At 39.5% G+C, this 56829-nt stretch carries 71 protein-coding genes, 1 rRNA gene, 1 pseudogene, 1 riboswitch and 2 other annotated features (1 of these 76 only partly in view); all 73 genes and pseudogenes read left to right on the plus strand.

Translation table 11 applies throughout. From position 1 onward, the window contains the following. Positions 1-95 (plus strand): 5S ribosomal RNA (gene rrf, locus J2R98_RS10925); the annotation flags it as partial. A 172-nt stretch (positions 96-267) separates the two neighbouring features. Continuing rightward, positions 268-921, plus strand: a complete 654-nt coding sequence (locus J2R98_RS10930; protein WP_370871994.1) for an MgtC/SapB family protein — start codon at positions 268-270, stop codon at positions 919-921. A 192-nt stretch (positions 922-1113) separates the two neighbouring features. Continuing rightward, entirely contained in the window at positions 1114-1578 is a 465-nt protein-coding gene (locus J2R98_RS10935) for a CtsR family transcriptional regulator (protein ID WP_307068920.1), read from the plus strand. Between the two features lie 14 nt (positions 1579-1592). Beyond that, positions 1593-2138, plus strand: coding sequence for a protein-arginine kinase activator protein McsA (gene mcsA, locus J2R98_RS10940; RefSeq protein ID WP_307068922.1), 546 nt, complete (start codon positions 1593-1595; stop codon positions 2136-2138). Next, the gene (gene mcsB, locus J2R98_RS10945) at positions 2138-3211 is read left to right on the plus strand and encodes a protein-arginine kinase McsB (protein ID WP_307068924.1); all 1074 of its coding nucleotides are present in this window, start codon (positions 2138-2140) and stop codon (positions 3209-3211) included. Before mcsA ends, mcsB begins: the two co-directional genes overlap by 1 nt. A gap of 16 nt (positions 3212-3227) precedes the next feature. Then, entirely contained in the window at positions 3228-5690 is a 2463-nt protein-coding gene (gene clpC, locus J2R98_RS10950) for an ATP-dependent protease ATP-binding subunit ClpC (protein WP_307068926.1), read from the plus strand. A gap of 98 nt (positions 5691-5788) precedes the next feature. Continuing rightward, on the plus strand, positions 5789-7162 hold the full coding sequence (gene radA, locus J2R98_RS10955) for a DNA repair protein RadA (RefSeq protein WP_307068927.1): 1374 nt from the start codon (positions 5789-5791) through the stop codon (positions 7160-7162). Between the two features lie 186 nt (positions 7163-7348). Next, on the plus strand, positions 7349-8440 hold the full coding sequence (locus J2R98_RS10960; RefSeq protein WP_307068928.1) for a PIN/TRAM domain-containing protein: 1092 nt from the start codon (positions 7349-7351) through the stop codon (positions 8438-8440). A gap of 152 nt (positions 8441-8592) precedes the next feature. Next, positions 8593-9249, plus strand: a pseudogene (ispD, locus tag J2R98_RS10965) (2-C-methyl-D-erythritol 4-phosphate cytidylyltransferase); the annotation flags it as partial. A gap of 48 nt (positions 9250-9297) precedes the next feature. Next, positions 9298-9777 carry a 2-C-methyl-D-erythritol 2,4-cyclodiphosphate synthase gene (ispF, locus tag J2R98_RS10970; protein WP_307069099.1) on the plus strand — a complete coding sequence of 160 codons (480 nt, stop codon included), beginning with the start codon at positions 9298-9300 and terminating at the stop codon, positions 9775-9777. A gap of 44 nt (positions 9778-9821) precedes the next feature. Then, complete coding sequence (gltX, locus tag J2R98_RS10975; RefSeq protein WP_307068929.1) at positions 9822-11297, plus strand: glutamate--tRNA ligase; 1476 nt, start codon at positions 9822-9824, stop codon at positions 11295-11297. Positions 11298-11323: 26 nt separating this feature from the next. Then, positions 11324-11538, plus strand: a binding site (T-box leader). Positions 11539-11640: 102 nt separating this feature from the next. Beyond that, complete coding sequence (gene cysE, locus J2R98_RS10980; RefSeq protein WP_307068932.1) at positions 11641-12303, plus strand: serine O-acetyltransferase; 663 nt, start codon at positions 11641-11643, stop codon at positions 12301-12303. Beyond that, positions 12293-13690: a cysteine--tRNA ligase gene (cysS, locus tag J2R98_RS10985; RefSeq protein WP_307068933.1), complete on the plus strand. Its 1398-nt coding sequence runs from the start codon at positions 12293-12295 to the stop codon at positions 13688-13690. Before cysE ends, cysS begins: the two co-directional genes overlap by 11 nt. Next, complete coding sequence (locus J2R98_RS10990; protein ID WP_307068936.1) at positions 13687-14085, plus strand: Mini-ribonuclease 3; 399 nt, start codon at positions 13687-13689, stop codon at positions 14083-14085. Before cysS ends, J2R98_RS10990 begins: the two co-directional genes overlap by 4 nt. Positions 14086-14090: 5 nt before the next feature. After that, positions 14091-14831 (plus strand): 23S rRNA (guanosine(2251)-2'-O)-methyltransferase RlmB, encoded by a 741-nt coding sequence (gene rlmB, locus J2R98_RS10995; protein WP_307068938.1) that lies wholly within the window; start codon positions 14091-14093, stop codon positions 14829-14831. Between the two features lie 5 nt (positions 14832-14836). Further along, positions 14837-15346 carry an NYN domain-containing protein gene (locus J2R98_RS11000; RefSeq protein ID WP_307068940.1) on the plus strand — a complete coding sequence of 170 codons (510 nt, stop codon included), beginning with the start codon at positions 14837-14839 and terminating at the stop codon, positions 15344-15346. A gap of 159 nt (positions 15347-15505) precedes the next feature. After that, positions 15506-16156, plus strand: coding sequence for an RNA polymerase sporulation sigma factor SigH (gene sigH, locus J2R98_RS11005; protein WP_307068942.1), 651 nt, complete (start codon positions 15506-15508; stop codon positions 16154-16156). Positions 16157-16239: 83 nt separating this feature from the next. Continuing rightward, on the plus strand, positions 16240-16386 hold the full coding sequence (gene rpmG / locus J2R98_RS11010; protein ID WP_017185259.1) for a 50S ribosomal protein L33: 147 nt from the start codon (positions 16240-16242) through the stop codon (positions 16384-16386). Between the two features lie 29 nt (positions 16387-16415). Further along, on the plus strand, positions 16416-16583 hold the full coding sequence (gene secE, locus J2R98_RS11015) for a preprotein translocase subunit SecE (protein WP_017185258.1): 168 nt from the start codon (positions 16416-16418) through the stop codon (positions 16581-16583). Between the two features lie 161 nt (positions 16584-16744). After that, positions 16745-17278, plus strand: a complete 534-nt coding sequence (gene nusG, locus J2R98_RS11020) for a transcription termination/antitermination protein NusG (protein ID WP_307068946.1) — start codon at positions 16745-16747, stop codon at positions 17276-17278. Between the two features lie 142 nt (positions 17279-17420). Further along, positions 17421-17846: a 50S ribosomal protein L11 gene (rplK, locus tag J2R98_RS11025; RefSeq protein WP_307068948.1), complete on the plus strand. Its 426-nt coding sequence runs from the start codon at positions 17421-17423 to the stop codon at positions 17844-17846. Positions 17847-18040: 194 nt separating this feature from the next. Beyond that, positions 18041-18739: a 50S ribosomal protein L1 gene (gene rplA / locus J2R98_RS11030; RefSeq protein ID WP_307068950.1), complete on the plus strand. Its 699-nt coding sequence runs from the start codon at positions 18041-18043 to the stop codon at positions 18737-18739. 43 nt (positions 18740-18782) lie between these two features. Continuing rightward, positions 18783-18937, plus strand: a sequence feature (ribosomal protein L10 leader region). A 41-nt stretch (positions 18938-18978) separates the two neighbouring features. Then, entirely contained in the window at positions 18979-19488 is a 510-nt protein-coding gene (gene rplJ, locus J2R98_RS11035; RefSeq protein WP_307068952.1) for a 50S ribosomal protein L10, read from the plus strand. 56 nt (positions 19489-19544) lie between these two features. Next, positions 19545-19910 carry a 50S ribosomal protein L7/L12 gene (gene rplL / locus J2R98_RS11040; protein WP_017185253.1) on the plus strand — a complete coding sequence of 122 codons (366 nt, stop codon included), beginning with the start codon at positions 19545-19547 and terminating at the stop codon, positions 19908-19910. Between the two features lie 121 nt (positions 19911-20031). Continuing rightward, entirely contained in the window at positions 20032-20637 is a 606-nt protein-coding gene (locus J2R98_RS11045; RefSeq protein WP_307068955.1) for a class I SAM-dependent methyltransferase, read from the plus strand. Positions 20638-21041: 404 nt separating this feature from the next. Next, the gene (gene rpoB / locus J2R98_RS11050; RefSeq protein WP_307068957.1) at positions 21042-24596 is read left to right on the plus strand and encodes a DNA-directed RNA polymerase subunit beta; all 3555 of its coding nucleotides are present in this window, start codon (positions 21042-21044) and stop codon (positions 24594-24596) included. A 48-nt stretch (positions 24597-24644) separates the two neighbouring features. Then, entirely contained in the window at positions 24645-28268 is a 3624-nt protein-coding gene (gene rpoC / locus J2R98_RS11055; RefSeq protein WP_307068959.1) for a DNA-directed RNA polymerase subunit beta', read from the plus strand. A gap of 186 nt (positions 28269-28454) precedes the next feature. Continuing rightward, on the plus strand, positions 28455-28706 hold the full coding sequence (locus J2R98_RS11060) for a ribosomal L7Ae/L30e/S12e/Gadd45 family protein (RefSeq protein WP_307068961.1): 252 nt from the start codon (positions 28455-28457) through the stop codon (positions 28704-28706). A gap of 94 nt (positions 28707-28800) precedes the next feature. Beyond that, on the plus strand, positions 28801-29214 hold the full coding sequence (gene rpsL, locus J2R98_RS11065; RefSeq protein ID WP_307068963.1) for a 30S ribosomal protein S12: 414 nt from the start codon (positions 28801-28803) through the stop codon (positions 29212-29214). A 35-nt stretch (positions 29215-29249) separates the two neighbouring features. Further along, a complete protein-coding gene (gene rpsG / locus J2R98_RS11070) occupies positions 29250-29720 on the plus strand; it encodes a 30S ribosomal protein S7 (protein ID WP_307068964.1) in 471 nt (156 codons plus the stop codon). 41 nt (positions 29721-29761) lie between these two features. Next, positions 29762-31840: an elongation factor G gene (fusA, locus tag J2R98_RS11075; protein ID WP_307068966.1), complete on the plus strand. Its 2079-nt coding sequence runs from the start codon at positions 29762-29764 to the stop codon at positions 31838-31840. Positions 31841-31960: 120 nt separating this feature from the next. Further along, the gene (gene tuf, locus J2R98_RS11080) at positions 31961-33151 is read left to right on the plus strand and encodes an elongation factor Tu (protein WP_307068968.1); all 1191 of its coding nucleotides are present in this window, start codon (positions 31961-31963) and stop codon (positions 33149-33151) included. A gap of 537 nt (positions 33152-33688) precedes the next feature. Continuing rightward, positions 33689-33997 (plus strand): 30S ribosomal protein S10, encoded by a 309-nt coding sequence (gene rpsJ, locus J2R98_RS11085; protein WP_307068970.1) that lies wholly within the window; start codon positions 33689-33691, stop codon positions 33995-33997. A 20-nt stretch (positions 33998-34017) separates the two neighbouring features. Next, positions 34018-34644: a 50S ribosomal protein L3 gene (rplC, locus tag J2R98_RS11090; protein WP_307068972.1), complete on the plus strand. Its 627-nt coding sequence runs from the start codon at positions 34018-34020 to the stop codon at positions 34642-34644. A 28-nt stretch (positions 34645-34672) separates the two neighbouring features. Continuing rightward, a complete protein-coding gene (gene rplD / locus J2R98_RS11095) occupies positions 34673-35296 on the plus strand; it encodes a 50S ribosomal protein L4 (protein WP_307068974.1) in 624 nt (207 codons plus the stop codon). After that, a complete protein-coding gene (rplW, locus tag J2R98_RS11100; protein ID WP_017185239.1) occupies positions 35296-35586 on the plus strand; it encodes a 50S ribosomal protein L23 in 291 nt (96 codons plus the stop codon). Before rplD ends, rplW begins: the two co-directional genes overlap by 1 nt. 30 nt (positions 35587-35616) lie before the next feature. Then, the gene (gene rplB / locus J2R98_RS11105; protein WP_307068978.1) at positions 35617-36447 is read left to right on the plus strand and encodes a 50S ribosomal protein L2; all 831 of its coding nucleotides are present in this window, start codon (positions 35617-35619) and stop codon (positions 36445-36447) included. Positions 36448-36498: 51 nt separating this feature from the next. After that, positions 36499-36777, plus strand: coding sequence for a 30S ribosomal protein S19 (rpsS, locus tag J2R98_RS11110; protein ID WP_307068980.1), 279 nt, complete (start codon positions 36499-36501; stop codon positions 36775-36777). A 19-nt stretch (positions 36778-36796) separates the two neighbouring features. Then, positions 36797-37141 carry a 50S ribosomal protein L22 gene (rplV, locus tag J2R98_RS11115; RefSeq protein ID WP_307068982.1) on the plus strand — a complete coding sequence of 115 codons (345 nt, stop codon included), beginning with the start codon at positions 36797-36799 and terminating at the stop codon, positions 37139-37141. Between the two features lie 3 nt (positions 37142-37144). Next, entirely contained in the window at positions 37145-37786 is a 642-nt protein-coding gene (gene rpsC / locus J2R98_RS11120; protein WP_307068984.1) for a 30S ribosomal protein S3, read from the plus strand. Positions 37787-37804: 18 nt separating this feature from the next. Then, positions 37805-38239, plus strand: coding sequence for a 50S ribosomal protein L16 (gene rplP, locus J2R98_RS11125; protein WP_307068986.1), 435 nt, complete (start codon positions 37805-37807; stop codon positions 38237-38239). Continuing rightward, the gene (gene rpmC / locus J2R98_RS11130; protein ID WP_017185233.1) at positions 38229-38432 is read left to right on the plus strand and encodes a 50S ribosomal protein L29; all 204 of its coding nucleotides are present in this window, start codon (positions 38229-38231) and stop codon (positions 38430-38432) included. The genes rplP and rpmC overlap by 11 nt, the downstream gene beginning before the upstream one ends. 19 nt (positions 38433-38451) lie before the next feature. Next, on the plus strand, positions 38452-38715 hold the full coding sequence (gene rpsQ / locus J2R98_RS11135; protein WP_307068989.1) for a 30S ribosomal protein S17: 264 nt from the start codon (positions 38452-38454) through the stop codon (positions 38713-38715). 42 nt (positions 38716-38757) lie between these two features. Beyond that, a complete protein-coding gene (gene rplN, locus J2R98_RS11140) occupies positions 38758-39126 on the plus strand; it encodes a 50S ribosomal protein L14 (RefSeq protein WP_017185231.1) in 369 nt (122 codons plus the stop codon). Between the two features lie 36 nt (positions 39127-39162). Then, complete coding sequence (gene rplX / locus J2R98_RS11145) at positions 39163-39474, plus strand: 50S ribosomal protein L24 (protein WP_307068991.1); 312 nt, start codon at positions 39163-39165, stop codon at positions 39472-39474. Between the two features lie 27 nt (positions 39475-39501). Further along, complete coding sequence (gene rplE, locus J2R98_RS11150) at positions 39502-40041, plus strand: 50S ribosomal protein L5 (protein ID WP_307068993.1); 540 nt, start codon at positions 39502-39504, stop codon at positions 40039-40041. 25 nt (positions 40042-40066) lie between these two features. Further along, complete coding sequence (locus J2R98_RS11155) at positions 40067-40252, plus strand: type Z 30S ribosomal protein S14 (protein WP_017185228.1); 186 nt, start codon at positions 40067-40069, stop codon at positions 40250-40252. A gap of 29 nt (positions 40253-40281) precedes the next feature. Beyond that, positions 40282-40680 carry a 30S ribosomal protein S8 gene (rpsH, locus tag J2R98_RS11160; RefSeq protein ID WP_307068995.1) on the plus strand — a complete coding sequence of 133 codons (399 nt, stop codon included), beginning with the start codon at positions 40282-40284 and terminating at the stop codon, positions 40678-40680. A gap of 31 nt (positions 40681-40711) precedes the next feature. Next, positions 40712-41248 carry a 50S ribosomal protein L6 gene (rplF, locus tag J2R98_RS11165; protein WP_307068998.1) on the plus strand — a complete coding sequence of 179 codons (537 nt, stop codon included), beginning with the start codon at positions 40712-40714 and terminating at the stop codon, positions 41246-41248. A gap of 32 nt (positions 41249-41280) precedes the next feature. Beyond that, positions 41281-41643 carry a 50S ribosomal protein L18 gene (gene rplR, locus J2R98_RS11170; RefSeq protein ID WP_307068999.1) on the plus strand — a complete coding sequence of 121 codons (363 nt, stop codon included), beginning with the start codon at positions 41281-41283 and terminating at the stop codon, positions 41641-41643. Between the two features lie 24 nt (positions 41644-41667). Further along, positions 41668-42171: a 30S ribosomal protein S5 gene (rpsE, locus tag J2R98_RS11175; protein WP_307069002.1), complete on the plus strand. Its 504-nt coding sequence runs from the start codon at positions 41668-41670 to the stop codon at positions 42169-42171. 12 nt (positions 42172-42183) lie between these two features. Continuing rightward, positions 42184-42366 (plus strand): 50S ribosomal protein L30, encoded by a 183-nt coding sequence (gene rpmD, locus J2R98_RS11180; RefSeq protein WP_307069004.1) that lies wholly within the window; start codon positions 42184-42186, stop codon positions 42364-42366. Positions 42367-42400: 34 nt separating this feature from the next. Next, positions 42401-42841, plus strand: a complete 441-nt coding sequence (gene rplO, locus J2R98_RS11185) for a 50S ribosomal protein L15 (RefSeq protein ID WP_146818162.1) — start codon at positions 42401-42403, stop codon at positions 42839-42841. Beyond that, entirely contained in the window at positions 42841-44133 is a 1293-nt protein-coding gene (gene secY / locus J2R98_RS11190; protein WP_307069006.1) for a preprotein translocase subunit SecY, read from the plus strand. Before rplO ends, secY begins: the two co-directional genes overlap by 1 nt. A gap of 41 nt (positions 44134-44174) precedes the next feature. Further along, positions 44175-44828, plus strand: coding sequence for an adenylate kinase (locus J2R98_RS11195; RefSeq protein ID WP_307069008.1), 654 nt, complete (start codon positions 44175-44177; stop codon positions 44826-44828). Continuing rightward, positions 44825-45571: a type I methionyl aminopeptidase gene (map, locus tag J2R98_RS11200; RefSeq protein ID WP_307069011.1), complete on the plus strand. Its 747-nt coding sequence runs from the start codon at positions 44825-44827 to the stop codon at positions 45569-45571. The genes J2R98_RS11195 and map overlap by 4 nt, the downstream gene beginning before the upstream one ends. 16 nt (positions 45572-45587) lie before the next feature. After that, complete coding sequence (locus tag J2R98_RS11205; protein WP_307069012.1) at positions 45588-45926, plus strand: KOW domain-containing RNA-binding protein; 339 nt, start codon at positions 45588-45590, stop codon at positions 45924-45926. Further along, entirely contained in the window at positions 45904-46122 is a 219-nt protein-coding gene (infA, locus tag J2R98_RS11210; protein WP_307069014.1) for a translation initiation factor IF-1, read from the plus strand. Before J2R98_RS11205 ends, infA begins: the two co-directional genes overlap by 23 nt. Positions 46123-46155: 33 nt before the next feature. Then, the gene (gene rpmJ / locus J2R98_RS11215; protein ID WP_003156543.1) at positions 46156-46269 is read left to right on the plus strand and encodes a 50S ribosomal protein L36; all 114 of its coding nucleotides are present in this window, start codon (positions 46156-46158) and stop codon (positions 46267-46269) included. Between the two features lie 23 nt (positions 46270-46292). Beyond that, positions 46293-46658: a 30S ribosomal protein S13 gene (gene rpsM / locus J2R98_RS11220; RefSeq protein ID WP_307069017.1), complete on the plus strand. Its 366-nt coding sequence runs from the start codon at positions 46293-46295 to the stop codon at positions 46656-46658. Between the two features lie 24 nt (positions 46659-46682). Further along, the gene (gene rpsK / locus J2R98_RS11225; RefSeq protein ID WP_307069019.1) at positions 46683-47084 is read left to right on the plus strand and encodes a 30S ribosomal protein S11; all 402 of its coding nucleotides are present in this window, start codon (positions 46683-46685) and stop codon (positions 47082-47084) included. A gap of 173 nt (positions 47085-47257) precedes the next feature. Continuing rightward, the gene (locus tag J2R98_RS11230) at positions 47258-48202 is read left to right on the plus strand and encodes a DNA-directed RNA polymerase subunit alpha (RefSeq protein ID WP_307069020.1); all 945 of its coding nucleotides are present in this window, start codon (positions 47258-47260) and stop codon (positions 48200-48202) included. A 41-nt stretch (positions 48203-48243) separates the two neighbouring features. Beyond that, entirely contained in the window at positions 48244-48606 is a 363-nt protein-coding gene (gene rplQ / locus J2R98_RS11235; protein ID WP_017185214.1) for a 50S ribosomal protein L17, read from the plus strand. Positions 48607-48747: 141 nt separating this feature from the next. Beyond that, positions 48748-49584: an energy-coupling factor transporter ATPase gene (locus J2R98_RS11240; RefSeq protein ID WP_307069023.1), complete on the plus strand. Its 837-nt coding sequence runs from the start codon at positions 48748-48750 to the stop codon at positions 49582-49584. Continuing rightward, positions 49560-50426 (plus strand): energy-coupling factor transporter ATPase, encoded by an 867-nt coding sequence (locus tag J2R98_RS11245; RefSeq protein ID WP_307069026.1) that lies wholly within the window; start codon positions 49560-49562, stop codon positions 50424-50426. Before J2R98_RS11240 ends, J2R98_RS11245 begins: the two co-directional genes overlap by 25 nt. Beyond that, positions 50423-51220, plus strand: coding sequence for an energy-coupling factor transporter transmembrane component T family protein (locus J2R98_RS11250; protein ID WP_307069028.1), 798 nt, complete (start codon positions 50423-50425; stop codon positions 51218-51220). Before J2R98_RS11245 ends, J2R98_RS11250 begins: the two co-directional genes overlap by 4 nt. Positions 51221-51231: 11 nt before the next feature. Further along, positions 51232-51969 carry a tRNA pseudouridine(38-40) synthase TruA gene (gene truA / locus J2R98_RS11255; RefSeq protein ID WP_307069030.1) on the plus strand — a complete coding sequence of 246 codons (738 nt, stop codon included), beginning with the start codon at positions 51232-51234 and terminating at the stop codon, positions 51967-51969. 101 nt (positions 51970-52070) lie between these two features. Continuing rightward, positions 52071-52172: riboswitch (purine riboswitch) on the plus strand. A 98-nt stretch (positions 52173-52270) separates the two neighbouring features. Further along, complete coding sequence (gene purE, locus J2R98_RS11260) at positions 52271-52771, plus strand: 5-(carboxyamino)imidazole ribonucleotide mutase (RefSeq protein ID WP_307069032.1); 501 nt, start codon at positions 52271-52273, stop codon at positions 52769-52771. Further along, positions 52759-53907, plus strand: coding sequence for a 5-(carboxyamino)imidazole ribonucleotide synthase (purK, locus tag J2R98_RS11265; protein ID WP_307069033.1), 1149 nt, complete (start codon positions 52759-52761; stop codon positions 53905-53907). The genes purE and purK overlap by 13 nt, the downstream gene beginning before the upstream one ends. After that, entirely contained in the window at positions 53885-55180 is a 1296-nt protein-coding gene (gene purB / locus J2R98_RS11270) for an adenylosuccinate lyase (RefSeq protein WP_307069035.1), read from the plus strand. The genes purK and purB overlap by 23 nt, the downstream gene beginning before the upstream one ends. Before the next feature lie 28 nt (positions 55181-55208). Next, on the plus strand, positions 55209-55931 hold the full coding sequence (purC, locus tag J2R98_RS11275; protein ID WP_307069037.1) for a phosphoribosylaminoimidazolesuccinocarboxamide synthase: 723 nt from the start codon (positions 55209-55211) through the stop codon (positions 55929-55931). Between the two features lie 15 nt (positions 55932-55946). Further along, positions 55947-56207: a phosphoribosylformylglycinamidine synthase subunit PurS gene (gene purS, locus J2R98_RS11280; RefSeq protein ID WP_307069039.1), complete on the plus strand. Its 261-nt coding sequence runs from the start codon at positions 55947-55949 to the stop codon at positions 56205-56207. Continuing rightward, positions 56204-56829, plus strand: partial view of a phosphoribosylformylglycinamidine synthase subunit PurQ gene (purQ, locus tag J2R98_RS11285; protein WP_307069041.1) — the 5' portion only. Its footprint extends 58 nt past the window's final position; 626 of the gene's 684 nt are visible here — the first part of the coding sequence; it begins with the start codon at positions 56204-56206; the stop codon falls past the right edge of the window. Before purS ends, purQ begins: the two co-directional genes overlap by 4 nt.

Genomic DNA, 56829 nt, shown 5'->3' on the forward strand with positions numbered 1-56829 from the left:
GCCACACCTGTTCCCATGCCGAACACAGAAGTTAAGCTCTCTAGCGCCGATGGTAGTTGGGGTTCTTCCCCTGTGAGAGTAGGACGCCGCCGGGCGAACTTAAAGCTAAGAAGTTATTGTCTTCTTGGCTTTTTTTGTATATGATTGTAATAATAACTTGAATATAAGCGAAGGGAAATTCATATAAAAGTAAAATATAAAGAGGTTTAGTAAGGGGGATATGAGTTGATTGATTGGACTGCTTTATTGGGAGAGAATTTTGATGTAATGGTTTACCGCGTCATATTAGCTACTATATTGTGTGGGTTGATTGGGTTTGAACGTGAATTAAAAAAACACTCTGCCGGATTCAGAACGCATATATTAGTAGGTGTTGGTGCATGCGTAATGATGCTTTTATCAGTATATGGTTTCCAACCTTACATTACTGATCACTACACAATCCGTTTCGATCCAGCTCGTATTCCTTCTTATGTTATAAGTGGAATTGGTTTTTTAGGTGCTGGAACTATTTTAGTCCACGGTATGACAATTAGAGGTCTAACAACAGCAGCATCGATTTGGACAGTAGCCGGTTTAGGTTTAGTAATTGGGGCAGGTATGTATGCATTAGCTATACTTGCAACGTTAGTCGTGCTGTTAAGCTTAATTTTCCTTAACTCCTTTGAAAAATTGTTTACTAAACAAAAAACGAATAATTGGGTGAACTTACAAGTGACTCAAGATGTTCATTTAGGTGAAGTACTTAACATATTTGATGAATTTGACCTTCTTATTAAGCGAATGGAGATTGAAAGTGAAGATATACTTCAAAGAAATGTCTATATAGAGCTTGAAAAGAACCAAAAATTCAATAAAAATGACCTTTTAGACCGTGTGAGCAAAATTGAAAATGTAACGTATATTTATGAACGAAATTAACTAGTGACGCCCCTTACGCATATTTATGTGAGGGGTGTTTTTGTCTTAAATTATTGAAATTAAGTTTAAATCAAAATGTTTGCATCATAATAAATTGTGGGTATAATAAAAGTATAGTCAAAGATAGTCAAAGTCAAACTTATAGCTCTTTGTTCTATGTTTTTTTATAACTGTTTTGAAGGAGGGAATGCGGTGAGGAATATTTCAGACGTTATTGAAGATTATTTAAAAAAGGTAATTAAGTCGAGCAATAGTGACGTTGTTGAATTAAAGCGTAGTGAAATTGCTGACCGTTTCGAGTGTGTCCCTTCACAAATTAATTACGTCATTAACACCCGTTTTACTTTGGAAAAAGGTTACTTAGTTGAAAGTAAACGTGGTGGTGGTGGGTATATAAGGATTATCCGATTAAAACCTAAATCAAACCAAGAGTTAATAAGAGAAATGGATTTAATTGCAGAGCATCCTTTACCTCAACAAGCAGCGTTCGACTTAGTGGAGCGATTAAAAGAGGAAGACTTAATAACAGAACGAGAAAAGCGACTAATGTTCAAGGTTTTACATCGTGACATATTAGATATACCTTTACCGAAACGTGATCATGTTCGTTCTAGAATATTTAAAGAGTTGCTAACAACTATAAAAATGTATGGTTGATTGGAGGGTCTATGATGCAATGTCAAAAATGCCAACAACATGAGGCATCAGTTCATTACACTCAAGTAGTCAATGGCCAAAAAAAAGAAGTACATTTATGTGAGCAGTGTGCTCATGAAGAAGGTTATATGAATTTTACAAATGAAAGTTTGTCACTTCATCATTTTCTTACAAACATGTTTCCTTTCGACCAGGCAGTTAACCAACAACCAAAAGAACAAGTACAACGGGATCAAGGAATGACATGTGAAGGTTGTGGCTTAACGTATGCCCAATTTAGAAAAAAAGGAAAATTTGGCTGTAGTCAGTGTTATGAAACGTTTGATTCTTATTTAAATCCAATTTTTAAACGTGTTCATAGTGGTAATACTGAACATGTTGGCAAAATACCAAAACGAATCGGTGGTCAGCTTCATAAACGTAAAGAAATTGATCAATTAAAGAAAGAATTACAGCAATTAATCGAAGACGAAAACTTTGAAGAAGCAGCTGATATAAGAGATCGTATTAGAACGCTGAAGCAAGAAATAGCTGAATCAGAAAAGGGTGGTGATGCTTAATGTCATTACAAGATTTTATTAACGATGCAATCAGCCCTTGGATGAATAATGAAGGTAATGATTCTGATATTGTATTAAGCACACGTATACGATTAGCACGTAACTTAGAGCAAGTACCATTCCCAACAAGTCAGGATCAAGCTTCTCAACAGAAAGTGTTACAACATGTTGAACAAGAATTTAATGAACAAAGCTATGAGTCATTTAAACAGTTTCAGCTTGTCAAAATGGGTGAATTAGAACCTATAGAAAAGAGAGTGTTAGTTGAAAAACATCTCATTAGCCCTAATTTAGCAGAAAATACAGAGACAGGTGCGGTACTTATTTCAGAGAACGAACAAGCATCTATTATGGTTAATGAAGAAGATCACCTGCGAATTCAACTTTATTATCCAGGCTTTGAATTGTCTGAAGCATTACAACAGGCACAAAAATTAGATGACTGGTTTGAAGAGCGTACACGTTATGCCTTTGATGAACATAAAGGTTATTTAACGAGCTGCCCAACGAATGTCGGTACGGGGCTTAGGGCATCCATTATGATGCATTTACCAGCATTAACAATCACTAATCAGATGAACCAGATCGTTCCTGAGATTAACAAAATAGGATTAGTCGTTCGTGGTATATACGGTGAAGGGAGCGAGGCTTTAGGTCAGCTTTATCAGATATCCAACCAAATGACTTTAGGTAAGTCAGAAGAGGATATTGTTGAAGATTTAAAGAGTGTCGTAAAGCAAGTTATTGAAAGTGAGCGAAAAGCACGTGAATGGGTTATGCAACAATCGGGTATACAGTTAGAAGACCGAATCTTCCGTTCATATGGTGTTTTAGCTCATAGTAGAATTATTGAATCTAAAGAAGCTGCCAAATGTTTATCTGATGTTCGTTTAGGTATTGACTTAGGTTTAATTAAAAACGTATCAAAAAACATCTTGAATGAGCTTATGGTACTAACTCAACCCGGTTTTTTACAACATTACGCAAAAAAATCGTTGCATCCAAATGAGCGTGATTGGTTTAGAGCTAACTTAATTCGTGAAAGATTACAATTAGAGCAGTATAAGAATTAGAAGGAGGTCATCAAATATGATGTTTGGACGATTTACAGAACGCGCACAAAAAGTTCTTGCATTATCCCAAGAAGAAGCCGTTCGATTAGGGCATAATAATATAGGTACAGAACACATTTTATTAGGATTAATTAAAGAAGGCGATGGGATTGCAGCTAAAGCTTTAAAATCTTTAAATGTAACAGCTGAACAGATTCAAGAAGAAGTTGAACAATTAATTGGAACAGGCCAAAGTAACCAACAAACGATCCATTACACGCCAAGAGCGAAAAAAGTCATTGAGCTATCTATGGATGAAGCACGTAAGTTAAATCATTCATATGTTGGAACTGAGCATATTTTGTTAGGTTTAATTCGTGAAGGTGAAGGTGTTGCCGCACGTGTATTTAACAACTTAGGAGTCAGCTTAAATAAAGCGCGTCAACAAGTGTTACAACTACTAGGTAGTAACGAATCAACATCTAACCAACGTCAACAAAAGCAATCTAACAGTGCCAATACACCAACGCTAGATTCATTGGCTCGAGACTTAACGACAGTTGCACGTGAAGGTGGCATTGACCCTGTCATTGGCCGTGGTAAAGAAATTGAACGTGTCATTCAAGTGTTAAGTCGTCGCCGTAAAAACAATCCTGTGTTAATCGGTGAGCCAGGTGTAGGTAAAACAGCCATTGCTGAAGGTTTAGCTCAACAAATTGTGAATAATGAAGTGCCTGAAATCCTCCGTGATAAGCGTGTTATGACACTTGATATGGGTACAGTTGTAGCAGGTACGAAATATCGTGGTGAGTTTGAAGACCGTTTGAAAAAGGTTATGGAAGAGATTCGCCAAGCTAGAAATATTATTCTATTTATCGACGAGTTGCACACATTAATCGGTGCAGGTGGTGCAGAAGGTGCTATTGATGCATCCAACATTTTAAAACCAGCTTTGGCGCGTGGTGACTTACAATGTATTGGTGCAACGACGTTAGATGAGTATCGTAAGTATATTGAGAAAGATGCTGCACTTGAGCGTCGTTTCCAACCTATTCAAGTTGATGAACCAACACCTGATGAATCACAACAAATTTTAGAAGGTTTAAGAGATCGTTATGAAGCACACCACCGTGTAACGATTTCAGATGATGCTATAGAAAGTGCTGTACGCCTATCAGACCGTTATATTACGGATCGTTTCTTACCAGATAAGGCGATTGACTTGATCGATGAGGCAGCTTCACGTGTAAGGTTAAGAAGTTACACAGCTCCACCGAACTTAAAAGAATTAGAGCAAAAACTAGAAGAAGTGAAGAAAGAAAAAGATGCAGCTGTTCAAAGTCAAGAATTTGAAAAAGCAGCTTCATTAAGAGATAAAGAGCAAAAGCTAAAAGATGAGCTTGCTAAGACGAAAGACGAATGGAAAGAAAAACAAGGTAAAGAAAGTTCTGAAGTGACGTTAGATGATATTGCGCACGTCGTTTCAACTTGGACTGGAGTGCCAGTATCGAAACTTGCTAAAGATGATAAAGAAAAACTGCTTAACTTAGAAGAAACATTACACGGCCGTGTCATTGGTCAAGATGAAGCGGTTAAGGCTGTTTCAAAAGCGGTTAGACGTGCACGTGCCGGGTTAAAAGACCCGAAACGACCAATCGGTTCGTTTATCTTCTTAGGGCCAACAGGTGTTGGTAAAACGGAGCTTGCTAGAGCACTAGCTTCTTCAATGTTCGAAGATGAAGATGCGATGATTCGGATCGACATGTCTGAGTATATGGAGAAACACGCGACCTCTCGTTTAGTAGGTTCACCTCCAGGCTATGTCGGTTATGAAGAAGGTGGCCAATTAACTGAGAAGGTTCGTACTAAACCATATTCAGTTATTTTACTAGATGAGATTGAGAAGGCGCATCCTGAAGTATTCAATATTCTACTACAAGTGCTAGAAGATGGTCGCTTAACAGATTCTAAAGGTCGAGTGGTCGACTTCCGCAATACGGTGTTAATTATGACATCTAACGTTGGTGCTCATGAGTTAAAACGTCAAAAATACGTAGGCTTTAGCGTAAATGACAACCAACAAGATCATAAACAAATGAAATCTAAAGTAATGGAAGAGTTGAAAAAAGCGTTCCGTCCAGAATTTCTAAACCGTGTGGATGAAACGATCGTCTTCCATTCACTAGAAGAGAAGCATATTCAAGAAATTGTCCAGTTAATGGTTAAACAGCTACAAGACCGTTTAACAGATAGTGACATTAATTTCACGCTGACTGAAAAAGCAATTAAACAAATTGCAGATGAGGGTATGGATTTAGAATATGGTGCAAGACCATTGCGTCGTTCAATCCAAAAGAACGTGGAAGACTTCTTATCTGAAGAACTACTAAGTGGTACAATTAGTACAGGTCAAGAAGTTAAAATTGATGTTAACGATGAAGGTGAGTTTTACATTTCATCTACAAAACCACTCGAAAAAGAAACAAGCGAACAGTCATAATGTTTAACAGCCGGATTGACCTATTAAATCCGGCTGTTTTCCATATTGTGATCGTTTAGTAAACCGTTAATTTGTAATTAGAAAGGGAGACGACCATCATGGCTAAAGCTAAAGTAATATTTTTCTGCCAAGAATGTGGTTACGAATCACCAAAATGGATGGGGAAATGTCCAGCATGTCATCAATGGAATACGTTAGTAGAAGAAAAAGTTTCTAAAAAATCCGAGCGACATGAAGTAGGGAGTAATCAATCGAAAAAACGTAAAAAGCCTCAATCACTTAAAGAAGTATCATCAAAAGAAGAATCACGTTTAACGACTAACATGGAAGAATTAAACCGCGTATTAGGTGGCGGAATTGTTCCAGGGTCACTCGTATTAATTGGAGGAGACCCAGGAATTGGTAAGTCCACTTTGCTACTACAGTTATCTTCTCAAGTGGCTAACTTAAATATGAATGTTTTGTACATATCAGGTGAAGAATCGGAAAAGCAAACAAAGCTTAGAGCAGACCGCCTTGATGTAAGTGAGAATGATTTGTTTATTATGGCGGAGACGAACATAGAGTATGTGATCGATGCAATTGATGAAATGAATCCTTCATTTGTCGTCATTGACTCGATCCAAACCGTTTATCATGATGCAGTGACGTCAGCACCAGGTTCTGTTTCACAAGTAAGGGAATGTACAAGTGCGCTGATGAAACTTGCTAAGTCAAAGGGGATTCCCATTTTTATAGTTGGACATGTGACTAAAGAAGGGGCAATTGCAGGTCCTAGATTGTTAGAGCACATGGTCGATACTGTTTTATACTTTGAAGGGGAACGTCATCATACATTTAGAATTTTAAGAAGTGTTAAAAACCGCTTTGGTAGTACGCATGAAATGGGTATTTTTGAGATGAAAGAAGAAGGTTTGGTTGAGGTTAATAATCCTTCAGAAATTTTTCTAGAGGAGCGTTCTCAAGGTGTTGCTGGTTCCACCGTTGTAGCGTCTTTAGAAGGGACTAGGCCGATGTTGGTTGAGATTCAAGCCTTAATCTCGCCTACTCAGTTCGGGCATTCAAGAAGAATGGCTACAGGACTCGATCATAACCGTGTCCCATTACTTATGGCAGTATTAGAAAAAAGAGCAGGGCTTCTATTACAAAACCAAGACGCATATGTAAAAGTAGCAGGTGGAGTTAAGTTAGATGAACCTGCGATTGACTTAGGAGTTGCAATTAGTGTTGCTTCAAGTTTCCGTGATCACCCGACTAGACCTGACGATGTGTTTATCGGTGAAGTAGGGTTAACAGGAGAAGTAAGAAGAGTCGCACGTATAGAGCAGCGTGTTCAAGAAGCGGCAAAGTTGGGATTTAAACGGATTATTTTACCGCGAAAAAATTTAGGTAGCTTTACAGCGCCGGACGGGGTGGAGTTAGTAGGTGTTGATTCTGTTCACGAAGCATTGAAAGAAGGTTTAGGTGAATAGTGTTACAAAATAAAAATATTTGTAACACAATTGACATACAATCTTGAGAAGTGATATAATATTTGTTATTTTATTTTGACGTATTTTCGGTGAGCATGGTATAATTTACAATTATAGTTAAAAATCAATAACTGACTTATGCTCACCGCTTTTTTTGGTGAAACTAGTAAACAGGAGGTGCATAGTGTGTTGAAAAGAATTATTCAGCTATTTATAGTAGTAGCTGGTGGTGCGCTAGGGTATGTCTATTTTTCCGATCTAGCGTCTTTAGCAGGTTTTGAAGAGCCAAGTTGGCTTATTCCGTACATTGGATTAGTGTTAGGTGCAATCATATTATTTTTATTAACGTTTTGGGTTGTTGATTATGTTGTTGATTTTCTTAAAATTATTGAAGAAAAACTTGTTAAAGCACCAGTTGGCGATTTATTGTTTGGAAGTTTAGGACTCATTGTCGGGCTAGTGACCGCATTTTTAGTTAATATTTATTTACAAGGGTTTGGTATTCCGCTTGTCTCAGAGATTTTACCAATCTTCGTAACCGTTATTCTAGGTTATTTAGGCTTTCAAGTCGGCTTTAAACGTCGAAATGAATTTATTGGCCTTCTAACTAAAGGGCGAAACAAAGATAAAGAGGATGCAATGATGGGTGACGCTTCAGAAAGCGGAAGCGTACGACCGAAAATATTAGATACTAGTGTCATCATTGATGGTAGAATTGCTGATATTTGTGACACACATTTTTTAGAAGGCTCAATCATCATTCCTCACTTTGTATTAGAAGAACTACAGCATATTGCCGATTCTTCAGATGTGCTTAAACGTAATCGTGGTCGAAGAGGACTTGATATACTTAATCGATTACAAAAAGAAGTACCAGTTGATGTTCAGATCTATGAAGGTGACTTTGAAGATATCCAAGAAGTAGATAGTAAGTTAGTAAAATTAACGAAACTATTAGACGGCGTTTTAGTAACAAATGATTTTAACTTAAATAAAGTATCTGAGTTTCAAAATGTAACGGTATTAAACATTAATGATCTTGCTAATGCTGTTAAGCCAGTTGTTTTACCGGGCGAAGAGATGAATGTTCATGTCATTAAAGCTGGTAAAGAAGATAAGCAAGGCGTTGCTTACTTAGATGACGGGACGATGATCGTTGTTGAAGATGGTAAAGGATTCATTGGTGATGCACTTGATGTCATTGTAACGAGTGTGTTGCAAACATCAGCAGGTCGTATGATTTTTGCCAAACCGAAAGCAATGGAAAAAGCGCAATAATATAATTTTAAAGGACTGACGCCATTCAATATTTAATGGTTTCGTCAGTCCTTTTTATTTATATTTGAGACCGAGAATATGTGTTTATATTGTGAAATTAGTGTAAAATAGGTGGTACATAAGAGAGTTTTTCAAAAGGAAAGGGAATATATATGGGGAACTATCAAGCGATTGTTTTAGCAGCTGGTCAAGGAAAGCGGATGGGCGTCGGTCATAATAAGCAATTGATTACGTTAGGTGATCGGCCGTTAATTGCCCATACCCTTCAAGTATTCGAAGATGATCCATGGTGCTCAGCGATTTATCTCGTTGTCCATCTAGATGAACAGGTCGTTATGCAGGACATTGTTAACGAACACGGTTTTTCTAAGGTCGTTAAGTTCGTGAGCGGTGGACTTGAAAGACAACACAGTGTTAAACATGCAGTAGATTCATTGACTGATGAAATGATTACTTTTGTCCATGATGGAGCAAGACCTTTTGTTTCACAAGAAGAATTACATAAGTTGTATGAAGCGACGGTTTTACATGGAGCTGCATTTTTGGCAACACGTGTGACAGATACTATTAAACAAGTTGAAGGTCATGAGGTGAAAACGTTAGACCGAAGTAAACTATACCAAGCTCAAACACCACAAGCGTTTACTTACAAATGGCTAACAGAAGCGCATGATTACGCAGCTGAAAACAAAGAGGTCGCAACTGATGATGTTGCACTGTTAGAGTTAATTAGCAAAAATGCAGCTGTCGTTGAAGGAAGCTATCACAATTTTAAATTGACAACACGAGAAGATATACAAAAGGCTGAAAATATGCTAAAAATAAATAGGCAAGGAAACTATAAGGAGGACCCTTCATTGTTTCGGATAGGACAAGGTTTTGATGTGCATCAATTAGTAGAGGGTAGGCCGTGTATCATTGGTGGAGTAACAATTCCGTATGAAAAAGGTTTGTTAGGCCATTCAGATGCCGACGTTTTATTACATACAATTGCTGACGCTGCACTTGGCGCAATCGGTGAAGGTGATATCGGAAAGCATTTTCCAGACACTGACCCACAATATGAAGGGTTGGACTCAAAAGAGTTATTACAAGAGGTATGGAATAAAGTTGAACAGTCAGGTTACACGTTAGTTAATGTAGACTGCACCATAATGGCTCAAGCACCGAAGATGGCCCCATATATAGAAGAGATGAGAAGTGTAATTGCTAACTTGTTACAAGCTGATCTAAACCAGGTCAACGTTAAGGCGACTACGACTGAGAAGTTAGGCTTTACAGGACGTAAAGAGGGAATTGCATCACAAGCGGTCATTTTATTACAACAAAGAGCTTAAGTTTTGTACAATAGTGATAGGTAATATAGAAAGGAGAACGACTCATGACGGAAAAAGTAAGAGTACGTTATGCCCCTAGTCCAACAGGGCATTTGCATATCGGTAACGCAAGAACGGCATTATTTAACTATTTATTTGCAAGAAGTACTGGTGGCGAATTTGTCATCCGTATTGAAGATACAGACCAAAAGCGAAATGTCGAAGGTGGAGACATTGGTCAGTTAAAATACTTAAAATGGTTAGGGATCGACTGGGACGAGAGTGTTGATGTAGGTGGGGATTATGCACCTTACCGCCAAATGGACCGTTTGCATATTTATAGAAAGTACGCTGATGAGCTTTTAGAAAAAGGTCTTGCTTACAAGTGCTATATGACTGAAGATGAACTTGAGCAAGAACGTGAAGAACAACGTGCTCAAGGAAAAGTACCAATGTATTCTGGTGCTCATCGTGATTTGACACAAGAGCAAATGGAACAGTTTGAAGCAGAAGGTCGTCAACCAAGCCTTCGTATTCGTGTGCCAGCAAACGAAACATATACGTTTAGAGACATCGTAAAAGAAAAGATTACGTTTGAATCAAGCGATTTCGGTGATTGGGTAATTATGAAAAAAGACGGTACGCCAACTTATAACTTTGCGTGTGCGATCGACGATTACTTAATGAAGATTACTCATGTTTTACGTGGTGAAGACCACATTTCAAACACGCCGAAGCAAATGATGGTTTATCACTCGTTCGGTTGGGAAGTTCCGACATTTGCTCATATGACGTTAATCGTAAATGAAGAACGTAAGAAATTAAGTAAGCGTGATGAAAGCATTATTCAATTTATTGAACAGTATGCAGACTTGGGTTATTTACCTGAAGCGTTATTTAACTTTATTACGTTATTAGGTTGGTCTCCTCAAGGGGAAGAAGAGCTGTTTACAAGAGAGCAGTTAACAGAGATCTTTGATCCTGAAAGGTTATCGACTTCACCAGCTGTGTTCGACCCACATAAATTAAAGTGGATGAACAACCAGTACATTAAAGAAAGTTCATTACAACGCGTTGTTGACTTAACGTTGCCGCATTTAATTGAAGCGGGTAAAGTGGATGAAGGTATGGACGAAACAACACGTCAGTGGGTAGAAGAATTAATTGCTCTATACCATAACCAACTCAATTATGGTGCTGAGATTGTTGAGTTGACAGAGTTGTTCTTCCGTAAAGAAATCAACTATAATGAAGAGTGTATGGACGTGTTAAATCAAGAGCATGTTCCGAGTATGCTAGAACACTTTAAGTCAGAGTTAGAACAATTGGATGAACTAACGCCTGACAGTGTAAAAGCAGCAACTAAAGCAACACAAAAGGCAACAGGTAATAAAGGTAAGAAATTGTTCATGCCAATTCGTGTAGCAACAACGGCACAAACACATGGACCAGAACTACCAAATGCTATTAGCTTATTAGGCAAAGAAACAGTTTTACACCGTTTAGAACAATTAATCAATAAATTAAACTATTCAGCATAACATGTTTCAAAGCACTTAATATAATATACAAAGCGTTGATGAGGAGAAGTAAAACGGTCAAGCTAAACACAGAGAGAGCTACATTTGCTGAGAGTAGCTTTTAGGTTGGCGTTTGAAATGCACCTCAGAGCCTTCACTTGAAACTTGAGTAGAGTGAAGCGGTTAAGTACCGTTAAACACTTCGAAAGTTGAGAGGAATACCTCTAAACAGAGTGGAACCGCGTTATTAGGCGTCTCTGTCTATCTAAATAGACAGGGGCGCTTTTTAATTTTTAACATTCATAAGTCGCCTCCAACTTCAAGGCTTTGCATCTTAGAAACACATAAATAAAGGAGGGATTATATGTTCAAGTTTTTTAAACTGCTTAAAGATGATGTCGATGTTGTATTTGACCAAGACCCTGCTGCAAGAAGCAGAATTGAGGTCATTTTAACATATGCTGGAGTTCATGCTATTTGGGCACACCGCGTCGCTCATGGATTCCATAAACGAAGAATGTTCTTTATTGCCCGGGCGATTTCACAGATTAGCCGATTTTTCACAGGGATTGAAATTCACCCAGGTGCGCAAATAGGTCGACGGTTCTTTATCGACCACGGTATGGGGGTTGTAGTCGGTGAAACATGTGAGATCGGTGATAACGTCACCATTTATCAAGGTGTGACATTAGGTGGAACCGGAAAAGAAGGTGGAAAACGTCACCCGACATTAAAGGATAACGTCTTAGTCGCAACAGGCGCGAAAGTATTAGGTTCAATTACGATTGATGAACATTCCAAAATCGGTGCTGGTTCAGTCGTCTTAAAAGATGTACCGAAATACTCAACGGTTGTTGGAATACCTGGTAACATCGTCGTGAAAAATGGAGTTAAAGTGAAAAAGAACTTAGACCATCACAAACTACCAGACCCTGTTTCAGAGAAGTGCGATTTGTTAGAGCAAAAAATCGCCGAACTACAAGCGGAAGTTAATGAATTGAAAGGAGCTGACCGTCATGACAGTTAAATTATATAACTCTTTAACGCGCTCAAAAGAAACGTTTGAACCAATTGAAGAAGGAAAAGTAAAGATGTACGTCTGCGGTCCAACAGTATATAACTATATTCACGTAGGTAACGCCAGGCCGGCTATTGTTTTTGATACGATTCGCCGTTACTTTGAGTATGTAGGTTATGATGTTGAATACGTATTGAATTTCACAGATGTCGACGATAAGTTAATAAAAGCAGCAGAAGAAATGGGAGAAGAAGTCCCTGAAATTGCTGACCGTTTTATTAATGCATATAAAGAAGATGTTGGCGCACTTCATGTAAAAGAAGCGGTTCATCACCCAAGAGTAACTGAAACAATGGATGAGATTTTGCAATTTATTGAAGGGTTAATTGATAAGGGGTATGCGTATGAAGCGGATGGTGATGTTTACTTTAAAACACGTGCATTCGATGAGTACGGAAAGTTATCACATCAGTCAATCGATGACTTGCGCTCTGGTGCTCGTATACAAGTGGGCGAAAAGAAAAATGACCCATTAGACTTTGCGTTGTGGAAGCAAGCGAAAGAAGGCGAGATTGCTTGGGATAGCCCTTGGGGAAGAGGTCGCCCGGGTTGGCATATCGAGTGCTCTGCAATGGCGAAAAAGTATTTAGGTGAAACGATTGATATTCATGCTGGCGGCCAAGACTTATCTTTCCCGCACCATGAAAATGAAATTGCACAATCAGAGTGCATGAATGATCAAACGTTCGCCAACTATTGGTTACACAACGGTTATATCCAGATCGATAATGAAAAGATGTCAAAGTCACTAGGTAACTTTATTTTAGTCCATGATCTTGTTCGTAACCATAATCCTAATGTCGTTCGTTTCTTCATGTTAAGTGTTCATTATCGTAATCCAATCAACTTTAATGATGAATTATTAGCGAGTGCGAAAAATAGCTATGAACGTATTAAAACGGCTTATGACAACTTGAAGCACCGTCGTGAGGCGAGCATGAACTTAACTGATGATACAGAGCAATGGAAAGAGAAAATCAACCGACATGTCGAAACGTTTAAACAAGAGATGAATGATGATTTCAATACAGCTAATGCTATTTCTGTACTGTTCGAACTAGCCAAAGAAGCTAACATTTATATTGACCAAAAACAGACGTCAACAGATGTGATTGATTCTTTCATTAGTACTTTTGACGAACTAACGTCTGTATTAGGATTTGAGTTAGCAACAGAAGAGCTTTTAGATGAAGACATTGAGGCTTTAATAGAAGAGCGTATACAAGCAAGAAAAGACCGTAACTTTAGCCGTGCTGACGAAATTCGTGACGATTTAGCAGATCGAGGAATCATTTTAGAGGATACACCTCAAGGAACGAGATGGAAAAGGCAATGAGTCAAGATTTAAAACCACACCTTATGAAGAGTTTAACGCTCGCTTACATGGGTGATGTTGTATATGAAAAATATGTACGAGAATATATTATTCAAAAAGGTGAAGTGAAGCCGCAAGCATTGCACACGATGGCTGTGTCTTTTGTGTCAGCAAAGGCACAGTCGTATGTGCTTCTTCGTTGGATCGAAGATGGTGTGTTAACCGAGCAAGAAGAAGCGGTCGTTCGAAGAGGGCGAAATGCCAAGTCGAATGTTCCTAAAAATACAGACCCACAAACCTACAGATATAGCACTGCTTTTGAGGCGTTAATGGGATATTTATATTTTAACGAGGAGTATGAACGGCTAGATCACCTCGTTTCTCAAGCTATAATGGATATTGAAGAAAGGAGATGAGAGTTGTGAGTGAAGAGTGGATTACCGGTAAAAATCCTGTTATAGAAACGTTGAAGTCAGGGCGTTCAGTTAATAGAGTACTTGTGCTAGAGACGATGAAGCCTCAAGTACAGAAACAAATTTTTGACATCGCAAAGCAACAAGGTGTTTATGTACAAAAAGTCCCTAAACAAAAGCTCGATACAATAGGTGACCATCACCAAGGTGTAGCCGCCTCAGTAGCTGCTTATGATTACGCTTCACTAGATGACCTGTTTCAAGTGGCTGAGAAAAGACAAGAAGCGCCTTTCTTTCTATTGTTAGATGAACTAGAAGACCCGCACAACCTTGGTTCTATTATGCGAACAGCAGATGCTGTTGGTGCGCATGGCATTATTATTCCGAAGCACCGTTCTGTACAACTAACACAAACAGTCGCAAAAGCTTCGACAGGTGCTATTGAACACATTCCTGTCGTTCGAGTAACAAATATGAACCAAACGATTGAAGAACTTAAAGAACGTGGGCTGTGGATCGTTGGGACGGATGCGAAGGGTAAGCAAGATTATCGACAGTCTGAATATGATATGCCGATTGCATTAGTTATCGGTAGTGAAGGTCGTGGCATAAGTCGTCTCGTTGCGAAAAATTGTGATTGGCTTGTCCATATGCCGATGAAAGGTAAAGTGACATCATTAAATGCTTCTGTTTCAGCAGGGATCCTTATGTATGAAATATATCGCAAACGTTATCCGTTAGGGGACTAGCCGCTATGATTGTACTAGTTGTAGATGGTTACAATATGATTGGTGACTGGCCTGAATTAAAAAGATTGCGTGATCATGACCTTGAAGCGGCAAGAAACCGTCTGATTGAAATGCTAGCTGAATATCAAGCTTATATTGGTCATAAAGTCGTTGTTGTATTTGATGCTTACACCGTAAGAGATGTAGAGCGTCATTATAATCAATTACAAGTTGAAGTCATTTTTACTAAAGAAAAAGAAACGGCAGATGAGAAGATCGAAAAGCTTGTAAAAGATGTTATGAATGTAAAAACGAAAGTGTATGTCGCCACATCTGATTATGCTGAACAGTGGACGATTTTTTCCCGCGGAGCATTAAGAAAATCAGCGCGAGAGCTATTGATTGAAATTCAAGCAATCGATGACGATATTCAAAAAGACCTTGAAAAACAAGTAGAAGTTCAACCGAAAGCGAAAATCCCATTAAGTGAAAACGTGTTGAAAACCTTCGAAAATTGGCGAAGAGGTAATAAATAGCGAGATTTAGTTGACTGAAAATTCGCAACTCCTGTATAATAACCTTATATTTACACTATTAGTAATATAAGACCTCAGTTTTAATAGATTTATGGGGAGCGTTTAACCTCATGACTTGCTGATGTACGATAGGTCTGGTTCATTACGGGAGGAATCTGTGTGAGCATCAAACAAGAAACGAAGAACCATCCTAATTATTCTCAGTACGAAGATGAAAGGGTAGTTGAGTTTGTTCAAGAAGGTGAAGTACAAGCTTTAGAGTATCTAATTAATAAGTACAGAAGTTTTGTTAGAGCGAAGGCGAGAACGTACTTTTTAATTGGGGCGGATCGCGAAGATATTGTACAAGAAGGAATGATCGGGTTATATAAAGCTATAAGAGATTATCAAAATAACAAGCAATCTTCGTTTAAGATGTTCGCTGAGCTTTGTGTAACACGCCAAATCATTACAGCAATTAAAACAGCAACGAGGCAGAAACACATTCCTTTAAACTCCTATATATCATTGGACAAGCCAGTTTATGAGGAAGATTCTGACCGTACATTAATTGATATAATAGCAGAAGATGAAATGTCTGACCCTGAACAACTCCTTATTAACCGAGAGAAATACGGTGATATGGAGATTAAAATGAGGGAGTTATTAAGTGACTTAGAACGAGAAGTATTACACTTATATCTTGATGGTCGTACATATCAGGAAATTTCAGTGCTATTGGACCGTCATGTTAAATCAATCGACAATGCGTTGCAGCGAGTTAAAAGGAAATTAGAGCGTTATTTATCAGTTGGAGAGATCTCCTTATAAGCCTCTATGCTAATTTGACATAATCCTACTAGCGTGGTAGATTATTAAAAGTGATAAAATAGGTGATAAGAAGAGGTAGGACTATGCGTAAAAAGGTCGCATTAGCATGCACAGAATGTAATCAACGTAATTATACAACAGAGAAAACAGCTCAAACCTCTGAACGAATAGAGATTAAAAAGTTTTGTAAAAGGTGTGGTCGACACACACTTCACCGTGAAACGAAGTAGTGTCGGTATTGGTGTTAGGGGGGAAAAACATGATTAGCTTCTTAAAAGATGTCAGCCGTGAGATGCGAAAGGTTAGTTGGCCTAAAGGTAATGAACTAACTAAATATACAATCATTGTTATTATGACGGTTATATTTGTTACTATTTACTTCACTATTGTTGATTTAGGAATAACACAGATTTTAGAGCTTTTCTAAAAGTTTGACGATTGAAAAGTATAAGAATGTGATATAATGTTAAAAAGAAAAACCCGCATGGTCGGGTTTTTTATATTGGTTTAAAATGGTTTTGTTTCAAGATCTTTTTATATAAAAATGAAAGTGAAAGTAATAGGAGGGAAGGCATAAAGCCACATTAAATGGAGAAAAATTGGTATGTTGTACACACGTACTCTGGCTATGAAAACAAAGTAAAGTTGAACTTAGAGAAGCGTATTGAATCAATGGGAATGGAAGATAAAATTTTCCGTGTGATTGTGCCAGAAGAGGAAGAAACAGAAATAAAAGATGGAAAGAAGAAAACATCTATGAAGAAGGTTTTTCCAGGTTACGTTTTAACAGAGATGGTCATGACAGATGACTCGTGGTTTGTTGTTCGTAATACACCAGGCGTAACTGGCTTTGTTGGTTCGACTGGTTCAGGTTCAAAGCCAATTCCAGTATTACCAGAAGAAGCGGACAAAATCCTAAAACAAATGGGTGTTCAAGATAGCGCGCAAGAAATTGATCTTGAACTGAAGGAAACAGTTAAAGTAGTAGATGGGCCATTCGCTAACTTTACTGGTACAATTGAAAATATTGACTTAGATAAACAAAAGGTTAAAGTGCATGTTAATATGTTCGGTCGTGAAACGCCAGTTGAGTTAGATTTCACTCAGGTTGAAAAATTATAATCAATCACTTGCATATTCTGATTAAAGATGCTAAAATTTTTATGTTTCGTATGGCTTGAAAAAGCTGTTGCAAATATTGAGTGGGAGGGGTATAACACATGACCCCAGTTACCACATCACGGACTTTAAGGAGGTGTGTCTCGTGGCTAAAAAAGTAGTAGACGTTGTAAAATTACAAATTCCTGCAGGTAAAGCTAACCCAGCTCCGCCAGTAGGTCCTGCATTAGGTCAAGCTGGTGTTAATATCATGGGATTCTGTAAGGAATTTAACGCACAAACACAAGATCAAGCTGGTATGATTATCCCGGTTGAAATTTCGGTTTATGAAGACCGTTCATTTACATTCGTAACGAAAACGCCACCGGCTGCAGTTCTTCTGAAAAAAGCAGCTGGTATCGAATCAGGTTCTGGTGAGCCTAACCGTAACAAGGTAGCTACTGTTAAGCGTGATCAAGTACGTGAAATCGCTGAAACAAAAATGCCTGATTTAAACGCTGCTGACGTTGATGCGGCAGTACGCATGGTTGAAGGTACTGCACGTAGCATGGGTATTACTGTAGAAGACTAATACTTGTCAGTTCATTAATGCGAAATTAGGTTGCGAAAGTACTTTCGCAACCTTTATTACGCCAAAAAGCGTAACGACGTTCAGTGAGGTGTAAAAGCCAATACACACACTGTCTTCGCCTAAAGGCTCGTCGCGAACGAGTTGACTTTAGTGGGAGGTTCAACCGTTAAAACCACATTGAGGAGGAAGTTAAAATGGCTAAAAGAGGTAAAAAGTATCAAGAGGCTTTAAAGCTTGTTGATCGTACGCAAGCATATGATGTTAACGAAGCAATTGAGTTAGTGAAGAAAACGACAGTTGCTAATTTTGATGAAACAGTTGAAGCAGCTTTTCGTTTAGGTGTTGACCCTAAGAAAGCTGATCAACAAATTCGTGGAGCGATGGTTTTACCGCATGGTACTGGTAAAACACAACGCGTTTTAGTAATTGCTAAAGGCGATAAAGCAAAAGAAGCTGAAGCTGCAGGTGCAGATTACGTAGGCGATCAAGAATACATTGATCAAATCAACAATGGTTGGTTCGAGTTCGACGTAGTTGTTGCAACACCTGATATGATGGCTGAAGTTGGTAAGCTAGGTCGTGTATTAGGACCTAAAGGCTTAATGCCTAACCCTAAAACAGGCACTGTAACTTTTGAAATCGAAAAAGCTGTTCAAGAAATCAAGGCTGGTAAAGTTGAATACCGTGTTGATAAAGCAGGTAACATTCACGTACCAATCGGTAAAGTTTCTTTCGATGATCAAAAGCTAGTTGCAAACTTCGAAGCAATTACAGAGACGTTGTTCAAAGCAAAACCACAAACATCTAAAGGCACTTACATGCGTAATGCTTCTGTTTCATCTACTATGGGTCCTGGAATCCGTGTTGATGTTTCAAGTTACGCTAAAAAATAATTGACTTTAGTTTTGAATATGTTTTATAATAGTTTTGTTGTAAAACTTAATGATAATTATACCGTAGACAGTAGGAGCGGATAATCGCTTAAATATTCCTGCCGAGGTGTGTTAACGTATATTTTGTACAAGAATGTTATGTGCAATTTTATCTAACCATACCTCCATGTCTGCATGGAGGTATTTTTTTGGGCGAAAACACCGATCGGTATGATGAGAAATAATTAGGGGGTGGAACAATGAGCAAAGGTCAAGTACTAGAACACAAAAAGCAACAAGTTGAAATGATTGCTGAAGGTTTCCAAAACAGCAAAACATCTGTACTTGTTGATTACCGTGGCCTAAACGTTGATCAAGTAGGCGAACTTCGCCAACAACTACGTGAAGCAGGTGTGGATTTCCGTGTTTACAAAAACACAATGACTCGCCGCGCTGTTGAGCAAGTTGGATTTGAAGAGTTAAACGATGCGTTAGTTGGTCCAACTGCAATCGCATTCTGTGAAGATGATGCAGTAGCACCAGCGAAAGTGCTAGGGCAATTCGCTAAAGAAAATGAGGCACTTGAAATTAAAGGTGGCGTAATTGAAGGTCAAGTTGCAACTGTTGATCAGTTGAAAGAACTTGCTGAATTACCATCATATGAAGGTCTTGTATCTATGCTACTTAGCGTACTACAAGCTCCAGTACGAAACTTCGCATATGCTACTCAAGCAATTGCGGATCAAAAGAACGAAGAGGAAGGCGCTTAATATAGCTGCCTAGTCGAGATTAATAAATTTAAAAAAACTTAAGGAGGAACTTAATCATGACTAAAGAACAAATCATTGACGCGGTTAAGGAAATGTCAGTTTTAGAATTAAATGAATTAGTAAAAGCTATCGAAGAGGAGTTTGGTGTTTCTGCAGCAGCTCCAGTAGCAGCAGCAGGTGCGGCAGCAGGTGCTGAAGCTGAAGAAGAACAAACTGAATTCGACGTTGTATTAGAAGACGCTGGTGCTTCTAAGATCAAGGTTGTTAAAGCAGTTCGCGAAATCACTGGCCTAGGCTTAAAAGATGCTAAAGAGCTAGTTGACAACGCTCCTGGAACAATCAAAGAAGGCGTTGCTAAAGAAGAAGCTGACCAAATGAAAGAACAGTTAGAAGAAACTGGCGCGAAAATCGAATTAAAATAAATTTATTGATAAGTTAAATAAGCTCGCTGATTTTTTCAGCGAGCTTATGTTTATTGTAAAAATATTTTTTAATATAAACATCTATATTTTATTAGACTATTCTTCAAGAAGGTGAATGCTCATGAGTGATCACTATTATGTTAATAATCCTCAAAAACAAAGTAACCCATCCCGTTTTCAAACCACAATCAACTCTTACAACTTGATTTTCCAAACAGATGACGGTGTTTTCTCAAAAAAACAAATTGATTATGGAACCCGTGTGCTAATAGACCAATTTGAATCACCGGAGATTGAGGGTGATTTATTAGATGTCGGGTGTGGTTATGGTCCGATTGGGGTTGTGTTAGCTAAAAGTAATAAAAATCACAATGTAGTTATGATCGATATTAATGAAAGAGCGGTCAATTTAGCTAATCAAAACATTGAAAAAAATGGCGTGACCAACGCAACTGCTTATGTGAGTGATGGACTTTCTGGAGTTAAGCAAAAAGGTTTTGCAGCTATTGTGACAAATCCTCCGTTTCGAGCTGGTAAGGATGTTGTTGTTAACATTATTGAAGAAAGTCGTGAAAAACTTAAGGAAGATGGATACTTTTGGCTTGTTGCGCAGAAGAAGCAAGGGGCTCCCTCTTTGAAGAATAAAATGGAAGAAGTTTTCGGAAATGTAGAAGTCGTTAAACGTGATAAAGGGTACTATGTACTTAAGTCCAAAAAAATTGACTAGCTATTTTCTGTGTGATAATATTAAAAAATGCCAATAGATACGTTTTGTTGTCAAGTTCTTTTTTTAGAAAGTTTTAAAACGTATATCTTGTTGTTTTAAAACCAATAATGTAAACATTGGGTATTTATAGATATATAGTTTATCATCTTTTCAATAAATTGTATATCCTTTGATTTATAGTTTGATATTACGTTTGTCATTGAGACAGATGTTCTATATAGGCTTGTGAAACATTGTTGATCAAGCAAGTTCGGCATGCCTTTTTGTCGAACCGTTTTTAGTAGTTGAGAGAGTTGAATCTCTTTCAGTGCTCCATAAGGGTAACTTAGGCTTTCATCATAAGTAATTGGTGATCATCTAAGTTTTCTTTATATAAATATTTGGTTGTTTGAGGGGTGAAGCAGTTGACAGGTCAACTAGTTCAATATGGTCGACACCGCCAGCGTAGAAGTTACGCTCGAATTAGCGAAGTGCAGGAATTACCGAATCTAATCGAAATTCAGACTGCATCTTATCAATGGTTCTTAGATGAAGGTTTAAGGGAGATGTTTGCTGACATTTCTCCAGTAGAAGATTTCACAGGAAATCTCTCTTTAGAGTTTGTAGACTATTCATTAGGAGAACCTAAGTATTCTGTTAATGAAGCGAAGGAACGTGATGTGACGCATAACGCACCTTTACGTGTTAAAGTTCGTCTTCTAAACAAGGAAACAGGAGAAGTGAAAGAGCAAGAAGTCTTCATGGGTGACTTCCCATTGATGACAGATACAGGTACTTTCATTATTAATGGTGCTGAACGTGTAATCGTATCACAGCTTGTTCGTTCTCCAAGTGTATATTTCAACGAAAAGATTGATAAGAACGGTAAGCATGGATTTACAGCAACTGTAATCCCAAGCCGTGGTGCTTGGTTGGAATTTGAAACAGATGCTAAAGACGTCGTACACGTAAGAATTGACCGTACTCGTAAATTACCGATTACGGTGTTGTTGCGTGCATTAGGGTTTAGTTCAGATGATGAAATTATAGACCTATTAGGCGACAATGAGTATATACGAAACACCTTAGAGAAAGACAACACTGAGGATAGCGAAAAAGCGTTAATCGAAATTTATGAACGCTTGCGCCCTGGTGAGCCACCAACGGCTGAGAATGCCAAAAGCTTATTATATTCACGTTTCTTTGATCCGAAACGTTATGACCTAGCTCGTGTAGGTCGTTATAAAATGAATAAAAAGCTTCATATTAAGGATCGCCTGTTTAACCAAACGTTAGCAGAAACAATTGCAGATGAAGATACAGGTGAAGTCATCGCGCGTAAAGGCGATAAACTAAACCGTCGTTTGTTAGATAAGTTATTACCATACTTAGAGCAGGAAGAAGAAGCTGTTGGAGAAAAGGTTATTGAGCCTCAAGACGGTGTTTTAGATGACCCTGTTAAAATTCAGTCAGTTAAAATTGTAGACCCTACTGATCCTGATGGTGAGAAGACGTTAAATGTTATTAGTAACGGTAATGTTGATGAAGAGCTTAAGCATATTACTTATGCTGACATTATCGCATCAATTAGCTACTTCTTTAATATTTTACACACTGTCGGAAATACAGATGACATTGACCACCTAGGTAATCGTCGTTTACGTTCAGTTGGTGAATTATTACAAAACCAATTCCGTATCGGTTTATCCCGTATGGAGCGTGTGATTCGTGAGCGTATGTCGATTCAAGACACTGAGTCAATCACACCGCAACAATTAATCAATATTAGACCGGTCATTGCATCAATTAAAGAGTTCTTTGGTAGCTCGCAATTATCGCAGTTTATGTATCAAACAAACCCGTTAGCAGAGTTGACGCACAAGCGTCGTCTATCAGCATTAGGGCCTGGTGGTTTAACGCGTGAACGTGCTGGTATGGAAGTGCGTGACGTTCACTATTCTCACTATGGACGTATGTGTCCGATTGAAACGCCAGAAGGGCCAAACATTGGTTTAATTAACTCACTTTCATCTTATGCGAAAGTAAATCCATTTGGTTTCATTGAGACGCCATATCGTAAAGTGGATCATGAAACAGGTCAAGTAACTGAACGAACGGATTACTTAACTGCAGATGAAGAGGATAACTATATCGTTGCTCAGGCTAACGCGAAGTTAAATGAAGACGGTTCGTTTGCTGAAGAAGAAGTTATTGCTCGTTTTCGTGGTGAAAACACAGTCGTTTCTCGTGATCAAATTGATTATATGGACGTATCACCGAAGCAAGTTGTATCAGCTGCAACAGCATGTATCCCATTCTTAGAGAACGATGACTCCAACCGTGCACTTATGGGTGCGAACATGCAACGTCAGGCTGTCCCTTTAATTGAACCTGAAGCACCAACTGTTGGTACAGGTATGGAGTATGTATCAGGTAAGGACTCTGGTGCAGCAATCGTATGTCAACATGATGGAATTGTTGAAAAGGTCGAAGCAAAAGAAGTTCATGTTAGACGAATCGAAGTAGTAGACGGTAAAGAAGTTGAAGGTGACTTAGATCGCTACCGTTTCCAAAAATTCATCCGTTCGAATCAAGGTTCTTGTTATAACCAAAAGCCGATCGTATCTAAAGGTGACCGCCTGCAGAAAGGTGAGGTTATTGCTGATGGACCATCGATGGATAATGGTGAGCTAGCATTAGGTCGTAATGCACTAGTTGCCTTTATGACATGGGACGGTTACAACTACGAGGACGCTGTCATTATGAGTGACCGCCTTGTAAAAGAGGATGTTTTCACTTCTATTCATATTGAAGAATTTGAATCAGAAGCTAGAGATACAAAGTTAGGTCCAGAAGAGATTACGCGTGATATTCCTAACGTAGGTGAAGACGCACTGAAAAACTTAGATGAGAACGGCATTATCCGTGTCGGTGCAGAAGTAACTGATGGCGACATTTTAGTTGGTAAAGTTACGCCTAAAGGAATGACGGAGCTTTCTGCAGAAGAGCGTTTATTACATGCGATCTTTGGTGAAAAAGCTCGTGAAGTAAGAGATACTTCATTACGTGTACCACATGGTGGAGGCGGCATTGTTCATGATGTTAAAGTGTTCAACCGTGTAGACGGTGACGAGCTATCTCCTGGTGTTAACAAGCTAGTCCGTGTTTATATTGTGCAGAAGCGTCGTATTTCTGAAGGTGACAAGATGGCAGGTCGTCACGGTAACAAAGGTGTTATATCACGTATTTTACCTGAAGAAGATATGCCATACTTACCAGATGGAACGCCTGTAGACGTTATGCTTAACCCGTTAGGTGTACCGTCTCGTATGAACATTGGTCAGGTGCTAGAATTGCACTTAGGAATGGCTGCACGTGAATTAGGTATTAAAGTAGCTACACCAGTTTTTGACGGTGCAAATGAGGAAGATGTTTGGGAAACAATTGAAGAAGCTGGCTTACCACGAGATGGTAAAACAGTTCTTTACGATGGACGTACAGGTGACGCATTCGATAACCGTGTATCAGTTGGTGTCATGTACATGATTAAACTTGAGCACATGGTAGACGATAAGCTACACGCTCGTTCAACTGGACCATATTCACTTGTTACACAACAACCGTTGGGTGGTAAAGCTCAATTCGGTGGTCAGCGTTTCGGTGAAATGGAGGTATGGGCTCTTGAAGCATACGGTGCTGCTTATACACTACAAGAGCTGTTAACAGTTAAATCTGACGACGTAGTTGGTCGTGTGAAGACTTATGAAGCCATTGTTAAAGGTGAGAATTTACCTGAACCTGGTGTTCCGGAGTCCTTCCGCGTACTAATTAAAGAGTTACAAAGTCTTGGTATGGACGTTAAGATGTTAACGGATGATGAAACAGAAATCGATATGCGTGACTTAGAAGATGATGAACAATCTTCAGATCAATTAAACGTTAACATTGAGAAAAATGAACCTGAAGAATCAACAGAGTAATCAACACTTTTACAATTATTGTTGGAAAAAATAAGGGAGGTAGGCTCCTTGATCGATGTAAATAGATTTGAGTATATGAAAATTGGATTGGCTGCATCGGAGAAAATACGTGCGTGGTCATACGGTGAGGTCAAAAAGCCTGAAACAATTAACTACCGTACGTTAAAACCAGAAAAAGATGGGCTTTTCTGTGAGCGAATTTTTGGACCAACAAAAGACTGGGAGTGCCACTGTGGTAAATACAAACGAGTTCGCTACAAAGGCATTGTTTGTGACCGCTGTGGTGTAGAAGTAACAAAAGCAAAAGTTCGTCGTGAGCGCATGGGGCACATTGAGTTAGCTGCCCCTATATCTCACATTTGGTATTTCAAAGGAATTCCGAGTCGTATGGGGTTAGTTCTTGATTTATCCCCTCGTGCGTTAGAAGAAATTATTTATTTTGCGGCTTATGTCGTTACTGAACCAGGCGATACGCCACTTGAGAAAAAGCAATTGTTATCAGAAAAGGAATACCGTGCTTATTACGATAAATACGGCAAATCATTCCAAGCTCAGATGGGCGCTGAAGCAATCCGCAAACTTTTACAAGATGTCGAGTTAGAAAATGAAGTTGCGGAACTTAAGGAAGAGCTAAAAACCGCTCAAGGTCAACGTCGTACTAGAGCAATTAAACGTTTAGAAGTATTAGAATCATTCCGTAACTCAGGAAATGACCCGTCATGGATGATTTTAGATGTACTTCCGATCATCCCACCAGAACTTAGACCAATGGTTCAATTAGATGGTGGTCGTTTTGCGACATCTGACTTAAACGATTTATACCGTCGTGTAATCAACCGTAATAATCGTCTAAAACGTTTACTTGATTTAGGTGCGCCAACAATTATCGTTCAAAACGAAAAGCGCATGCTTCAAGAATCGGTTGACGCATTAATTGATAATGGACGTCGTGGACGCCCAGTTACTGGACCAGGTAACCGTCCGTTGAAGTCGTTATCTCACATGTTGAAAGGTAAGCAAGGACGTTTCCGTCAAAACTTACTAGGTAAACGTGTAGACTATTCAGGTCGTTCTGTAATTGTTGTAGGACCAAACTTGAAAATGTATCAGTGCGGTTTGCCGAAAGAAATGGCAATTGAACTATTTAAGCCATTTGTTATGCGTGAACTTGTTGAGCGAGGTTTAGCACACAACATTAAGTCGGCTAAACGTAACATTGAACGTTTAAGACCAGAAATTTGGGATGTATTAGAAGATGTAATTAAAGAACACCCAGTGTTACTAAACCGTGCGCCAACATTACACCGTTTAGGTATTCAATCATTTGAGCCGGTATTAGTAGAAGGTCGTGCGATACGTCTTCACCCACTAGTTTGTACGGCTTATAACGCAGACTTTGACGGTGACCAAATGGCGGTACACGTACCGTTATCACCTGAGGCTCAAGCAGAAGCTAGAGTGCTAATGTTAGCAGCTCAAAACATCCTGAACCCTAAGGACGGTAAGCCAGTTGTTACACCTTCACAGGACATGGTATTAGGTAACTACTATTTAACACTTGAGCGTGAAGCAGCTCTTGGTGAAGGTAGAGTTTTCTCTAATCCAGCTGAAGCATTAACAGCATACGACAATGGATATGTACACTTACACAGTAGAATTGGCTTGCAGGCTAGTTCGTTACAAAATCCGAGATTTACAGAAGAGCAAAACAAGAAGATTTTACTTACAACAGTTGGTAAGATCATCTTTAATGAAATTTTACCAAGCTCGTTCCCTTACATTAACGAGCCAACATCATCTAACTTAGAGATTGAAACACCAGATCAGTATTTTGTTGAACCTACAGAAGATGTTAAAGAAGCACTTAAATCACGTGATTTAGTACAGCCGTTCAAGAAGGGTATTTTAGGTGACATTATTGCTGAAGTCTTTAAGTATTATAAGCTTTCAGAAACGTCTAAAATGCTTGACCGCATGAAAGACTTAGGTTTCAAGTACTCAACAAAAGCAGGTATTACAATCGGTGTGTCTGACATCGTTGTATTAGGTGATAAAGAGGTAGTGCTTGAAGAATCGCAATCAAAAGTTGATAAAGTGTTAAAGCAATTCCGTAGAGGTCTTATTACAGAAAGTGAACGTTATGATCGCGTTATTGCTATTTGGACTGAAGCGAAAGATGTGATTCAAGAGAAGCTAATGAATTCACTTGATACCTTAAACCCTATCTTTATGATGAGTGATTCAGGTGCACGTGGTAACGCATCAAACTTTACGCAGCTTGCAGGTATGCGTGGTTTAATGGCTAACCCGTCAGGTAAGATCATTGAACTACCAATCAAATCAAGCTTCCGTGAAGGTTTAACAGTACTTGAATACTTCATTTCAACTCACGGTGCACGTAAAGGTCTAGCCGATACAGCGCTTAAGACTGCAGACTCAGGTTACTTAACGCGTCGACTAGTAGACGTTGCACAAGATGTGATCATCCGTGAAGAAGATTGTGGAACTGACCGTGGTATGAAAGTTGAAACGTTACGTGAAGGTAATGAGATTATTGTTCCATTATATGACCGTTTAGTTGGTCGTACAGCATTCAGGTCAGTTAAGCACCCTGAAACTAATGAAACATTAATCCAACGTAACGAATTAATGACTGAAGATATCGCTAAAGCAATTGTAGAATCTGGAGTAGAAGAAGTTGTCATCCGTTCTGTATTCACTTGTAATACACACCACGGTGCTTGTAAGAAGTGTTATGGACGTAACATGGCAACAGGTGAACAAGTAGATGTCGGTGAAGCAGTAGGGATTATTGCAGCACAGTCAATCGGTGAACCTGGTACACAGTTAACGATGCGTACATTCCACACGGGTGGTGTTGCAGGTGATGACATTACCCAAGGTCTACCGCGTATCCAAGAAGTGTTTGAGGCTCGTAATCCTAAAGGTCAAGCGTCAATTAGTGAAATTCACGGTACTGTAAAAGAAATTAATGAATTTAAAGATAAGAAAGAAATTGTAATCCAAGGTGATGTTGAACCAAGAACTTACACAGCGTTATATAATGCGCGTATGAAAGTTCAAGAAGGAGATGTAGTTACTCCAGGGCAACCGTTAGTAGAAGGTTCAATTGATCCGAAAGAGTTAATTAACGTTCAAGGCTTGCAAGGTGTTCAAGAGTACTTACTAAGAGAAGTACAAAAAGTATACCGTATGCAAGGTGTTGAAATCAGCGATAAGCACGTTGAAGTTATGGTTAGACAAATGCTTCGTAAAGTGCGCGTCGTTGAAGCTGGTGATACAGACTTGCTACCTGGTTCGCTTATGGACTTCCAACAGTTCAAGGATGCAAACCATGATGTGCTAGTCCAAGGTGGTCAACCAGCGGTAGGTAAGCCAATCATATTAGGTATCACAAAGGCATCTCTAGAAACCGATTCATTCTTATCAGCTGCATCATTCCAGGAGACAACTAGAGTCTTAACAGATGCTGCAATTAAAGGTAAGTACGATGAATTAATGGGTCTAAAAGAGAATGTTATCATCGGTAAGCTTGTTCCAGCTGGTACTGGTCTAAATCGTTACCGCAATTTACAGCCAGAAAAAGAAGAACAAGAAGTAGAAGAAGTTGAAGTTGAAGAAGGAACAGAAGAGGTTACGACTGAGTTGTAATATAATGGGCACTGTCATTAGGCAGTGCTCAACCTCTTTTAATTTTATTTACCAAACAGGTTGATCGCACCAATGGTTGAACAAAATATCACAGTTTTTATTACAATATTCGTTGACATAAATTATTCTCAGTGATAATATATCAAAGGTGCTTCATTTAACCTTGTTACTTTGGAGGATGAAGAAATGTCTTATGAAAAAGTAGCACAGGCACAAAAGCGATTAAGAATTGGAGCAAAGCAAGTGCTTAAATCCATTAAAAATGGAGAAGTACTAGAAGTCGTTATTGCAGCTAATGCAGAACGACACGTCACAGATAAAATAGTTAAATTAGCTGAACAACACAATGTCCCTGTTACTGAAGTCGACTCGATGAAAGAGTTAGGTCAAGCAAGTGGAATAGATGTTGGTGCAGCAACAGTGGCAATTGCAAAGTAGCCTTATATGCGTCTTGCGTATAAAGTTTCTTTTTTGCCTAATTATGAACCACCTGGATGTGTGGTATTACAAAAAATGAAGGGAGGACAATAAATTGCCTACTATTAATCAATTAGTTCGTAAAGGACGCAAAACTAAAAGAGCAGGTTCAGATGCTCCAGCATTAAACAAAGGTTATGACTCTCAAAGAAAGCGTCAAACTGATAATCCTGCACCTCAAAAGCGTGGTGTGTGTACTCGTGTTGCAACTATGACACCGAAGAAGCCAAACTCTTCACTTCGTAAATATGCACGTGTACGTTTATCAAACCAAATTGAGGTTACAGCATATATCCCTGGTATTGGTCACAACTTACAAGAACACAGTGTTGTACTAATCCGCGGTGGACGTGTTAAGGACTTACCGGGTGTACGTTATCACATCGTTCGTGGTGCATTAGACACTGCAGGCGTTGAAGGACGTAAGCAAGGTCGTTCTAAGTACGGAACTAAGCGACCAAAGAAATAAAATTAATTAAACAACAAGCGAAGGGAGGATAACCCATGCCACGTAAAGGAGCAGTACCAAAGAGAGATGTACTACCAGATCCAATTCACAACTCTAAGCTAGTTACTCGTTTGATCAACCAAATCATGATCAACGGTAAGAAAGGTACAGCGCAAAAGATTTTATACAAAGCTTTTGATTTAGTACAAGAGCGTAGCGGTCAAAATCCTATGGATGTATTTGAAGAGGCTATGAAAAATGTAATGCCTGTACTAGAAGTTAGAGCTAGACGTGTTGGTGGTTCAAACTACCAAGTACCAGTTGAAGTACGCCCAGAACGTCGTCAAGCACTAGGTCTACGTTTTATCGTAAACTATGCTAGACTTCGTGGTGAAAAGACTATGGAAGAACGTCTTGCTAATGAAATTCTAGATGCTGCAAATAATACAGGTGCAGCGGTTAGACGCCGTGAAGAAATGCACAAGATGGCTGAAGCGAACAAAGCATTCGCTCACTATCGTTGGTAATCATCTTAACTTAATTCCAAATAGAGGAAGGAGAAATTGTTATGCCAAGAGAGTTCTCCTTAGACAAGTATCGAAATATCGGGATCATGGCACACATCGATGCCGGTAAAACAACAGCTACTGAACGTATTCTGTTCTATACAGGTCGTATTCATAAGCTGGGAGAGACTCACGAAGGTGCATCCCAAATGGACTGGATGAGCCAGGAGCAAGAACGTGGTATCACGATCACTTCTGCAGCTACAACAGCTCAATGGAATGACCATCGTATCAATATTATCGATACACCAGGACACGTAGACTTCACAGTAGAGGTTGAGCGTTCGTTACGTGTACTAGACGGTTCTGTAGCATTACTTGACGCTCAGTCAGGAGTTGAACCACAAACAGAAACTGTTTGGCGACAAGCTACTACCTATGGAGTTCCCCGTGTTGTATTCATCAACAAGATGGACAAAATGGGAGCTGACTATTTATACTCTGTAGGTACTTTAGAAGATCGTCTAGGTGCAAACGCGCACCCAATTCAGTTACCAATCGGTGCTGAAGATGACTTTGAAGGAATCATCGACTTAGTAGAAATGAAAGCTTACTTCTATGGAGATGATTTAGGTAACAAAATTACTACTGAGGAAATCCCTGATGAGTACAAAGATCAAGCTGAAGAGTACCGCACTCGTTTAGTTGAAGCAGTCGCTGAATTAGACGAAGATCTAATGGAAAAGTATTTAGAAGGTGAAGAGTTCACAATCGATGAATTAAAGAAAGCAATTCGTCGTGCTACTTGTGATGTTGAGTTCTACCCAGTATTAGTAGGTTCAGCGTTCAAGAACAAAGGTGTTCAACTACTTCTAGATGCGGTAATTGATTACCTACCTTCTCCATTAGACGTACCTGCAATCGAAGGTCATAGACCTGACACGGACGAAGAAATTATCCGTAAGTCTGATGATAGCGAGCCATTCTCAGCTCTTGCTTTCAAAGTTATGACAGACCCTTACGTTGGTAAGTTAACATTCTTCCGTGTTTACTCAGGAACTCTAAAGAGCGGTTCATATGTTAAGAACGCGACTAAGAACAAGCGTGAGCGTGTTGGTCGTATCTTACAGATGCACGCAAATCACCGTGAAGAAGTATCAGAAGTATTCGCTGGTGACATTGCTGGTGGTGTAGGTCTAAAAGACACAGCTACAGGTGACACTCTATGTGACGAGAAGGACTTAGTAATCCTTGAATCTATGGAATTCCCTGACCCAGTAATTGCGGTAGCAATTGAACCAAAATCAAAAGCTGACCAAGATAAAATGGCAGTAGCTTTAGGTAAGCTTGCTGAGGAAGATCCAACATTCAAAACTGAAACTAACGAAGAGACTGGTCAGACGATCATTCATGGTATGGGTGAACTTCACCTAGACATTATCGTTGACCGTTTGAAGCGTGAGTTTAGAGTAGAAGCTAACGTTGGTGCTCCACAAGTTGCTTACCGTGAAACATTCCGTGCTTCTGCAGAAGTAGAAGGAAAGTTCGTACGTCAATCTGGTGGTCGTGGTCAATACGGTCACGTTTGGGTTAAGTTCGAGCCTAACGAAGAAGGTGCTGGCTACGAATTCCACGATAAAATCGTTGGTGGTGTTGTACCACGCGAATACATTCCTTCTGTAGGTAAAGGAATTGAAGAAACGATGGAAACTGGTGTAGTTGCTGGTTATCCATTAATCGACATCAAAGCAACATTATTTGATGGTTCATACCACGATGTAGACTCGAACGAAACAGCGTTCAAAGTAGCTGCATCAATGGCACTTAAAGAAGCGAAAAACAAGTGTAAGCCAGTACTTCTGGAGCCAATGATGAAAGTAGAAATCGTTGTCCCTGAAGAGTACATGGGTGATATTATGGGTGACGTTACTTCACGTCGTGGACGCGTAGAAGGTATGGGTACACGTGGTACCGCATCTGTAGTAGACGCATTCGTTCCACTATCTGAAATGTTCGGTTACGCTACATCATTACGTTCGAACACGCAAGGTCGCGGAACTTACACAATGCACTTCAGTCACTATGAAGAAGTGCCAAAATCAATTTCAGAAGAGATTATTAAGAAAAATAGTGGTCAATAATTGATTTTTTCGCTCAAATTTCGTATAAAGGGTATTGTAAGAAGTTATCTTTCGGGTTTAACTCGAAAGATAACCTAACAATATAAATACATTAAAAACATTTTTAAGGAGGAAATATAAATGGCTAAAGAAAAATTTGACCGTTCCAAGTCCCACGTAAATATCGGGACAATCGGACACGTAGACCATGGTAAAACGACTTTAACAGCAGCAATCACTACAGTATTACACAAAAACTCTGGTTCAGGTGAAGCTATGGCTTATGACCAGATCGACGGTGCTCCAGAAGAGAAAGAACGTGGTATCACAATCTCAACTGCACACGTTGAGTACGAAACAGAAAACCGTCACTATGCACACGTTGACTGCCCAGGTCACGCTGACTATGTTAAAAACATGATCACTGGTGCAGCACAAATGGACGGTGCTATCCTAGTTGTATCTGCAGCTGATGGCCCAATGCCACAAACTCGTGAGCACATCCTACTATCTCGTCAGGTTGGTGTACCTGCAATTGTTGTATTCTTAAACAAGTGCGACATGGTAGACGACGAAGAGCTATTAGAACTAGTTGAAATGGAAGTACGTGACCTACTAGGTGAATACGACTTCCCTGGCGATGACATCCCAGTAGTAAAAGGTTCAGCGCTAAAAGCAATCGAAGGTGACGAAGAGTACGAAAAAGCGATCATTGAATTAATGGAAGCTGTTGATGAGTACATTCCAAACCCAGACCGCGACACTGACAAGCCATTCATGATGCCAGTTGAGGACGTATTCTCAATCACTGGTCGTGGTACAGTAGCTACAGGTCGTGTTGAGCGTGGTCAAGTATCTGTTGGTGACGAAGTTGACATCATCGGTATGGCTGAAGACACAGGCAAGACTACAGTAACTGGTGTTGAAATGTTCCGTAAGTTACTAGACTATGCTGAAGCTGGTGACAACATCGGTGCACTACTACGTGGTGTTTCTCGTGACGATATCAGCCGTGGACAAGTACTAGCTAAGCCTGGTACAATCACTCCACACACTGAGTTCAAAGCAGAAGTTTATGTACTATCAAAAGAAGAAGGTGGACGTCATACTCCATTCTTCTCTAACTACCGCCCACAGTTCTACTTCCGTACAACTGACGTTACTGGCGTTATTCAGCTACCAGAAGGTGTTGAAATGGTAATGCCTGGTGACAACGTTGAAATGGATGTTAATCTAATTGCGCCAATCGCGATTGAAGAAGGAACTAAGTTCTCAATCCGTGAAGGTGGCCGTACAGTAGGTGCGGGCGTTGTTTCAACAATCGTTAAGTAATAACGCTTAAGCTTAAAAGCTGCCGAGTTGATCTCGGCAGCTTTTTTAAGTGGGTTTAAACTATCTATATGAATTAGTGCAAACATTCATAGATGTTAGAGTGGATAAAAACTCGCTGGGGAACACAGCGAGTTTTTATCAGCGCTCAAACAAATTTATCAGCGCTCAAACAAATTTATCAGCGCTCAAACAAATTTATCAGCGCTCAAACAAATTTATCAGCGCTCAAACAACACTTTAAAATGAACAATGTCACACTTAGTAAGTAACTTAAATTATCATAAATTCTGAATATTACTGTGAAGGTTGAAATAACTATATAGGATTTGTATAATAATTTGAGTGGCTGTGATAGAAATATAGACACCACACTTGAAAATTCGTGTGTGATTTACTATAATAAGTAATGTTGCAGTCAAACAAGGCGATGAAGTGGAAGGTTGCTGACACACCCGGCCCCTTTGCCATGGCAAGGTGTGGGGAAATTTCCACGGAGAATGTCTGTTGAGAAGATAGGCGAAAAAAGGAGGGAAAATAATGGCAAACGAAAAGATTCGTATCAGATTAAAAGCTTATGATCACAAGGTTTTAGATCAATCAGCTGAAAAAATCGTAGACACGGCAAAGCGTGCGGGAGCAGAAGTTTCTGGCCCAATCCCATTGCCAACAGAACGCTCTGTATATACAATCTTACGTGCAACGCATAAGTACAAAGATGCTCGTGAGCAATTTGAGATGCGTACACATAAGCGTTTGATTGATATTTTGAGCCCAACTCCACAAACAGTGGATTCTTTAATGCGTTTAGATTTACCATCTGGCGTAGATATCGAAATTAAACTATAAATTTTTAGGAGGTGTAACGGATGACGAAAGGAATCTTAGGACGTAAAATCGGTATGACACAGCTTTTCTCTGATAATGGAGAGCTAGTTCCAGTAACAGTTATTCAAGCTGAAGGCAATACTATTCTTCAGAAAAAAACTGATGAAAATGACGGCTATGAAGCAGTTCAGATCGGTTTTGCTAACCAAAAGAAAAATAACGTAAAAAAAGCAGAAAAAGGTCATGCTGAGAAAGCAGGAGCTGAACCTAAGCGCTTCGTTCGTGAAGTCCGTGACGCTGAGCTTGACGAATATGAAGTTGGTCAAGAATTAAGCGTTGATCTTTTTGAAGCTGGACAGTATGTTGATGTTACAGGAACTTCAAAAGGTAAAGGTTATCAAGGTGCAATTAAGCGCCATAATCAAGGACGTGGACATGAGACGCACGGTTCACACTTCCATCGCTCACCAGGTTCAATTGGTGTAATGGGAGCAGCACGTGTATTTAAAGGTATGAAAGGCGCTGGACAAATGGGTGGCGAAACAGTAACAATCCAAAACCTAGAAGTGGTTAAAGTTGATGCTGAAAACGACCTAATCCTAATTAAAGGAAATGTACCAGGCCCGAAAAAGTCTTACGTAAAAATCGAAAGTGCGGTTAAGGCGTAACAATTAACTAACGAAGGGAGGATATGTCATGCCTAAAGTAGCACTATATAACCAATCAGGTTCACAAGTTGGTGATGCAGAACTTGTAGAAAGCGTGTTTGGTATTGAGCCTAACGAAAATGTTTTACATGATGCTGTAGTAATGCAAAAAGCAAGCCAGCGTCAAGGAACTCATAAAGTAAAAGGTCGCTCTGAAGTTAATGGTGGAGGACGTAAGCCGTGGCGCCAGAAAGGTACAGGACGTGCACGTCAAGGGTCAATTCGCTCACCTCAATGGGTTGGTGGTGGAACAGTATTTGGTCCAACGCCTCGCAGTTATAGCTACAAGCTACCTAAAAAAGTTCGTCGTTTAGCTTTAGTTTCAGCTCTAGCAACGAAGGTGAAGACTGACGACATCTACGTGTTAGATGAATTAAACATCGACGCACCAAAAACGAAAGAGATTGTTACAATGTTAAACAACTTCAACTTAGAAGGTAAAACATTAATCGTAACAGCAAATCAAAACGAGAATGTTGAACGTTCAGTTAACAACATTCCTGGAGTAGATGTATTATCAGTTAATGAGATTAACGTATTAGATTTAGTGAAGCATGACACGCTGCTTATTACTAAGGAAGCAGCTGATCAAGCAGGGGAGGTGCTTGCATAATGAAAGAACCAAGAGATATCATTAAGCGCCCAGTAATTACAGAACACTCTGCGGATTTAATGGCTGAGAAGAAATACACGTTTGAAGTTTCTACTAAAGCTAACAAGACTGAGATCAAAAGTGCTGTAGAAGAAATCTTTAACGTAAAAGTAGAAAAAGTTAACACGTTAAACTTAAAAGGTAAGTTTAGAAGAATGGGTCGTTACGGTGGTTATCGTCCAGATCGTAAAAAAGCTATTGTTCAACTTACTCAAGACAGTGAAGACCTAGACTTTTTCGAAACAGTATAAATAATAAACTTATAAAAGGAGGGAAACAAGATGGCGATCAAAAAGTATAGACCAACTACAAACGGACGTCGTTTTATGACAACATTAACAAATGATGAAATCACGACGTCTACGCCGGAAAAAACCCTGCTTGCACCAGTTAAGAAGCGTGCAGGTCGTAACAATCAAGGGAGAATTTCAATTCGTCATCAAGGTGGAGGCCACAAACGTAAGTATCGTATTATCGATTTCAAGCGTGACAAAGATGGTATACCAGGTCGCGTTGCTACTATCGAATATGATCCAAACCGTTCAGCGAACATCGCATTAGTTCATTATGCAGACGGTGAAAAGCGTTATATCCTTGCACCAAAAGGTCTAAAAGTAGACCAAGAAATTATGTCAGGTGAAAATGCAGATATCCAATTAGGTAATGCATTACCACTTAAAAACATCCCAGTAGGTTCAACAATTCATAATATCGAGCTTAAACCAGGTCGTGGTGGACAGTTAGTACGTTCAGCTGGTTCGCAAGCACAAGTATTAGGACGCGAAGAGAAGTACGTATTAGTACGTCTTGCTTCAGGTGAGACTCGTCGTATTCTATCAACTTGCCGTGCGACAATCGGTCAAGTCGGTAACAATGAACATGAACTTGTAAAAGTAGGTAAAGCAGGTCGTAGTCGTTGGAAAGGTATTCGTCCAACAGTACGTGGTTCTGTTATGAACCCTAGCGATCACCCACACGGTGGTGGTGAAGGACGTGCACCTATCGGAATGCCGTCTCCTGTTACTCCATGGGGTAAACCTACGCTTGGTTATAAGACACGTAAGCGTAACAAGAACTCAGATAAATATATTGTACGTCGTCGTAAGAAGTAATGGTGGTAAGCAACCCAAAGAAGTTGCTTAAACTCGAAGGGAGGTTTATTGATGGGTCGTAGTTTGAAAAAAGGGCCTTTCGCGGATGATCATCTGATGAAGAAGATCGAAAAGTTAAATGAAACTAAGGATTCGCAAGTTATTAAAACTTGGTCTCGTCGTTCTACAATTTTTCCACAGTTCGTAGGACATACAATTGCTGTATATGATGGTCGTAAACATGTACCTGTATATGTAACAGAAGATATGGTTGGGCACAAACTAGGTGAGTTTGCACCAACACGCACGTTCAAAGGTCACTCTGGTGACGATAAGAAAACAAAACGCTAGATGAGAGGAGGTTTGCATGATGCAACAAGCTAAAGCTGTAGCTAAAACGGTTCGTATCGCTCCTCGTAAAGCTCGTTTAGTTATCGATTTAATTCGAGGAAAAGATGTAGGCGAAGCTTTCGCAACACTAAAGCACACAAACCGTGCAGCATCACCGCACATTGAAAAAGTTTTAAACTCTGCAGTAGCGAACGCAGAGCACAACTATGAATTAGATGTTGATAACTTAGTTGTTTCTGAAGCATATGTAAATGAAGGTGTAACTCTTAAGAGGTTCCGCCCGCGTGCACAAGGTCGTGCAAGCGCAATTAACAAGCGCACAAGCCACATTACAGTTGTGGTATCAGAAAAGAAGGAGGGATAAGTAGTGGGTCAAAAAATCAACCCTAAAGGTCTTCGTGTTGGCATAATTCGTGACTGGGAGTCAAAATGGTACGCTGAAAACGACTATGCTGAACTATTACATGAAGACATTAAAATTCGTGAATATATTCAAGATCGTCTAAAAGACTCAGCGGTTTCAAAAGTTGATATCGAGCGCGCAGCTAACCGTGTTAACATTTCAGTTCACACTGCTAAGCCAGGTATGGTTATTGGTAAAGGTGGTTCAGAAGTTGAAAACCTACGTAACCAACTAAACCATTTAACTGGTAAACGTGTTCATATCAACATCGTTGAAGTTAAGAAACCAGAATTAGATGCAACTCTAGTTGCTGAGAATATTGCTCGTCAATTAGAAAATCGTGTATCTTTCCGTCGAGTACAGAAACAATCAATCCAACGCGCAATGCGTTCAGGAGCTAAAGGTGTTAAAACACAAGTTTCAGGTCGTCTAGGCGGAGCAGACATTGCACGTGCTGAACAATACAACGAAGGAACTGTACCACTTCACACACTTCGTGCAGATATCGACTATGGTACTGCAGAAGCAGACACTACTTACGGTAAGTTAGGTGTTAAAGTGTGGATTTATCGTGGTGAAGTCCTTCCAACAAAAACTGATGAATAAGGAAGGGGGATCAGCAATATGTTAATGCCTAAACGCGTTAAATATCGTAAGCAACACCGCACGAGCCTTAAAGGTAAGGCGAGAGGTGGAACAGAAGTTTCATTCGGTGAATTCGGCTTACAAGCAGTAGAAGGTGAATGGATTACAAGTCGTCAAATTGAGGCTGCTCGTATTGCAATGACTCGTTATATGAAACGTGGCGGTAAAGTCTGGATTAAAATCTTTCCAGATAAGCCTAAAACAGCTAAGCCACTAGAAGTTCGTATGGGTTCCGGTAAAGGTGCTCCAGAAGGATGGGTAGCTGTAGTAAAACCAGGGAAAGTTATGTTTGAGGTAGCAGGTGTAAGTGAAGAAGTAGCTCGTGAAGCATTACGTCTTGCAGCTCACAAACTTCCAATAAAAACGAAGTTCGTAAAACGTGAAGAAATTGGTGGTGATAGCAATGAAGGCTAACGAAATTAGAGAACTAACCACTGCCGAAATCGAACAAAAAGTTAAATCACTTAAAGAAGAACTGTTCAACCTACGTTTCCAACTTGCTACGGGTCAGTTAGAAAATACTGCTCGTATCCGTGAAGTTCGTAAGTCAATTGCTCGTATGAAAACAGTTGTTCGTGAAAGAGAACTCGGCGCTAATAATCGATAATTGAGAGGAGGTTACCTCAATGGCTGAACGTAATTCTCGTAAGGTGTATAATGGTCGTGTTGTTTCAGATAAAATGGATAAAACAATTACTGTTTTAGTTGAAACGTATAAATTCCACCCACTATACGGTAAGCGTGTTAAATACTCAAAGAAATTAAAAGCACATGATGAAAACAATCAAGCGAAAAAAGGTGACGTTGTAAGCATTATGGAAACTCGTCCATTATCAGCAAGCAAACGTTTCCGCTTAGTCGAAATCGTAGAAGAAGCTGTTGTTATTTAATAAAGATCGCTCGGATTAGTTCCGAAGGGAGGTTGTATTTGTATGATTCAACAAGAAAGTCGTTTAAAAGTTGCTGACAACTCTGGTGCTCGTGAAGTACAAACGATTAAAGTACTAGGTGGCTCTGGACGTAAAACAGCTAACATTGGTGATGTAATTGTTTGTTCAGTGAAACAAGCAACACCAGGCGGCGTTGTTAAAAAAGGCGAAATTGTTAGAGCTGTAATTGTACGTTCCAAGAGTGGTGCTCGTCGTAAAGATGGTTCATACATTCGTTTCGATGAAAATGCGGCTGTTATCGTACGCGAAGATAAAAGCCCACGCGGAACTCGTATTTTCGGACCTGTTGCACGTGAACTACGTGAAAACAAGTTTATGAAGATCGTTTCCCTAGCTCCAGAAGTTTTATAAAAGAGAAAAAAAGCCTTGTAAGGAGGTGCACGATTCATGCATGTAAAAAAAGGCGATAAAGTAAGAGTTATTTCCGGTAAAGATAAAGGAAAAGAAGGCACAATTCTTGAAGCATTTCCTAAGAAGGATCGTATTGTGGTAGAAGGTGTTAACTATATGAAAAAGCACACACAGCCTTCTCAAGAAAACCCACAAGGCGGAATATTAAACCAAGAAGCATCAATTCATGTTTCTAATGTTATGCCTATTGATCCAAACACTAATGAACCGACTCGTGTTGGTTATGAAGTTCGTGACGGTAAAAAAGTTCGCATAGCTAAGAAGTCTGGTGAACCTTTAGATAAATAGTTCTTGTGATGAAAGGAGGTCTACTTGATGAACGCATTAAAACAACAATATAAAGACGAAGTTATTCCAAGTTTAATGGAAAAGTTTGAATATAATTCAGTAATGCAAGCGCCTAAAGTTGAGAAAATCGTGATCAACATGGGTGTTGGTGATGCTGTACAAAACTCAAAAGCGTTAGATAACGCTGTAGAAGAATTAGAGTTAATTTCCGGTCAGAAGCCAATGGTTACAAAAGCTAAAAAATCAATCGCTGGTTTCCGTCTACGTGAAGGCAACCCAATCGGCGCTAAAGTAACGTTACGTGGTGAGCGTATGTACGAGTTCTTACAGAAGCTAATTTCAGTTTCTTTACCACGTGTACGTGACTTCCGCGGAATCTCAAGTAAAGCGTTTGACGGTCGTGGAAACTACACTTTAGGTGTAAAAGAGCAATTGATTTTCCCGGAAATTAATTACGATAAAGTTAACAAAATACGCGGTATGGATATCGTAATTGTTACAACTGCTGATACGGATGAAGAAGCTCGCGAACTATTAACTCAGTTCGGAATGCCTTTCAGACAGTAACCTTGACCTTAAAGGAGGGAAAATTGTGGCTAAGAAATCAATGATCGCTAAGCAAAAGCGTAATCAAAAGTTTAAAGTACGTGAATATACACGTTGTGAACGTTGTGGACGTCCACACTCGGTCATTCGTAAGTTTAAATTATGCCGAATTTGTTTCCGTGAGTTAGCATACGAAGGTCAAATTCCAGGCGTTAAAAAAGCAAGCTGGTAAGCCCATAGCAGGGAAGGAGGTAATGAGAAATGGCAATGACAGATCCAATTGCAGATCTATTAACAAGAATTCGTAATGCAAACATGGTACGTCATGAACAATTGGAAGTACCTGCTTCGAAATTGAAGCAACAGATCGTTGAAATCTTAAAGCGTGAAGGTTTCATTCGTGACTACGAATATATTGAAGACAACAAGCAAGGCGTGCTACGTCTTTTCCTAAAATACGGTTCTAGTAATGAGCGCGTTATTACAGGAATTAAGAAGATTAGTAAGCCAGGACTACGTGTTTACGCGAAAGCTGAAGAGCTTCCTCGTGTTTTAAACGGTCTAGGTATCGCTGTTATTTCAACTAGTAAAGGTGTTTTAACGGATAAAGAAGCTCGTCAACAAGCGGTAGGCGGCGAAGTGCTAGCTTACGTTTGGTAATCACTATTGAACAGTCAGGAGGTGTAAAGGAATGTCTCGTGTAGGTTTAAAGCCAGTAGAAATTCCAAACGATGTAGAAGTTAACGTTGATGGAACTTTAGTATCTGTAAAAGGCCCTAAAGGTGAACTATCACGTACAATTCATGAAGATATGAAAGTTAACATTGACGGCAATGTTTTAACTGTTGAGCGTCCAAGCGAAAACAAAAAGCACCGTTCAGTTCACGGTACAACACGTAGTAACATCGCTAATATGATCGAAGGTGTATCTAAAGGTTTTGAAAAAGCTTTAGAAATCCAAGGTGTTGGTTACCGTGCACAATTACAAGGTCAAAAGCTAGTTGTTAACGCTGGTTACTCTCACCCAGTAGAGATCGATCCTGTAGAAGGTATCGATATTGAGTGCCCAACTAACACTCGTATCCTTGTAAAAGGAATTGATAAGGAACTAGTTGGTGCGGTTGCAGCAAATATCCGCGCAATCCGTACGCCAGAGCCTTATAAAGGTAAAGGTATTCGTTACGAAAATGAACGTGTACGTATTAAAGAAGGTAAGACTGCTAAATAATATCCGTTAAAAGACAGAAAGGAGTGACCTATATGATTACGAAGCAAGATAAAAACGCTACTCGTAAAAAGCGTCATGGCCGTGTTCGTCGTCATTTAACCGGTACATCTGAGCGTCCTCGCTTAAATGTTTACCGTTCAAATAAGCACATTTATGTCCAATTGATTGATGATCTTGCTGGTGTAACTGTTACAAGCGCATCTACAGTTGATAAAGAGTTTAATGGTGAATCAACAGGTAACGTTGAGGCTGCAAAGCAAGTTGGCGAGTTAGTCGCAAAACGCGCTGTAGAAAAAGGTTATAAATCAGTTGTCTTTGACCGCGGTGGTTACTTATACCATGGTCGTGTTGAAGTTCTAGCTGAAGCTGCTCGTGAAGCAGGATTAGAATTTTAATCAACTCGTAAAGGAGGGAAAGGCATGAATAAACAAATCGATCCAAGCAAGCTTGATATAGAAGAGCGTGTAGTTACTGTAAATCGTGTATCTAAAGTTGTGAAGGGTGGTCGCCGTTTCCGTTTCACAGCACTAGTTGTTGTTGGTGACAAGAATGGTCACGTTGGCTTCGGTACTGGTAAAGCACATGAGGTACCAGAAGCGATTCGTAAAGCTATTGAAGAAGGTAAGAAGAACTTAGTACGTGTACCTATCGTTGGAACGACAATTCCACATCAAATCCATGGTCAGTTTGGCGCTGGAAACATCTTATTGAAGCCAGCTTCAGAAGGTACTGGAGTTATCGCAGGTGGTCCGGTTCGTGCAGTGTTAGAACTAGCAGGTGTTCATGACATCTTATCAAAATCATTAGGTTCAAACACTCCAATCAACATGGTACGTGCTACAATCCAAGGCTTAAGCGAACTTAAGTCTGCTGAAGACGTAGCGAGACTACGCGGTAAATCAGTTGAGGAACTGTTAGGATAAGGAGGGATAACAATGGCAAATAAAGTAGAAATTACCCTCACACGCAGCGTGATCGGTCGTAAACAAGATCAACGTGATACAGTAAAAGCTCTAGGCTTAAATAAAATTAGCCAAACAGTCGTTCATGATGATACAGAAGCTATTCGTGGCATGGTCAATAAAGTGTCTCACTTAGTAGAAGTAAAAGAAGCGTAAGTAACGATTATCGTAAAGAGGAGGTGCTCGACGGATGAAACTTCATGAGTTAAAAAGAGCTGAAGGCTCTCGTAAAAAACGTAATCGTGTAGGTCGTGGAATGTCTACAGGCAATGGTAAAACATCAGGCCGTGGTCATAAAGGACAAAAAGCACGTTCAGGCGGCAACGTACGTCCTGGTTTCGAAGGTGGTCAAATGCCTCTATACCAGCGCCTACCAAAACGTGGTTTTACGAACATTAACCGAAAAGAATATACAATTGTCAATTTAGACACTCTTAATCGTTTTGAAGAAGGAACTGAAGTAACACCAGAACTTCTATTAGAAACAGGTGCAATCAGCAAGATTAAAGCAGGAGTTAAAGTACTAGGTAATGGTAGCCTAGATAAAAATCTGACTGTTAAAGCTGATAAGTTCTCTGCTTCTGCTAAAGAAGCTATTGAAGCGGCAGGCGGTCAAACTGAGGTGATTTAATGTTCCGCACATTTTCCAATTTATTTCGCGTAGCTGACATTAGACAGAAGATCCTTTTCACCCTTGCAATTTTAATCGTCTTTAGAATCGGTACATTCATTCCGGTTCCATTTGCTGATAGTGATGCTCTAACAATGATGAATGAAGTTAATGCTTTCGGGTTCATTGATACATTCGGAGGAGGAGCATTGAGTCAGTTCTCTGTCTTTGCGATGGGAGTTTTCCCATACATTACTGCAGCTATTATTATGCAGTTACTTCAAATGGATGTTGTTCCGAAGTTTACAGAGTGGCGTAAACAAGGGGAAATGGGACGTCGTAAGCTAGCGCAATTCACACGTTATTTCACTGTAGTTTTAGCTTTTATTCAAGCAATTGGAATGTCAATCGGATTTAACCACCTTACAGAAGGTTCTTTAATTACAAATCCTACTCCTGTTACGTATTTAACAATTGCTGTTGTACTAACAGGTGGTACAACATTCTTAATGTGGCTTGGTGAGCAAATTACGGAGTATGGCGTAGGTAACGGAATATCAATTCTAATCTTTGCAGGTATCGTTGCAGGGATACCAACAGGATTAAATCAGCTTTACGAGCAATATATCTCAGGAGCTGGAGATCAATTATTTATTAATTTAGCTGTTTTAGGAATCATCACTTTAGTCGTGATTGCTGTAATTGTTGGTGTAATCTTCATTCAGCAAGCACTACGTAAGATTCCAATTCAGTATGCAAAGAGAACAGTTAACCGTTCTCCAGTTGGAGGGCAGTCAACACATCTACCATTAAAGGTAAATGCAGCGGGAGTTATTCCGATCATTTTTGCTATTTCGTTTATCATCGCACCTCAGACTATCTCTGGCTTTTTTGAAGGTAACGAATTTGCACAAACAATGGCTTGGGTATTTGATTACACAGAGCCAGTTGGAATGGCAATTTACTTCGCTTTAATCATTGCATTTACGTATTTCTACACATTTGTTCAAGTTAATCCTGAACAAATGGCAGAAAACCTACAGAAACAAGGCGGTTATGTTCCAGGGATTCGTCCGGGTCAAAATACAGAAACGTATTTGACACGTGTTATGTATCGTTTAACGTTTGTTGGAGCATTGTTCTTAGCTGTAGTAGCAATTTTCCCTATTATGTTAGGAAGCATAGCGAACTTACCAGCAGCGGTTCAAATCGGTGGAACAAGTCTACTGATCGTTGTAGGTGTAGCGCTAAATACTATGAAGCAGTTAGAGAGTCAATTAGTAAAACGTCACTATCGTGGCTTTATTAAATAAGAGCTCAACTGCCATGGATTTATGAGAGCGAGGGGAAAGATATGAATCTTATTTTGATGGGACTGCCAGGTGCTGGTAAAGGCACTCAAGCAGAAAAAATCGTAGAAAAATATAACATCCCTCATATCTCAACTGGAGATATGTTCCGTTCTGCGATCAAAGAAGGAACGCCATTAGGAAAAGAAGCAAAGTCTTATATGGATCAAGGCGACTTAGTCCCTGATGAAGTAACAGTGGGTATTGTTAAAGAACGTTTAAGCAAGCCAGACTGTAATAAAGGCTTTTTATTAGATGGTTTTCCTAGAACTGTAGCTCAAGCAGAAGCTCTAGAAAACCTTTTGAGTGAATTAAACACTAAACTTGATTATGTATTACATGTTCAAGTTCCAGAAGAAAAGTTAGTCGATCGTCTAACTGGTCGTCGCATCTGTCCTGAGTGTGGTGCAACTTATCACGTTGAGTTCAACCCTCCTAAGGAAGATGGTAAGTGTGACGTTGACGGTGCAGCATTAATGCAACGTGAAGACGATCAACCTGAAACTGTTAAAAATCGTCTTAAGGTCAATGTGGAACAAACACAACCATTATTAGATTACTATGGCGATAAAGGCTACCTTGTCGATGTTAATGGCGATCAGCATATTGATGATGTGTTCGTACAAATCGATGAGAAAATCGGAGGCTTAGCTAAATGATCATTCGAAAAACACCACGGGAAATTGAGATTATGCGTCAAGCCGGTAAGATTGTAGCGTTAACTCACCAAGAGTTAGCTAAACATATCAAGCCAGGTGTGACGACAAATGAACTCGATGAAATAGCCGAAAAGTTTATTCGTAGTCATGATGCAACACCTTCTTTTAAAGGTTATAACGGTTTCAGTGGTAGCATTTGTGTATCTGTCAATGAAGAGCTAGTTCACGGAATTCCAAGTGATCGCGAATTAAATGATGGTGACATTATTAGTATCGATATTGGTGCTAATTACAATGGCTATCACGGCGACTCAGCATGGACTTACGCTGTTGGCGACATTGATGATGAAACACAAAAGTTGCTTGATGTTACAGAGGAGTCTTTATTTAAAGGTTTAGAACAAATTAAACCAGGCAATCGTTTAACAGATATTTCGCATGCCATTCAAAGTTATGTTGAACCATATGGTTATACGATTGTTCAAGAATACGGCGGTCACGGTATTGGCCAAAATATTCACGAAGACCCTCATATTTCAAACTTTGGTCCACCCAATAAAGGTCCACGTTTGAAAAAAGGAATGGTATTAGCAATTGAGCCGATGGTTAATCTAGGCGAACGTTACGTCCGAACATTAGATGATGACTGGACAGTTGTGACAGCAGACAAGAAGTTTTGTGCTCACTTTGAGCATACAATCGCTGTAACAGAAGATGGTTATGAGATTTTAACGAAAGCTTAAGTGAAGGTGATGACGGTTGAACGAAGGAGATTCGGGTTGTCCTAAATTAGGACAGTTAGTGAGGATTAAACAAGGTCGTGAATCAGAACAATATGCAATAATTATTGGCTTTGATGATCGGAAGTTTGTTAAGCTAGCAGATGGCGAAAAACGTAAGTTCGATCGGCCGAAGCGCAAAAACCTTCATCATGTCGAATTAATCGATTATGTTTCTCCAGAAGTAGCACGCAGCTTAGAAGAAACTGGTCGAGTCACAAACGGAAAACTTCGCTTCGCAATATCAAAATTTGTCAACGAATCGATGACAGGTTGGAAGAAGGGAGATTCTCTCGATGGCGAAAGACGATGTAATTGAGATGGAAGGAAAAGTGCTTGAGACTTTACCAAACGCAATGTTTAAAGTAGAGTTAGAAAATGGGCATGAAATCCTTGCACACGTATCAGGTAAAATTCGTATGCACTTCATCCGTATTTTACCAGGAGATAAAGTTACGGTAGAGATGTCACCTTATGATTTATCAAGAGGTCGAATCACATATCGTTATAAATAACGAGAATACTCCGAGCTAAGAGGAGGTAGGAAAATGAAGGTAAGACCGTCAGTAAAACCTATTTGTGAAAAATGTAAAGTTATCCGCCGTAAGGGTAAAGTAATGGTAATTTGCGAAAATCCTAAACACAAACAAAAACAAGGATAATTTTAAGGAGGTGCAATGCACGCATGGCTCGTATTTCAGGTGTAGATATACCACGTGAAAAGCGTATTGTTATCGCGCTAACGTACATTTATGGTGTTGGTCATACAACTGCAAGTAAAGTTGTAGAAGCTGCAGGTGTTGATGCAACAACTCGTGTACGTGATTTAACAGAAGAAGAACTATCGAACATTCGTAAAGAAATGGATCAATACACGGTAGAAGGTGACCTTCGTCGTGAAACGTCTCTAAATATTAAGCGTTTAATCGAGATCGGCTCTTATCGTGGACTCCGTCATCGTCGTGGCCTACCAACACGTGGACAGAAGACAAAGAACAATTCTCGTACACGTAAAGGTCCACGCCGTACAGTAGCGAATAAGAAAAAATAATTGAACAAAGGAGGTATGCTAGTCATGGCTCGTAAGGGTAATAAAACAACTACACGTAGAAAGCGTCGTGTGAAAAAGAATATAGAGTCTGGTGTTGCTCACATTCGTTCAACGTTTAACAATACGATTGTGACAATTACAGATGATAGCGGAAATGCTATTGCATGGAGCAGTGCTGGATCTTTAGGTTTCAAAGGTTCCCGTAAGTCTACTCCATTCGCAGCACAGATGGCATCGGAAGTTGCGGCAAAGGCAGCACAAGAAAACGGTATGAAAACTATTGAAGTGGCTGTAAAAGGCCCAGGTGCAGGTCGTGAAGCAGCTATTCGTTCATTACAAGCTGCAGGGCTAGAAATTTCTGCAATTGTTGATGTTACACCGGTACCTCACAATGGTTGCCGCCCACCAAAACGTCGTCGTGTTTAATTGGAAGTATATAATTTGTCAACCCGTCTATAATGGGATATGATGGCTTTAAATAGCTTTGCACGGTTATATGGGGTTTAGTTCCGCGTTTCCTGCGTGGAACCTACCCGTTTTTTGGAATTTCGATGAAAACGATCATCGTTGTTTCGACGTTTTGAAGGAGGGTTTTGTGAATGATTGAAATTGAAAAACCGAAAGTTGAAACGATTGAAGTTAGCGAAAATGCTAAGTTCGGTAAATTTGTTATTGAACCATTGGAACGTGGATATGGTACTACAATGGGTAACTCCTTGCGTCGTATCTTACTATCCTCACTTCCAGGAGCAGCAGTAACGTCTGTTCAAATTGAAGGCGCGTTACATGAATTTACAACATTAGACTATGTTGTTGAAGATGTAACTACGATTATCTTAAATCTTAAAAAGTTAGCTTTAAAGATTTATTCAGATGATGAAAAAACGCTAGAAATTGATGTCCAGGGAGAAGGGGAAGTAACTGCAGCAGACATTAAACATGATAGTGATGTTGAAGTGCTTAACCCTGAATTAAAGATTGCAACAATCACTGGTAACGGTAAGCTTAACATGAGAATTTTCGCAGCGAAGGGTAGAGGATATCGCCCAGCTGAAGAAAATAAGCGTGATGAGCAACCGATCGGTGTCATTCCAGTTGATTCAATCTTCACACCAGTAGAACGTGTAACGTACCAAGTCGAAAACACGCGTGTAGGTCAAGTTGCAAATTTCGATAAGCTGACATTAGACGTATGGACTGATGGCAGCACTCGCCCAGAGGAAGCTATTTCTCTAGGTGCTAAAGTGTTTACTGAACACTTAAATGTATTTGTTGGCTTAACTGATGAAGCGCAAAAAGCGGAGATTATGGTTGAGAAAGAAGAAGACCAAAAAGAAAAAGTGTTAGAAATGACAATTGAAGAACTAGACTTATCAGTTCGTTCTTACAATTGCTTAAAGCGTGCGGGTATTAATACAGTACAAGAACTAACACAAAAATCCGAAGAAGACATGATGAAAGTGCGTAACTTAGGACGTAAATCCTTAGACGAAGTTAAAAATAAACTTGATGCCCTGAACTTAGGCTTACGTAAAGAAGATTAGTATAAGCATCAGTGAATTCCTAAACAAAGGAGGTTTAAAGGATGGCAAAAGCGAAATTAGGTCGTACGACTGATCAACGTTTAGCTCTTCTACGTAATTTAGCGACTGATTTAATCGTTCATGAGCGCATTGAAACGACAGAAACTAAAGCTAAAGAGCTAAAACCAGTTGTTGAAAAAATGATTACATTAGGTAAGCGTGGAGACCTTCATGCCCGTAGACAGGCAGAGTCATATCTACGTAAAGTAGAAACTGACGAAGAAGGAACTAACGCATTACAAAAGCTATTCTCTGACATTGCTCCACGTTTTGAAGACCGCCAAGGTGGATACACTCGTATTCTTAAACTAGGTGAGCGTAAAGGTGACGGAGCAAAAACAGTGATTATTGAATTAGTTGACTAATTGAATGATTAAAGAAAGAGGGGTGTTCAGATTCCATGTAAAAGTGGGAGCTGGGCCCTTTTTTTATGGTTAAAGACAACGATCTACTCTAGTTCAACATTTAAAATTATATGATACAATTGATAAAAAGTTATTAGAGGGGTGCTGTTATTGATTCAGTTCGATCAAGTGTCTTATCAATATAAATCAAATTCACCCTATGTACTTAATGATGTTAATCTAAGTATTGACGAAGGTGAGTGGGTTTCAATTCTTGGACAGAACGGCTCTGGTAAGTCTACAGCAGCAAAGTTACTTAACGGCTTATTACGACCGGTAGAAGGGCGAGTTATAATCGACGATACGGAAATAACTGATGATACAGTTTACCAAGTTCGTAGACATGTAGGTATGGTCTTTCAAAATCCAGAAAACCAGTTTGTTGGCACAACAGTATTAGACGACGTAGCCTTCGGTTTAGAGAATATAGGCGTACCTCGTGAAGAAATGATCAAAAGAATTGATGAAAGTTTAAAGCAAGTTGATATGCTTGAGTATAAAAACCATGAACCAACTAAACTATCTGGTGGTCAGAAGCAACGAATAGCTATTGCTAGTGTATTAGCTATGAGGCCTGAAATTATTGTATTTGACGAAGCAACATCGATGTTAGACCCGATTGGGAAAAAAGAGATTATTGAAACGATGCGATATTTACATGAACAATATAACTTAACGATCATTACGATTACACACGATTTAAATGAAGCGGCATACTCTGATCGAGTGATTACGCTTCATAATGGGAGTATTTGGTTTCAAGGCACACCGCGCCACCTTTTTCAATATGGTGAAAAGTTAGAAGAAGTCGGCTTAGAACCAACATTAATTACAAAAGTGTATCACTCGTTGAAGCGGGAGTCATTTGCAGTTAAAGAAGAACCATTACATTTTAAGGAATTGGTGGACGAACTATGGACATTGTATTTGAAAACGTAAATTATACATATCAACCGAACACACCATTTAGTCACCAAGCGTTGAAAGACATTTCTTTGGAAATAAAATCTGGTTCGTTCGTGGCGATTGTCGGTCACACTGGGTCTGGTAAGTCAACCTTGCTTCAACACTTAAATGCGTTATTACAGCCGACAAGTGGCCGTATAACTTTAGGTAACACCGAGTTGCCTGGAGCTGATCATGAGCAAATAAAAACGATAAGACAAAGAGTGGGCCTTCTATTTCAATATCCAGAGCATCAGTTATTTGAAGAAACAGTGAAGAAAGAGCTACTGTTTGGTCCTAAAAACTTTGGTTTCGATTTAAAACAAGTCGAAACAGAATTAAGTGAAGCGCTACAAGAAGTAGGGTTAGATGAGTCAGCTCTTGGCCGGTCTCCCTTTGAATTAAGTGGTGGCCAAATGAAACGAGTTGCGCTAGCTAGTATGTTATTAGCCAAGCCACAAGTGCTAGTTTTAGATGAGCCAACAGCAGGGTTAGACCCGCTAGGTCAAAAAAAGATGATGCAGCTATTTCAGAGCTTACATGAAAATAAGCAACATACCGTTGTGTTAGTCACACATAATATGGATGATGCAATGAAATACGCCGAGAAGGTCGTTGTGTTAAACCAAGGAACAGTTGATTGTTTCAAAAGTCCACGTGAACTCATAAATGAGCGTGAGCGCTTAAAGGCAATAGGTCTTGAAGTACCTGAACCTGTAGAGTTTGTTGAGTATATGAAGGCCCATTTAGGAGTGTTATGGGAAGAAGAGGACATCAATGAACAAACGATTAGTCGCACATTAATTAAGCATTTGAAAGGCGGTGCGACGTCTTGAATCAATCTTTGATTATCGGCCAATATGTACCAGGAGAATCAATTGTCCATAAAATTGATCCAAGGCTTAAATTAATTATTATTTTTATCTTTGTGTTTGCTGTTTTTATGGCGAACAATCTTTGGAGTTATGTGTTATTATACTTTTTTGTCTTTACGAGTGTGGCGCTATCACGTATTCCTGTATCGTATATCTTAAAGGGATTAAAGCCAGTTTGGTGGATTATCATTATAACCTTTATGTTTCACTTGTTTTTTAATAGTGGAGGAAACGTTTTAGTTAGCTTTTTAGGAATAAACGTGTATGAACAAGGGGTATATCAAGGAGCTAGTATAGCAACTCGATTTTTCTTATTAATCGTGTTAGCCACGCTATTAACGTTATCGACCACACCTATTGCTGTTACAGATGCAATAGAGGCACTCTTAAAGCCATTAAAGAAAGTGCGTTTTCCTGTTCATGAAGTAGCCCTAATGATGTCGATCTCGCTAAGGTTTATCCCAACATTTATGCAAGAGATGGACAAAATTTCAAAAGCACAAGCAGCTCGAGGGTTAGATTATACAAAAGGAAAACTTAAAGACCGTTTTAAAGCTTTATTACCTTTACTTATTCCGTTACTCATCAGTTCTTTTAAACGAGCGGAAGATTTAGCTTTAGCAATGGAAGCTAGAGGTTATCAAGGGGAAGAAGGACGAACAAAGCTACGTCAGTTATCGTTTGGTAAAATGGATTATATAGTCATTATGAGTTTAATTGCTTTTCTTGTAAGTTTTTATATGATTAGAGTGTAAGGAGTAGAATCATGGAACGAATAAAGCTTCATATAGCCTATGATGGAACGAATTTTGCAGGGTACCAAGTGCAGCTTAATCAACGAACCGTTCAACTAGTTATTGAACGAGCCTTATCGAAAATGCACCGACAAGAAATGAAAGTGTATACATCTGGTCGAACGGACTCTGGTGTTCATGCCAATGACCAAGTTATTCATTTTAATTCACCGATGACCTTAGACTGTTCGGCATGGCGTAACGCACTACAAACTTTGTTCCCAAGTGATGTACAAATAAAGCATGTCGAAAAAGTAGACGAATCGTTTAATGCTCGAAAAAGTGCAAAAGAGAAAGTTTATCGTTACCAAGTCATTAATCAACGAGAATATGATTTGTTTAAAAGGTTGTATGAATGGCATGTTATTAAGCCGCTTAGTATGGAGCGAATGAGGTCAGCCGCTAAATTACTAGAAGGTACACATGACTTTACAGCCTTCTCTGCTTCAAAATCAAACGTAAAAGGCGATAAAACGCGGACAATTAAGTCGATTGATATTTGGGAGGAAAATGGACGAATTATATTTGAAGTAAGAGGAAACGGCTTTTTAACTCATATGGTTCGCATTATCGTTGGCACGTTAGTAGAGGTTGGGTTAGGAAGAAAAGATGAAACGTGTATTACACAGGCATTAGAAACGTTAGATCGCAAAGTGGTTGGTATGACAGCACCTAGTCATGGGTTGTGTTTATGGAAAGTTATTTACTAAAAACCGAACATTAATTCGTCAATCATATATTTTTTTCGGATTTTAATGAAAATGTCATTGATTGTTCCGTGAACCATGTTATAATATATATGTAAATACGAAATTTAACAACTACATACCCTCATATAATATTGGGAATATGGCCCAAAAGTCTCTACCCGGTTGCCGTAAACGACTGGACTATGGGGGAGTAATCTGGCTACAAGGGTGTAGTATATAGTTTTGAACATTTATGCAGATTGCTTTCCTCATACGGGAGAGTAGTCTGCATTTTATTTTTCTCAAGGAGAGGATGACCTAGATGGAAGCAATGGTAGGTGTCATTATGGGAAGCACGTCGGATTGGGAGACGATGAAGCATACGTGTGAACTGTTGGAAGAGTTGGAGATTCCGTATGAAAAAGAAGTCGTGTCTGCTCATCGTACGCCTGAGAAGATGTTTACATATGCGGATCAAGCTTACGAACGAGGATTAAAAGTGATTATAGCTGGTGCAGGTGGAGCTGCTCACTTACCGGGTATGGTTGCTGCTAAAACAGTATTACCGGTAATTGGTGTACCTGTTCAATCGAAAACTTTAAATGGATTAGATTCGTTACTATCAATTGTACAAATGCCAGCTGGTGTGCCTGTAGCGACAGTAGCGATTGGTAAGGCCGGAGCGAAAAACGCTGGCTTATTAGCAGCTCAACAGTTAGGAGCATTTGACTCATCAATCTATGAAAAACTAAAAAGATATCGTGAAGCGATGAAAGATAAAGTGGAAACTAGTAATGAGGAGCTTCAATCATGGAACGTTTAATTAGACCAGAATCAACCATTGGAATTATTGGTGGAGGACAACTTGGACAAATGATCGCACTTTCAGCAAAGGCGATGGGGTTTAAAACCGCCGTTTTAGACCCTACACCTAACTCACCGACAGGGCAAGTAGCGGATGAAGAAATCATCGCACCGTATTCAAGTCTAGAAGCGGCTAAGAGGTTAAAAGATGTAGCTGATGTGATCACATACGAATTCGAGAATGTCGATGTGAAAGTGCTGGAGTATTTAGATCAAGAAGCGTATCTACCACAAGGAGGCCAATTGATTCAAACGACACAAGACCGTGCTTTTGAAAAAGAAGCAATCGAAAGAAGTGGTGCAAAAGTTGCTTCTTATAAATTGGTAGATACTAATAGTGACTTACTTGAAGCGGTCAACCAAATCGGTCTTCCGTCGATTCTTAAGACGAGACGATTCGGTTATGACGGTAAAGGTCAAGTCGTTATTGAATCTAATATTGATTTAAATGAAGCAAGCCAACTGTTAGAACAAGGTCCTTGCATATTAGAAGAGAAAATTAATTTTAAACAAGAATTATCAGTCATGGTCGTTAGAAGTACTACAGGCGAAGTGATGACGTACCCAGTGTCTGAAAATATTCACGTCAATCATATTTTACATCAATCAATCGTGCCAGCACGATTGTCTGAACAAGTTGAAGAGCAAGCAAGGGAAGTTGCGATTGCTGTGGCTGAAACGCTTGATGTCATTGGCGCGTTAGGTGTCGAGTTATTTTTAGGTCAAGACGACACAATCTATGTGAATGAAGTAGCACCAAGGCCGCACAACTCAGGGCACTATACGATGGATGCTTGTATAACTTCACAATTTGAACAACATGTTAGAGCGATTTGTGGTTGGACGTTGGGTGAAGGAACGCTAATGAACCCCGTTGTTATGACAAACATTCTCGGTCAACACTTAGAAGGAGCAAGGGAGAAAGTCGTCAGCTTACCCCAAGCCAAGCTTCACTTATATGGGAAAGCCGAAGCTAAACAAAATCGAAAAATGGGTCATATAAACTTTGTCGGAAACGATGTTAATGATATGTTAAAACAGATTGAACAATTAAACATTTGGAGGGAACAACATGATCGAGCGTTATACACGTGAAGAAATGGGCAATATTTGGACAGAAGAAAATAGGTTTCAAGCATGGTTAGAAGTTGAAATTTTAGCTTGTGAAGCTTGGGCTGAGTTAGGCGACATACCAAAAGAAGACGTTGAGAAAATCCGAAAAAACGCTTCTTTTGATGTCAATCGCATTCATGAGATTGAACAAGAAACACGTCATGATGTGGTCGCATTTACACGTGCTGTTTCAGAAACGTTAGGTGAAGAAAAGAAGTGGGTGCATTACGGCTTAACGTCAACAGATGTTGTTGATACCGCATTATCGTACTTAATTAAACAGTCAAACGATATCATCCGTCAAGACTTAGATCGCTTCTTATCAGTCATTAAGGCGAAAGCTGAAGAGCATAAATATACGATTATGATGGGACGTACGCACGGTGTTCATGCTGAGCCAACAACTTTCGGGTTGAAGCTTGCGTTATGGTATGAAGAGATGAAGCGCAATATTGAACGTTTTGATGCGGCAGCTAAAGGAATTGAAGTAGGAAAATTATCAGGTGCTGTTGGTACATATGCCAATATCGATCCGTTCGTAGAGAAATATGTTTGTGAAAACCTTGGTCTTACACCATCACCGATTTCAACTCAAACACTTCAACGAGACCGTCATGCTGATTACATGTCAACGTTAGCGTTAATCGCATCATCCATTGAAAAAATGTCAGTTGAAATCCGCGGTCTACAAAAGAGTGAAACGCGTGAAGTTGAAGAGTTTTTCGCAAAAGGGCAAAAAGGATCATCTGCTATGCCTCATAAACGTAACCCGATCGGTTCAGAAAATATGACAGGGATGGCACGCGTGATCCGTGGATATATGATGACCGCTTACGAAAATGTCGCACTATGGCATGAACGCGATATCTCACATTCATCGGCTGAACGTGTCATTATTCCAGATGCTACGATTGCGTTAGATTATATGCTAAGTCGTTTTTCGGGCATCGTTGAGAAGTTAACCGTGTTTGAAGACAACATGAAAGCTAATATGGACCGTACATACGGCCTGATCTATTCTCAGCGTGTGTTACTGACGTTAATTGATCAAGGTTTCTCACGCGAGCGAGCTTATGACCTCGTACAGCCGTTAGCGATGCAAGCTTGGGAAGAAGGCGTTTCGTTCCCAGATCTTATTCGCACAACAGATGAAATCACTAGTTCTATTAGCGAAGAGGACTTAGAAGCATGCTTTGATCCAACTTACCACTTGAAAAACGTTGATATGATCTTTGAACGTTTAGGGCTTAACTAAAACGAGTTGAACATAAGGAGGCATCTCTTTGGAAAAGCGAGCATTGTTGTATGAAGGAAAAGCAAAACAATTATTTGAGACAAACGATCCCAACATTCTTCGGGTTCAATATAAAGACGCTTTAACAGCTTTTAATGGGGAAAAGAAGGAACGAGCGAAAGGTAAAGGACGGTTAAACAACGAAATATCATCCATTTTATTTCACCAACTTTCAACAGTAGGCATAGCAAACCACTTTGTTAAACGCCTTTCTGAAACAGAACAGCTCGTTAAAAAGACGTCGATCATTCCAATTGAAGTAGTTGTTCGCAATGTTGCAGCAGGCAGTCTATCAAGAAGGCTTGGCTTAGAAGAAGGGGTGCCATTAAACACTACAGTAGTCGAGTTTTACTATAAAGATGATGATTTAGGCGACCCGTTAATCAATGAAGATCACATTCAACTATTAGACTTAGTTTCTATTAATCAATTAAATGAAATGAAAGAAATGGCACTTCAAGTAAATGACCATTTAACGAATCATTTTAAAGCGTGTGACGTAAAGCTCGTCGATTTTAAACTAGAGTTTGGCTTTGATGAAGAAGGAAAGTTAATTTTATCAGATGAAATATCTCCGGATACGTGCAGGCTTTGGGACGTTCATACGAATGAAAAACTAGATAAAGATGTTTTCCGTGAAGGAATTGGGCAAATAGACCAAGCGTATGAAACGATATTAACGCGTTTAAAAGGCGCGGTTGTAACTGACTAAAATAAGGGGTGCTGAATGGTGATTAAAGTAAAAGTATACGTAACGTTGAAAGCAGGAGTTCTTGATCCTCAAGGTAAAGCAATTGAGCAGGCGCTAGAAGCAATGGACGTTAACAACGTAGAAGGTATGCGTGTTGGTAAGTATATGGAGTTTCACCTTGAACCAGAAAAAGGTCAAACAGTTGATGAACAAGTAACAACTATGTGTGAACAACTGTTATCTAACCCAGTTATTGAAGATTACCGTTATGAAACAGAGGAGGTTATCACACCATGAAGTTTGCTGTCATAGTGTTTCCGGGTTCTAACTGCGATATGGATCTGTTTCATGCCATTGAATCAGGTTTAGGTGAAGAAGTAGATTACGTCTTTCATACAGAAACTAAATTAGAAAACTATGATGCTATTCTACTTCCAGGTGGATTTTCGTATGGTGATTACTTACGTTCAGGAGCGATTGCAAGTTTTTCTAACGTGATGGAGTCGGTGAAGCAATTTGCGGAGTCTGGTAAGCCTGTATTAGGGATCTGCAACGGTTTTCAAGTTTTACTAGAGGCAGGGTTACTACCAGGAGCTATGAAGCGGAATGAGGCGCTAAAGTTTATTTGTCGCCCTGTTGAGTTAACAGTCGAGAATAACGAAACATTTTTCACAACAAGCTACGACTTGAATGAGAAAGTTAATGTTCCAATCGCTCATGCTGAAGGTAATTACGAGTGTGATGAAGAAACGCTAAAACACCTTGAACAAAACAACCAAATTGTATTTAGATATGTTGATAACCCGAACGGTTCAGTTAGTGATATTGCTGGGATTATAAACGAACGAGGTAACGTATTAGGAATGATGCCTCATCCAGAAAGAGCGGTTGATGAGTTATTAGGTAGCGATGATGGGCT

The organism is Alkalibacillus filiformis, from assembly GCF_030814115.1.
Taxonomy (GTDB): Bacteria; Bacillota; Bacilli; order Bacillales; family Alkalibacillaceae; genus Alkalibacillus; species Alkalibacillus filiformis.

Bases quoted from the DNA above. Each gene is read 5' to 3' on its own strand.
- secE (WP_017185258.1), top strand. From the start codon at position 16,416: ATGATTAGCTTCTTAAAAGATGTCAGCCGTGAGATGCGAAAGGTTAGT.
- rplR (WP_307068999.1), top strand. From the start codon at position 41,281: ATGATTACGAAGCAAGATAAAAACGCTACTCGTAAAAAGCGTCATGGC.
- rpsE (WP_307069002.1), top strand. From the start codon at position 41,668: ATGAATAAACAAATCGATCCAAGCAAGCTTGATATAGAAGAGCGTGTA.
- rplQ (WP_017185214.1), top strand. From the start codon at position 48,244: ATGGCAAAAGCGAAATTAGGTCGTACGACTGATCAACGTTTAGCTCTT.
- infA (WP_307069014.1), top strand. From the start codon at position 45,904: ATGGCGAAAGACGATGTAATTGAGATGGAAGGAAAAGTGCTTGAGACT.
- purK (WP_307069033.1), top strand. From the start codon at position 52,759: ATGGAACGTTTAATTAGACCAGAATCAACCATTGGAATTATTGGTGGA.
- rpsJ (WP_307068970.1), top strand. From the start codon at position 33,689: ATGGCAAACGAAAAGATTCGTATCAGATTAAAAGCTTATGATCACAAG.
- J2R98_RS11245 (WP_307069026.1), top strand. From the start codon at position 49,560: ATGGACATTGTATTTGAAAACGTAAATTATACATATCAACCGAACACA.
- mcsA (WP_307068922.1), top strand. From the start codon at position 1,593: ATGCAATGTCAAAAATGCCAACAACATGAGGCATCAGTTCATTACACT.
- rplA (WP_307068950.1), top strand. From the start codon at position 18,041: ATGGCTAAAAGAGGTAAAAAGTATCAAGAGGCTTTAAAGCTTGTTGAT.
- rplJ (WP_307068952.1), top strand. From the start codon at position 18,979: ATGAGCAAAGGTCAAGTACTAGAACACAAAAAGCAACAAGTTGAAATG.
- rpsS (WP_307068980.1), top strand. From the start codon at position 36,499: ATGGGTCGTAGTTTGAAAAAAGGGCCTTTCGCGGATGATCATCTGATG.
- J2R98_RS11060 (WP_307068961.1), top strand. From the start codon at position 28,455: ATGTCTTATGAAAAAGTAGCACAGGCACAAAAGCGATTAAGAATTGGA.
- rpsK (WP_307069019.1), top strand. From the start codon at position 46,683: ATGGCTCGTAAGGGTAATAAAACAACTACACGTAGAAAGCGTCGTGTG.
- rplN (WP_017185231.1), top strand. From the start codon at position 38,758: ATGATTCAACAAGAAAGTCGTTTAAAAGTTGCTGACAACTCTGGTGCT.
- secY (WP_307069006.1), top strand. From the start codon at position 42,841: ATGTTCCGCACATTTTCCAATTTATTTCGCGTAGCTGACATTAGACAG.
- J2R98_RS11045 (WP_307068955.1), top strand. From the start codon at position 20,032: ATGAGTGATCACTATTATGTTAATAATCCTCAAAAACAAAGTAACCCA.
- rpmC (WP_017185233.1), top strand. From the start codon at position 38,229: ATGAAGGCTAACGAAATTAGAGAACTAACCACTGCCGAAATCGAACAA.
- rplB (WP_307068978.1), top strand. From the start codon at position 35,617: ATGGCGATCAAAAAGTATAGACCAACTACAAACGGACGTCGTTTTATG.
- J2R98_RS10930 (WP_370871994.1), top strand. From the start codon at position 268: ATGGTTTACCGCGTCATATTAGCTACTATATTGTGTGGGTTGATTGGG.
- rplV (WP_307068982.1), top strand. From the start codon at position 36,797: ATGCAACAAGCTAAAGCTGTAGCTAAAACGGTTCGTATCGCTCCTCGT.
- truA (WP_307069030.1), top strand. From the start codon at position 51,232: ATGGAACGAATAAAGCTTCATATAGCCTATGATGGAACGAATTTTGCA.
- J2R98_RS11000 (WP_307068940.1), top strand. From the start codon at position 14,837: ATGATTGTACTAGTTGTAGATGGTTACAATATGATTGGTGACTGGCCT.
- rplF (WP_307068998.1), top strand. From the start codon at position 40,712: ATGTCTCGTGTAGGTTTAAAGCCAGTAGAAATTCCAAACGATGTAGAA.
- map (WP_307069011.1), top strand. From the start codon at position 44,825: ATGATCATTCGAAAAACACCACGGGAAATTGAGATTATGCGTCAAGCC.
- rpmD (WP_307069004.1), top strand. From the start codon at position 42,184: ATGGCAAATAAAGTAGAAATTACCCTCACACGCAGCGTGATCGGTCGT.
- purE (WP_307069032.1), top strand. From the start codon at position 52,271: ATGGAAGCAATGGTAGGTGTCATTATGGGAAGCACGTCGGATTGGGAG.
- rplE (WP_307068993.1), top strand. From the start codon at position 39,502: ATGAACGCATTAAAACAACAATATAAAGACGAAGTTATTCCAAGTTTA.
- rplP (WP_307068986.1), top strand. From the start codon at position 37,805: ATGTTAATGCCTAAACGCGTTAAATATCGTAAGCAACACCGCACGAGC.
- J2R98_RS11230 (WP_307069020.1), top strand. From the start codon at position 47,258: ATGATTGAAATTGAAAAACCGAAAGTTGAAACGATTGAAGTTAGCGAA.
- fusA (WP_307068966.1), top strand. From the start codon at position 29,762: ATGCCAAGAGAGTTCTCCTTAGACAAGTATCGAAATATCGGGATCATG.
- cysS (WP_307068933.1), top strand. From the start codon at position 12,293: ATGACAGTTAAATTATATAACTCTTTAACGCGCTCAAAAGAAACGTTT.
- rpmJ (WP_003156543.1), top strand. From the start codon at position 46,156: ATGAAGGTAAGACCGTCAGTAAAACCTATTTGTGAAAAATGTAAAGTT.
- purS (WP_307069039.1), top strand. From the start codon at position 55,947: ATGGTGATTAAAGTAAAAGTATACGTAACGTTGAAAGCAGGAGTTCTT.
- J2R98_RS11195 (WP_307069008.1), top strand. From the start codon at position 44,175: ATGAATCTTATTTTGATGGGACTGCCAGGTGCTGGTAAAGGCACTCAA.
- rplO (WP_146818162.1), top strand. From the start codon at position 42,401: ATGAAACTTCATGAGTTAAAAAGAGCTGAAGGCTCTCGTAAAAAACGT.
- radA (WP_307068927.1), top strand. From the start codon at position 5,789: ATGGCTAAAGCTAAAGTAATATTTTTCTGCCAAGAATGTGGTTACGAA.
- rpsG (WP_307068964.1), top strand. From the start codon at position 29,250: ATGCCACGTAAAGGAGCAGTACCAAAGAGAGATGTACTACCAGATCCA.
- rpsM (WP_307069017.1), top strand. From the start codon at position 46,293: ATGGCTCGTATTTCAGGTGTAGATATACCACGTGAAAAGCGTATTGTT.
- J2R98_RS10990 (WP_307068936.1), top strand. From the start codon at position 13,687: ATGAGTCAAGATTTAAAACCACACCTTATGAAGAGTTTAACGCTCGCT.
- rplL (WP_017185253.1), top strand. From the start codon at position 19,545: ATGACTAAAGAACAAATCATTGACGCGGTTAAGGAAATGTCAGTTTTA.
- cysE (WP_307068932.1), top strand. From the start codon at position 11,641: ATGTTCAAGTTTTTTAAACTGCTTAAAGATGATGTCGATGTTGTATTT.
- nusG (WP_307068946.1), top strand. From the start codon at position 16,745: ATGGAGAAAAATTGGTATGTTGTACACACGTACTCTGGCTATGAAAAC.
- gltX (WP_307068929.1), top strand. From the start codon at position 9,822: ATGACGGAAAAAGTAAGAGTACGTTATGCCCCTAGTCCAACAGGGCAT.
- purB (WP_307069035.1), top strand. From the start codon at position 53,885: ATGATCGAGCGTTATACACGTGAAGAAATGGGCAATATTTGGACAGAA.
- rpsQ (WP_307068989.1), top strand. From the start codon at position 38,452: ATGGCTGAACGTAATTCTCGTAAGGTGTATAATGGTCGTGTTGTTTCA.
- rplC (WP_307068972.1), top strand. From the start codon at position 34,018: ATGACGAAAGGAATCTTAGGACGTAAAATCGGTATGACACAGCTTTTC.
- tuf (WP_307068968.1), top strand. From the start codon at position 31,961: ATGGCTAAAGAAAAATTTGACCGTTCCAAGTCCCACGTAAATATCGGG.
- rplW (WP_017185239.1), top strand. From the start codon at position 35,296: ATGAAAGAACCAAGAGATATCATTAAGCGCCCAGTAATTACAGAACAC.
- rplD (WP_307068974.1), top strand. From the start codon at position 34,673: ATGCCTAAAGTAGCACTATATAACCAATCAGGTTCACAAGTTGGTGAT.
- clpC (WP_307068926.1), top strand. From the start codon at position 3,228: ATGATGTTTGGACGATTTACAGAACGCGCACAAAAAGTTCTTGCATTA.
- rpsH (WP_307068995.1), top strand. From the start codon at position 40,282: ATGGCAATGACAGATCCAATTGCAGATCTATTAACAAGAATTCGTAAT.
- rpmG (WP_017185259.1), top strand. From the start codon at position 16,240: ATGCGTAAAAAGGTCGCATTAGCATGCACAGAATGTAATCAACGTAAT.
- mcsB (WP_307068924.1), top strand. From the start codon at position 2,138: ATGTCATTACAAGATTTTATTAACGATGCAATCAGCCCTTGGATGAAT.
- rplX (WP_307068991.1), top strand. From the start codon at position 39,163: ATGCATGTAAAAAAAGGCGATAAAGTAAGAGTTATTTCCGGTAAAGAT.